Origin of the sequence: Aeromonas sp. s3 (genome assembly GCF_040907805.1) — a bacterium.
In the GTDB taxonomy this organism is placed as follows: Bacteria; Pseudomonadota; Gammaproteobacteria; order Enterobacterales; family Aeromonadaceae; genus Aeromonas; species Aeromonas dhakensis.
The window spans coordinates 75,507-119,944 of the sequence record NZ_JBFOCQ010000020.1 but is presented as its reverse complement, the minus strand read 5'-3'; the positions used below and the strand labels follow the sequence as shown (position 1 = coordinate 119,944).

The window sequence follows — 44,438 nt, the reverse complement described above, 5'->3', positions numbered from 1 at the left end:
CGATGCTGTGAGTGCCCACACAGATTGCTTGATTCAAATTGTTAAAGAGCGATGCAGCTTTTGGCTGCTGCGGGAGTGGCATTCTACTCAACCGCTTTCTCGAGTCAAGCCTTATTTTCAAAGGCTTTTCGAGGCTACCGACCCGGCTGTTTGCGTTGCCGCTGCCGTGTCGATGGAGGCGCATTATAGGGATCTGGATCACGCTTGCAAGCGACAATTCGCATTAAATTCGAAGAAATCGTTCAACCGCTCAACAATCAATCAAGAAGTCGCTTAATCCAGCAATTTCCTCGCCCGTAGTCAACGCCATCTATCTTCAATCATGCATGACAAGAGCTGGATCAACAGCAGGATGAAATGGCTGCCACCATCGCCATATCCATGGTGATCACGCTCACGCCTTCGGGTAACATAGCGCCCCTTTGCGATTCACACACTCTTGGGCTTTGGAGAGTTTAATGCCTTTTGCACTTGGCCAGCGTTGGATTAGTGATACAGAGACGGATCTGGGGTTGGGAACTGTCGTTGCTGTTGAAGGACGCATGGTTACCCTGTTGTTTCCGGCTACCGGTGAAAACCGCATGTATGCCAAAGAAGAGGCGCCGGTGACCCGGGTCAGCTTCAATGTGGGCGATCAGATAGCCAGTCACGAAGACTGGACCATGATGGTCGATGAAGTGCAGGAAAAAGATGGCCTGCTTATATATGTAGGTGTTCGCACCGACAATGATGAGCCGGTTGCCCTCAAGGAAGTGTTTCTCAACAACTTCATCAAGTTCAACAAGCCACAGGATCGCCTGTTCGCCGGCCAGATCGACCGGATGTCCCGCTTTACCCTGCGCTACGAAGCGCTGGTCAACCAGCACAAACGTCGTCGCAATCCGACCCGCGGTCTGGCCGGTGGCCGGGTCAGCCTGATCCCGCACCAACTCTATATCGCCCATGAAGTAGGCCACCGTTATGCCCCGCGCGTACTGCTGGCCGACGAGGTGGGCCTCGGCAAGACCATTGAAGCGGGCATGATCATTCATCAGCAACTGCTCTCCGGCCGCGCTCATCGCGTGTTGATCCTGCTGCCCGAAACGCTCCAGCACCAGTGGTTGGTCGAAATGCTGCGCCGCTTCAACCTTCACTTCTCTCTGTTTGACGAGGAGCGCTGCATCGAGGCCTTTGCCGATGCGGAAAACCCCTTCGAAACCGAACAGCTGGTGATCTGCAGCCTCGACTTCCTGCGCAAGAAGCGCCGCCGCTTCGAGCAGTTGCTGGAAGCCGAATGGGATTTGCTGGTCGTCGACGAAGCACATCACCTGGAGTGGAGCGAGGAGGCGCCGAGCCGTGCCTATGAAATGGTGGAAGCGCTGGCCGAACAGGTGCCAGGCGTGCTGCTACTGACCGCGACCCCGGACCAGCTGGGCCATCAGAGCCACTTTGCCCGTCTGCGCCTGCTCGACCCCGAGCGTTTCTACGACTACGAGGCCTTTCTCGCCGAGGAGCAGGCTTATGGTCAAGTCGCCAGTGCCGCCCAGGAGTTGCTGGATGGCGAGGCCCTGAGCGAAGCTGCCAAACAAACCCTGGCAAGCCAACTTGATGGTCTGGATCTCACTGATGCGGCCGCCCGTCAGCAGGCAGTCGCCAAGCTGCTGGATCAGCACGGCACCGGTCGCGTGCTGTTTCGCAACAGCCGCGCCAACATTCAGGGCTTCCCCGAGCGTCATCTCAACGTCTACCCCATGCCGTTGCCGGAGCAGTACAAGACCGCCATCAAGGTGATGGGCATGATGGGTGGCAACGGCGGCGATCTGCAGACCCGTGCCCTGCGCTACCTCTATCCCGAGAAGATCTTCCAGCAGTTTGAAGGCGACAACGCCAGCTGGACCCAGTTTGACCCACGCGTCGACTGGCTGCTTGAGTTGCTGATCTCTGCCCGTCAGCAGAAGATATTGGTGATCTGCTCCGAAGCGGCCACCGCCATCGCGCTTGAAGAGGCCGTGCGTACCCGCGAGGGGATCCGCGCCGCCGTCTTCCACGAAGGGATGTCCATCCTGGAACGGGACAAGGCCTCCGCCTATTTCGCCCAGCAAGAGGGGGGCGCCCAGGTGCTGCTCTGCTCCGAGATCGGCTCCGAAGGTCGCAACTTCCAGTTTGCCAGCCATCTGGTGCTGTTCGACCTGCCTCTCAACCCGGATCTGCTGGAACAGCGGATCGGCCGACTGGATCGCATCGGTCAGCAGAACACGGTCGAGATCCACGTTCCCTATCTGGAGGGCACCTCCCAGCGCGCCCTGCAGCTCTGGTATCACGATGGCCTCGATGCGTTCGAGCAGACCTGCCCGACCGCACGCCCGGTGTTTGAAGCGGTGCGTGACGAACTGTTCGAGCTGCTGGCCGCCAACACCGGTGAGCAGGCGACCCTAGAAGCACTGCTGACCCGCACCCGCGAGTTGCACGAGCCGCTCAAGGCCAAACTGGAACAGGGCCGCGATCGTCTGCTGGAGATCCACTCCAGCGGTGGCGAAGCCGCCCAGCAGCTGGTCGAGAAGCTGGCCGCCGAAGATGACGACACCGGCATGATCTCCTTCGCCCTCAAGATGTTCGACGAGATCGGCGTCAATCAGGATGATCGCGGTGAGAACGCACTGGTGCTGATGCCGGGCGACCACATGCTTGTGCCGAGCTTCCCGGGCCTGCCGCAAGACGGCATGACCATCACCTTCGATCGTACCACCGCCCTGTCGCGGGACGACATGTCGTTCCTCTCCTGGGATCACCCCATGATGCGCGGCGGTATCGACCTGATCCTCGGCTCCGAGATCGGTGCCACCTCAGTGGCTCTGCTCAAGAACAAGGCGTTGCCGGTCGGTTCCATTCTGCTGGAACTGATCTTCGTCGCCGAGTCTGCGGCCCATCCCCAGCTCTACCGCTTCATGCCGCCGACCCCGATCCGGCTGCTGATGGACAAGAACGGCAACAACCTGGGCGAGAAGGTGGCCTTCGATGCCTTCAACCGCCAGCTGACGCCGGTCAACCGCCACCTGGGCAGCAAGCTGGTCACCGCTTCCCAGCCGGTGATCCACGGTCTGATTGGCCAGGGTCAGGCGATTGCCGAAGGACTGAAGGCGAATATTGTCGACCAGGCCCGTGCCCAGATGGCGCAAACTCTGCAGCAGGATCTCGATCGTCTGGAGGCGCTCAAGGCGGTCAACCCGAACGTGCGCGACAGCGAACTGGATTATCTGCGCAATCTGCAGGCAGAATTGCACCACCTGATCGACCAGACCCAACTCAAACTGGATGCCATCCGCTTTATCGTGGTTACCCACAACTGATAAAACGGTGAAAGCATCGTCTGGTTGATAACGACCAGACCCAACGCGAGTTGGCTGCCATGCACTTTTTATCGTGGTTACCCATAACTGATACAACGGTGCAGGCATCGTCTGGTTGATAACGACCAGACCCAACGCGAGTTCGCTGCCATGTACTTTTATCGTGGTTACCCATAACTGATGGGGGCTTGCCCCCGCTTTGACCAAAGATGCGAGACGCTATGTTTGTATACTCACCGCCCCTGGAACCCTGGCTCGATATCCTGTTCAAGGACAAGGACATCATGGTGGTCAACAAGCCCACTGGCCTGCTGAGCGTCCCCGGGCGCGGCCCCGAGAATGAAGACAGCGTGCTCCATCGGGTGAAGCAACAGCACCCCAAGGCGGCGGCAGCCCATCGTCTCGACATGGCAACCACAGGTGTGCTGGTGATCCCCCTCAATCCCAACTCTCACCGGGAGCTGAGCCGGCAATTTCGCGAGCGGGAAACCGAGAAACACTATCTGGCCTGGGTGTGGGGCGAGCCGGAACTGGATGCGGGTGAAGTGGATCTGCCGCTCTGCGTCGACTGGCCCAACCGCCCGAAGCAGAAGGTGGACTTTGAGGAGGGGCGTCACGCCCTGACCTTGTGGCAGAAGCTGAAGGTAGAAAATGGCAACAGCCTGATCAAGCTGACCCCCATTACCGGTCGTTCCCATCAGCTACGGGTTCATATGCTGGAGCTGGGTCATCCCATCCTCGGCGATAACCTCTACGCCCATCCGGATGCGCTGGCGGCGGCACCGCACCTTTATCTGCATGCGGCCAGCCTGACCATCAGCCACCCCCGCAGCGGCGAACGGATGACCTTCGAGGCACCAGCCCCTTTTCCGGTCTGAGCCAAGAGAGACATTGCGATATCGCAGACATAAAAAAGCCCCCATCGACGAGATGGGGGCTTTTTCGTTAGGGTCAGACGCGAATATCGATTTTACTTCCCAGAGAAGCGTTGGCCGATGTCGGTGCAACCGGTGCTGATTGAGCTGCTGTTTGCAGCAGTTTCAATGCAGATTCACCTTCTTGGGTCTGCTGTTTCTTGGCCAGGCTGGCCGTCATCAATGCAGAACCAAATGACGCAGATGCAGAACTAGATATATCCATGGTGTACCTCCTGCCCTAAGACTATCGGCCATCTTAGGCCAGACATGAGCACTTTGGCTAAATTAAATACGCCTTGTCGGGCTGACGCCGCTCCAGCCACTCCTCTTCCATCTCCAGCAGGGTCTGATAGACCTTCTCCGCCTGCTCGGGACGGCTGAACAGATAACCCTGACCATAGAGATGGATGTCGGTCAAGGTGCGCAGCACGTCGAGCTGGGCCTGGGTTTCAATCCCTTCGCACACCAGACTCTTGCCCAGCATGGAGCCCATCCGGCAGATGTTGGCGACCAGCTCGGACGCTTCGATGGAGGTATCGATCCCCTGAATGAAGGAGCGATCGATCTTCACCTTGCTGACCGGCAGTTTCTGCAGATAACTGAGGGACGAGTAGCCCGTCCCGAAGTCATCCAGCGCCAGCTGTACCCCTTGCTGGTTGAGGTCCTGCATCAGCTGCAGGGAGTTTTTCACCTCGCGCATGGTGGTGTCTTCCGTCACTTCCAGCACCAGGCTGGCAGCCGGGATATGGTGGTCCATCAGCGCCTTGGCCACCAACTTCAACAGGTTGCGCTGATACATGCCGGGAGAGATGTTCACGCACATCTGCAGATCCACCAGGCCCAGCTGCTGCCATTGATAGAGCTGCTCACAGGCGGTGTTCAGCACCCAGCTACCCAGCTTTTCGGCCAGCTGAAACTCTTCGGCGACCTGGATCACCTCGTTAGGAGGGATGAAACCAAGCTCAGGGTGACGCCAGCGCAGCAGGGCCTCGACCGCCTCGCAGCGGCCACTTTCCAGGTTGACGATGGGCTGATAGTAGAGCTCGAGCGCATTGTGCTCCAGCGCCATGATCATGTCGCTGGCCAGATGCTTGCGGCGCGCCGTCTCATTGAGCAGCGAGCTGTCGTAGATGACGTATGGCACATGGGTCTTGCGACTGTGGAACAGTGCCTGCTCGGCCCGGCTGAGCAGTTCCTGGGCCTGTTTGCTGTCCATCGGGAAGAAGGCGATGCCGATGCCCACCTCCAGCCGGAACGGATAGTTGTCGATGATGATGTCCTGCTTGAGCGCGTGCAGCAGACGGGCTACCAGCTCCCTCACCTGACGCAGATCACTGCTCTCGCGCTGGATCATGGCGAACTGGTCACCACCAAGCCTGGCCACCCACTCACCGTTTTCACACAGGCTACGCATCCGTTTCGCCAGCTCCTGCAACAGGAAGTCACCGGTGTTGTAACCGAACTTGCTGTTGATGTCGCGAAAGTCATTGATGTCCACCAGCACCAGACCAAACGGCGTCTCCTTGCTGGCGTAGGATTCCATCTTCTCAAGCAGGGCCAGACGATTGGAGAGCCCGGTCAGGGGATCTATCCGTGCCACTCTGAAATGGCGGCGCGCCTCGCGGATCAGCAGACCGCTCAGCAGCATCACCGACAACACCAGCCCGGATACCATGAACAGCAGGGCATTGCGCAACTGGCCGAAGCGCTTGTCATTGCCCGAATAGACATTGATGTTCTTCTGCATCACGGAGGCGAGGGAATAAGAGAGCGGTTCCTGCAGAGGCGACAGCCGCATCATGATCTGCTGATAATCCGGCGTTCCCGACTTCAGGTTGGTGATGTTGGGCTCCATCTCGCGGATATTGCTTTCGATCAACTGCACAAGCCGCAGGGTCTTCTGCTTGTCCTTCATGCTCTGGCGCAGCTGGCCGCTGAGCAGGATGGGGGTGCGGCTCCAGAGGATGTCGTAGCGCAACATCAGGGTATCGTGATCGATACCGCCATAATGGTAAATCTCGACGGAGTTGAGGAAACGCCCCAACTCCAGTTGCAACTGCATCAGGGCCCAGGAGACGTCATAGGTATACTTCTCCATCACCCGGGTCGCATTCTGTATTTGTGCGAGGCAATACAGAGTGCTCCCGGTGAACAGCAGGATGGATAGATAAAGAACGATGAGTAAAGGCCACGCCTTGGTCTTTGCTTTCACTCGTGCTCCCAGAAGCCACTACATCAATGCTGAATATCAATGGCATTCAATTGCCAAATCATCATGTCGGTAAACTCCGAGCGTTTCAGCTCGGGATATTGATCCAGCGGTAGGATAAACCAAAGCGGTCCCTTATTCCGTACCCGCATGGTGACCCCATCATCTTGCCAGGCCAGAATCGGGTCGTATTGCTTGACCTTATCCCAGTTGAGCCTGATCTGAAAACTGTTCAATGCGGTCAGGGTGATCGCCTTGCCATCCGCACCGACGGCGGCCAGCAGATCGGCCAGCTTGGGTCCCACATATTTGTGCGGCTTGTCGACCCAGGGGTTGGCGGTCACGATCTCGTGCTGCGGCAAGGCTTTGAGCATCGCCAGATCAAAGGAGACCACCCCTTCGGTCGCTTCCGCCGGTTGTACATTGCCGGTCACCTTCAGGATGACGGGGCCTTGCGGCGTTTCCAGCGCCATTGCCGGCATGGCCAGAGAAAACAGTAATGAAATCAAACCCAGTACACGCATGTTCACCTCGGATAAAGTCACTGACAATAGACTCAGTCTAGTCGCCATAAAAAAAACGGCTCGCAAAAGCGAGCCGTTTGGTAACCCAGGCTGAATTACATCATGCCCATGCCACCCATGCCGCCCATGTCAGGCATGGCAGGGGTATCTTTCTTCGGCAGCTCGGAGACCATGCACTCGGTGGTGATCATCAGACCGGCAACGGAAGAGGCAAACTGCAGGGCAGAACGAGTCACCTTGGTCGGATCCAGGATGCCCATGGCCAGCATGTCGCCGTACTGTTCGGTGTAGGCGTTGTAGCCATAGTTGCCTTCGCCGTTCTTCACCGCGTTGGCGATGACGGAGGCCTCTTCACCGGCGTTGATGACGATTTGACGCAGCGGAGCTTCCATGGCGCGCAGAGCAACCTTGATACCCACGTTCTGGTCTTCGTTGTCGCCACGCAGACCGGTCAGTTTGGCAGCGACACGCACCAGCGCCACACCACCACCGGCAACCACGCCTTCTTCCACCGCAGCGCGAGTCGCGTGCAGGGCATCGTCAACGCGTGCTTTCTTCTCTTTCATCTCGACTTCAGTGGCAGCACCCACCTTGATCACCGCAACGCCGCCAGCCAGTTTGGCTACGCGCTCTTGCAGCTTCTCACGGTCGTAGTCGGAAGAGGTCTCTTCGATCTGCTGACGGATCTGGGCTACACGGCTCTCGATCAGGCCTGCATCACCCACGCCATCGATGATGGTGGTGTTCTCTTTGGTGATGACGATGCGCTTGGCACGGCCCAGGTCTTCCAGGGTCGCTTTTTCCAGCTCCATGCCCACCTCTTCGGAGATCACGGTACCGCCAGTCAGGATGGCGATATCCTGCAGCATGGCCTTGCGACGGTCACCGAAGCCCGGCGCCTTGACGGCAGCCACTTTCACGATGCCACGCATGGTGTTGACCACCAGAGTCGCCAGCGCTTCACCTTCAACGTCTTCGGCGACGATGATCAGCGGCTTGCCAGCCTTGGCCACGCCTTCCAGCACCGGCAGCATTTCGCGGATGTTGGAGATTTTCTTGTCGACCAGCAGGATGAAGGGGTCGTCCAGCTCGACGGCACCGGTTTCCGGCTTGTTGACGAAGTACGGGGAGAGGTAGCCACGGTCGAACTGCATACCTTCAACCACAGCCAGCTCGTCTTCCAGACCCTGACCGTCTTCTACAGTGATGACGCCGTCACGGCCCACTTTGTCCATGGCTTCGGCAATCAGCTTGCCGACTTTCTCGTCGGAGTTGGCGGAGATGGTGCCTACCTGAGCGATGGCGTTGTTGTCTGCGCAGGGCTGAGACAGCGCTTGCAGCTCGGCAACGGCGGCTACCACAGCCTTGTCGATACCGCGCTTCAGATCCATCGGGTTCATGCCGGCGGCAACGGCCTTCAGGCCTTCGTTGACGATGGCCTGGGCCAGTACGGTCGCGGTGGTGGTACCATCACCGGCGGCATCGTTGGCCTTGGAAGCGACTTCCTTGACCATCTGGGCGCCCATGTTCTGAAACTTGTCTTCCAGTTCGATTTCGCGAGCGACGGAAACGCCATCCTTGGTGATGGTCGGTGCGCCGAAAGATTTGTCCAGCACCACGTTGCGGCCTTTCGGGCCCAGGGTCACCTTGACTGCATCGGCCAGGATGTTGACGCCTTCCAGCATCTTGATGCGGGCTTCGTTGCCAAACTTGACTTCTTTAGCTGCCATTTTGTTCAGTCCTTCAATCAATTCTTGGGGGAAAGGGGTGGATTACTCTTCGACAATCGCCAGGATGTCGGTTTCAGACAGGATCAGCACGTCCTGACCATCCAGCTTCTCGGTCTTCACACCGTAGCCTTCGTTGAAGATCACCTTGTCACCAACCTTGACGGCGAGGGCTTTGACGTCGCCATTATCCAGAATTCGGCCAGTCCCCACGGCAAGAACTTCACCACGGGTGGACTTCTGGGCCGCCGTACCAGTCAAGACAATGCCGCCAGCGGATTTGGCTTCAGCTTCGATGCGCTTGATGATGACGCGGTCGTGCAGTGGACGAATTTTCATCGATAACTCTCCCAAAATGAGTCTCTGTGTTGCTTTGAGGAATGGCCATTCCTGGCCAAATTAGATATGTCTCCGATGTGGGGTACGTTTGTTAACCCTTCAAGGGCAAATACAAAAAAAATATTTTCACGTACTATGAAGGTCTTCGATGGATCGCCCGAGTCCCGGTCAGGAAACCGGTTTGTGCTGCCAGCAGCCAGAACTCCGCCAGATGTACAGAGACCAGCCCGTGACCCGACCCAATCCCCTGCTGACAGCCCCCATGACGTCCGTACTGCTGCGCATGACGGGTCCCATGATCCTCGGCATCGTCGCCATCCTCGCCTTCAACCTGGTCGATACCTTCTTCATCGGCATGCTGGGCACCCAGGCGTTGGCCGCCATCAGCTTCACCTTTCCGGTCACCTTCGTGGTCACCTCGCTGGCCATGGGGCTGGGGGCCGGCCTCTCCGCCGTGATGGGGCATGCCCTCGGCCAGGGCAAGCATGAAGAGGCCGCCCGCATCACCACCGACAACCTGTTCCTGGCGGTGCTGCTGGTCACCCTCATCGCCGTGGCGGGGGCGCTCACCATACACCCGCTGTTCAGGCTGCTCGGCGCCAGCGATGCGCTGATCGCCCTCATCTACGACTACATGCTGATCTGGTATCTGACCGTCCCCATGCTGGTGCTGCCCATGGTGGGCAATGCCGCCATCCGGGCCACCGGCGATACCAAGACCCCGAGCCTGGTGATGACGGTGGCCGGGCTGGTCAACGGCGTGCTGGATCCCCTGCTCATCTTCGGCATAGGCCCCTTTCCCGAGTGGGGGATCCGCGGCGCCGCCATCGCCACCTCCCTCTCCTGGCTGATGGCCATGCTGGTCAGCCTCTATATATTGCGCCACCGCGAGGGCCTGCTGCGCTGGCGCCTCTCCCCGCGCCCGCAGCTGCTGGCCCACTGGCGCGCCCTACTGCACGTGGCCGTGCCTGCCTCCTTCACCAACATGCTCAACCCGCTGGCCAATGCGGTGCTGATGACCATCTTCGCCGGACTGGGCACCGAAGTGGTGGCCGCCTATGGCGCCGCCTCGAGAGTCGAGGCCCTGCTGCTCATCGTGATGATGGCGCTCTCCTCGGTGCTGGCTCCCTTCATCTCGCAAAACTGCGGCGCCGGCAACCCGGCCCGCGCCAAGGCGGCGCTGCAGCTCTGCATGCGCTTCGCCCTGCTGTTCCAGCTGGCGGTCTATGCGCTGACCTGGCTGCTGGCCCCCTTCATCGCCGATCTGTTCAGCGATCACCCGCAGGTGGTGCGCCTCATCGTGCTCTATCTGCACCTGGTGCCCATCGGTTATGGCTTTCAGGGCATGGTGATGCTGCTGGCATCCGCCTTGAATGGCGTGAGGGCATCCAGCATCTCTTTTCTATTCAACGGCTTGCGATTGTTTGTCTTCTTGCTGCCAGGAGCCTGGCTGGGGGCAAAACTGGGGGGGGAACAGGGGATCTATCTGGGGATCCTGCTGGCGAACCTGGCGGCGGGCGCTCTGGCCTGGTGGTATGCCCGCCACCGCTTCGAGCAGTTGTGCCATCAGGGCAAGCCCTGATGGCCCGGGATTGAGCGCAGCACTTACTCCTTGCGCTCGAACTCCCCTTCGATGGTGGTACCACCGCGCGGGGATTGACCCGGCTGGTCACTGCCAGGCACCTCGTCGAACGGCTGCTGACGGCTTTGAAAACCGCCCATCTGCATTCTGAACTGGTTGCTGCCGACCAGCTTGTCGGCCAGCTTGTTGCGCAGCCAGGGTTGCAGCAACAGGATGCCGAAGAGGTCGGTCACGAAGCCCGGAATGATCAGCAGCAGACCGGCCAGCGCCAGCATCATGCCCCCCATCACCTCACGTCCCGGCATCTCCCCCTGCTGCATCTTCTGCTGCGCGTTGAACAGGGTCTTGATCCCTTCGCTGCGCACCAGAGAGGAGCCCAGCACCGCCGTCAGAATGAGCAGGCCGACGGTCGGCAAGGCGCCGATCACGGAGCCCACCTCGATCATCACGGTGAGCTCGAGCACCACCAGACCGACCAACAATAGAAACAACTTGCCCATAACAACCTCAGTGCGGGTGAATGTGAATGAACCGCCGGCGAGACCAGACAGCCGTCGATGCCGCTGCCAACCCGCCATGATATCGGTTCCTGTTGATTAAAATGGGGGTCAGCGCGCACTTTTCAAGTGCGGAGGGTGACGCAGCGCCGGATCCGCAGAAAAACCGGCTTGCCGGACTGTGATTGAAGTCATTGTTCTGTCAAAGTTAATCGGTCGATTGCAATATCTGTTTAATGACCACAAGTTATTTGAGGTTGTCTCAAATTTAGTGATCCAGGTCTAATATCAGATACCTCAATTGGGGTAATATCGACGCCAGTAATGAAGGAGGCAAAAAAGGCCTCCAACCGCCCCACTCGATGTGTGGTGCTTCAGGATGAACCGTGCGTAAGGAACTCGCGACCACTCGGTGAGGATCGTTTCCATTTATCTGATTTCTGAGGCATTACAATGAGCGACATCAAGAACGTCCGCATTGAAGAAGACCTGCTGGGCACCAAAGAAGTTTCCAACGACATGTACTACGGCGTACACACCCTGCGCGCCGTCGAGAACTTCAAGATCAGCTCTCAGAAGATTTCTGACGTTCCGGAATTCGTCCGCGGCATGGTGCTGACCAAAAAAGCCGCCGCGCTGGCAAACGGCGAGCTGGGCACCATCCGTCCTGAAATTGCAGACAAGATCGTGGAAGCCTGCGACCTGATGCTGAACACCGGCAAATGCTTCGACCAGTTCCCGGTCGACGTTTACCAGGGCGGTGCCGGCACCTCCGTCAACATGAACACCAACGAAGTACTGGCCAACATCGCCCTCGAGCTGATGGGTCTGGAAAAAGGCCGCTACGACGTCATCAACCCCAATGACCACGTCAACAAGTGCCAGTCCACCAACGACGCCTACCCCACCGGTTTCCGCGTCGCCGTGGTGAACAGCACCGACACCACCCTGTTTGCCCTGGAAGCGCTGATCGCCGCCTTCGATGCCAAGGCTGCCGAGTTCAAGAACATCCTGAAGATGGGTCGTACCCAGCTGCAGGACGCGGTACCCATGACCCTGGGTCAGGAGTTCCACGCCTTCGCCGTCACCCTGCGCGAAGAGATCAAGTCCATCAAGCGTTGCCAGGAGCTGCTGCTGGAAGTGAACCTGGGCGCCACCGCCATCGGTACCGGCCTCAACACCCCGCCCGAGTACTCCGCCCTGGCCATCAAGCGCCTGGCCGAGATCACCGGTCGCGCCTATGTGCCGGCTGAAGATCTGATCGAAGCGACCTCCGACTGCGGCGCCTACGTGATGCTGCACGGCGCCATCAAGCGCATGGCGATGAAGCTCTCCAAGATCTGTAACGACCTGCGTCTGCTCTCCTCCGGCCCGCGCACCGCACTCAAAGAGATCAACCTGCCGGAAATGCAGGCTGGCTCCTCCATCATGCCGGCCAAGGTCAACCCGGTCATTCCGGAAGTGGTCAACCAGTCCTGCTTCAAGGTCTTCGGCAACGACGTCACCATCACCTTCGCCGCCGAAGCCGGTCAGCTGCAGCTGAACGTCATGGAGCCGGTGATCGGTCAGGCGATGTTCGAATCCCTGAGCCTGATGGAAAAGGCCTGCATCTCCCTGCGCGAGAAGTGCGTGGAAGGCATCACCGCCAACCCGGAAATCTGCATGAACCACGTGCTGAACTCCATCGGTATCGTGACCTACCTGAACCCCTTCATCGGCCACCACGAGGGCGACATCGTCGGCAAGATCTGTGCACAGACCGGCAAGAACGTCCGTGAAGTCGTGCTGGAGCGCGGTCTGCTGACCGCCGAACAGCTGGACGAAATCCTCTCCATCGAGAACCTGATGAACCCGCAATACAAAGCCAAGCGTTACACCCGCGAAGCCACCGTATAAGCGAGCAAATGGGCCGGGATCATCCCGGCCCATAGAGTCAGTTCCCGATAGGTCTTGCCCAGCCCCATCGGGAATTGGCTTTTCTGCCAAATAAAACCTAAAAAAACTGGAAAATGGAGTGTTCACTATGATTGGAATCGAGTTGCTCGTCGTGCTCGCCGCTATCTATCTGGGGGCCCGGATAGGCAGCATCGGCATCGGCTTTGCCGGTGGTTTGGGGGTACTGGTGCTGACCTGGGGCCTCGGGGTGCAGATCCCGAGCGATCAGCTGGTCACCTACATCCCCTGGGACGTGATCATGATCATCGCGTCCGTCATCTGCGCCATCGCCTGCATGCAGCTGGCCGGCGGGATGGACTACCTGGTGCACCTGGCCGAAAAAGCCCTGCGCAAGAACCCCAAATACATCACCTTCGCCGCCCCTGTGGTCACCTACCTGATGACCATGCTGGCCGGTACCGGTCACACCGCCTTCTCCACCCTGCCGGTGATCGCCGAAGTGGCCAAGGAGCAGGGCATCCGCCCGTCCCGTCCGCTCTCCATCGCGGTCGTCGCCTCCCAGATCGCCATCACCGCCTCGCCCATCTCCGCAGCCGTGGTCGCCTTCTCCGGCATGCTGGAGCCGTTCGGTGTTGACTACTTGACCCTGCTGGCCATCTGCATCCCCTCCACCTTCATCGCCTGCATCCTCGGCGCCTTCGTCGCCAACATGCTGGGCAAACCGCTGGACCAGGATGAAGTCTACCTGGAGCGCAAGGCCAAGGGGCAGATCAAGCTGCGTGGTACCACCCAGCTCGAGATCAAACCCTACGCCAAGCTGTCGGTCTGGATCTTCATCGCCGCCATCGTGGCCGTGATGGCCTATGCCACCGCCATCTCCGGTAAAGTGGGCCTCATCACCAACCCGCCGATCCCCCGTGACGGCGCCATCATGGGCATCATGCTGGCCGCGGCCACCATCATGACCCTGGTATGCAAGCTGGACGTGACCCAGGTTACCAACATGCCGACCTTCAAGTCCGGTATGTCCGCCTGTATCTGCGTACTGGGTGTGGCCTGGCTCGGCAACGTCTTCGTGAAGGGCAACATGGATACCATCCAGCTCATCGCCGGCGACCTGCTGAACCAGTACTCCTGGCTGCTGGCCGTGGTACTGTTCTTCGCCGCCATGCTGCTCTACTCACAAGGCGCCACCACCAAGGCCCTGATGCCGGCCGCCCTGGCACTGGGTGTCAGCCCGCTGACCGCGATTGCCTCCTTCGCCGCCGTGAGCGCCCTGTTCGTGCTGCCCACCTACCCGACCCTGCTGGCCGCGGTCGAGATGGACGACACCGGTTCCACCCGCATCGGCAAGGCGGTGTTCAACCACCCCTTCTTCGTACCGGGTGTGGCCACCATCGCCATCGCCGTGGCGCTCGGCTTCTTCTTCGGTGGCATGATGCTCTAAACAGCATTTAATTCCACAAATGTTCAAACGGCCCTCTCTGGGCCGTTTTTTATGCCTGCCTTTCTGGTCAAACCATTAATTAATCCTTGTCCGCTTCAGTTTCTATCAAGGTTCGCAGGGCTACTCTGGGCTATCGGAACAGAAACCGATCAACAGGGCCGAGCACAGGTCCGACAGTGTTTACACCAGAGGAACGAACAATGAAAAAAACAGCATTGACCATGGCCATCTCCAGCCTGCTGCTGGCCGGTGGTGCGCAAGCCGCGACCGTTTACAACCAGAACGACACCAAGCTCGACATCGGTGGTCGCGCCCAGGGCATGTACTACGGCACTGATGACAACGATTCTGAAGGCGACGCCAGCTACCTGCGTCTGCACGTTGCCGGCGAAACCAAGATTGCTCCGGAAATGCAGGCCTTCGGCTTTGCCGAGTACAACCTGCCGACCTCAGGTTCCGACAATGACGAGCTGCGTTATGCCTACGCCGGCATCAAGCACGATCGCTTCGGTGCCTTCAGCTACGGTCGCCAGGACGGCCTGTTCACCAAAGCCGTGAACAACTACACCGACGTGCTGCCCGAGTGGGGCGGTGACGGCCTGGGCAAGGACACCGAAGTGTTCGGCACCGGTCGTACCAACGGCCTGGCCCAGTACATCTACACCTATCAGGGCCTGACCCTGGGTGCCCAGTTCACCGGCAACAATGATCCGCAGAACGCCGATCGCTCCAACCTGACTGGCACCAACAGCACCTGGAATCCGAAGGGTTCCGCCGAAGGCTTCGCCGTGTCCGCCAACTATGACTTCGACATGGGCCTGAGCCTGGGTGCCGCCTACAACCAGGCCGGCAAGACCGACGAACAGGCTGCCAACGCCTCCTTCGGTGGTGACAGCGACGCCAAACTGTACGGCGTGGGCGCCAAGTACGCCGTCGGCGACCTCTACCTGGCTGCCACCTACTCTCACGGTGAAGACCACATGTACGTCAGCACCTTCAACGGTTACGCCGAGAAGATGGATGGCTACGAAGCCGTGGCCCAGTATGCCTTCGGCAAGTTCAAACCGTCCGTGGCCTACCTGCGCACCGACGTGAAGGACAACGCTCGCGGCATCGATGATACCGCCACTGAATACGTCTCCATCGGTGCCTGGTACAACTTCACCGACAACTTCAACGCCTACGTTGACTACAAGATCAACCTGCTGGACAACGTCAACGGCACCCACACCAACTCGCTGGGCAAGAACACCGACGACGTGGTCGCCGTGGCCCTGCAGTACAACTTCTAAGTCTTCCTGTAGCCTACTGTATTTTTTACCGGCCGCCTGCGGCCGGTTTTTTTATGCCCGTTCAGACGTTGACCCGCGCCAGACTCGACTCGCGATGAAAGCAGTTGGCCAGCAGCAGCAAGGTGGTCACGCCCACTGTGCCCAGCACCAGCCAGGGCAACCAGGGCTGCCCCTGAGCCATGGCGTAGTCATGCAGGGCGCCGCCCCCCACGTACCCCGTCATGCCCCCCAGTGCCAGCCCCAGCCGGCTGAAGCCCATGTAGCTGCCGCGCGCTCCCGGCTGCGCCAGCTTGGTCATCAGGGTCTCCCGCGCCGGCTCGGCGATGACGATCCCCAGATAGAAGCAGGCCAGCAGCATGAACACCGCAGGCAGGGTGTTGGCAAAGGCCACCAGCCCGATGCCGGTGGTCATCAGCAGTACCCCGGCCATCAGCCGACTCTCCAGCTTGAAGCGCCGCTCGCCATAGCGCGCCAGCGGATAGAGCAGCGCCAGCGAGATGGCGGTCTCCAGGGTATACATCCAGCCAACCGCCGTGGTACTGCCCGCCATCTGCTTGACCAGGATGGGGAAGATCAGCATCACCTGCACCCAGAGCGCGTAGTAGCCGCTCAGGATCAGTACCAGCCGGCAGAATGCCTTGTCGGCCAGCACCTGGCCGAGACCGGCGCGGATCGGGGTCGGTCGCACCGAGAGCTTGTAGGGGGGCAGGATCAGCAGGTTGCACAGGGCGGCACAGATGAACAGGCCGGCCCCCAGCAGACAGACGTATTCGAAATCGAAGTTGAGCAGCCAGCTGCCGAGCAGGGCCCCCACCACGGCGCCGGCGCTCTCCAGCATCATCAACAAGGAGATGTAGCGCCCCCGCTCCCGCGGCCGGGTGAACTTGATCACCAGCGCCGCCCGGGGCGGGTCGAACAGGCAGCCGCCAAGGCCCGAGATGATGCAGGAGAGGATCAGCTCAAGGCCGCTCTGGGCATAGGCCAGGCTGGCAAAACCCGCCGCCCGCAGCAGCATGCCGCCCACGATGAGCGGGCGCGCCCCGAACTTGTCCGCCAGCGAGCCCCCCAGAATGCCCAGCCCCTGCTGGGTCAGCTGACGCAACCCCAGCGCCAGCCCGACCACCCCGGCCGCCCAGCCGAGCTGATCCACGAAGCGCAGGCTGATCATGGGCATCACCACGAAGAACCCCAGGATCACCAACAGGGAATCCAACGCCAAAAACCACCGCCCCAACCGCCTCGCCCGATCCACCATGACTACCCGTCCCCTGCTGCTCTGATGACATTCATATCGATTACTGCTCGTCGCCCGAATGACGCCGTCACCAAACGGACTCAAGGTGCTGCAAGCCCCTGAGCCGGTGTGGCAATATGCCAAAGCACAACGATTGATACTGCTATTCTGGAAGGACGCCAGATATAGTGGTAGCCGACAACTGGCTATATTTCATATTGGATTATCTTATGGCTATGACCCTCGACGATCTGCAGTTGCTGCTGGATGTGGTCAATCGCGGCAGTTTCAGCAAGGCGGCGGCCGTGCGCGGCTGGTCGCAACCCATGGTGAGCCAGCGGATCGCCGTGCTGGAGCAGGATCTGGGCCAGCCCCTGTTTCGCCGCCACCGGCGCGGCGCCACCCCCACACCGGCCTGCGAGCAGTTTCTGCCCGCGGCGAGCGCGGCCCTCAGCGCGCTGGAAGGGGGCCGGCTGGCCATGCAGGGGGCACCGGCGCTGCCGCGCATCCGGCTCGCCTGCCTGCCCTCCCTGACGACAGTGGTGTTCGGCCCCCTGTTGCTGGCACTGGTCGACGAGACCTTCGAGATCCGCTGCAACACGGATCACTCCGGCATCATCATGCAGGAGCTGTTGACCGGCGAGACCGACGTCGGCTTCATCCTCAAGTGTCCCGCCATCGCCGGCATCCAGCTCGAGCTGCTCTACCGCTCCCCCATCATAGCGGTGGCCTGTGCCACCCATCCGCTGGCCGGGCGGCAAGGGTTGACCCTGCAGGACATCGCCAACGAGCGGCTGGCGCCCCAGCAGTGGGGCACCGGCTGCGACGAGCTGATCCTGCAGCTGCGCCTGCTGCGCCAGGTGGCGAGCCCGCTGCACGCCATCCAGCCCGCCAGCGCGGCGCGGGAGCTGGCGCTGGAACACGGCTTCATCACCCTGATGCCGGCCCTCGCCATCGCCCGGGATCTGGAGTTTGGCCGGCTGGTGCAGCTGGACGTGGTGGATCTGCCGCCGGATCACTGGGACGTGATGATGGCCTGGCGCAGCGGCAAGCGCCCCAACCCCGCCAAGGAGCGGGTACTGGAGGCAGCCCGTACCCTGGCCGCCCGCTGGGCGGGCAAACCCGCATAAAAAAAGCGCCGGACAAGTCCGGCGCTTCACTGTTGTCAACGGCCACTGGTGATCAGTAGCTGGCCTTGAGGGTCACCCCGGAGAAGGCGCTGAAGGCGCTCAGCTGCACGTTCCAGGTCCCCGCCTTGGGCGAGTTCAGGGTGCAGGTCTCGGCGTTGCCGCTCTTGTACGGACGGCAGTCATAGCTGCTGCTGGTCGGCACGCTGCCAAACTTCACATAGAGGTCAGCATCGCCGGTACCGCCGCTGCTGGCGATCACCAGCTGGCTCTTGCCGGCCGGCACGTCGATGGTGAAGTTCAGCTTGCCACCCTTGGCGGCGGAGAGACCGGTCACCGGTACCCCGTTTTGCAGCACGCTGCCAGTGGGCGGAGTGGTACCGCCACAGGTGGCATTGACCCCGACCGTGGTAAAGGCGGCCGCCACGTCGGTCACGCTGTAACCGAGATCGGTCGCCGCCTTGGTCACGCCACAGGCGCCCTGATCGAAGGTGGTGTTGGCGCCCCAGTAGAGACGGTTGGCCAGCACGAACACTTCGAAGGCCTTGCGGGTATTCCAGCCGCTGGTGTTGGCCAGCAGGTAGAAGGCGCGGTTGTAGACACCCGAGCTGTGGTGCACGTCGATGCCATCGTAGTAGTCGCTGGCGTGGCCGATGGAGCGGCCATCCCGGGTTGGATCCTCGAAATAGCGCAGGGAGCCGTTGCCCTTGAAAATCTGGGCGCCCACCAGCCAGTCGTTGCTGCCCTTCATGTAGTTCTCGGCCGCTTCCCCCGCCATGTCGGAGAAGGCCTCGTTGATGCCGCCCGACTGACCGGAGTAGACCAGCCCGGAGTTCTGTTCGGTAAAGCCGTGGCTCACCTCGTGGGCTGCCACGTCCAGGCTCACCAGCGGATAGAAGGTGGTGGCGCCATCACCGAAGGTCATCTGGCTGCCGTCCCAGAAGGCGTTCTCGTAGTTGCGGCTGTAGTGCACCCGCATCTTCAGCTTGAAGGTCAGCGGCGCCGTGTTGTACCAGTTGCGATACATGTCGAACACCACGTTGCCGAAGTAGTGGGCATCGTTGAGGGGCGAGTAGGCACCGTTGATCTCCTTGACCGTGTTCTCCGGGCAGGTGAACTGGTGGATGGTGCCGCCCGTGGTGGCGTGATTCATGTTGAGGGTGTCAACGTTGGCACTGGTCATGCGGCAGTTGTCATCCACCTGCAGCGGGCCGAAGTCGGAGCCGTAGAAGTATTTGCCGGTCTTGATGTTGCCGCCCGGGCCGGTGGCATCCTTGTGGTTGATCCCCTCCCAGCGCTTGAGCTCGTTGCCGGTCTGGGCATCGATCATCACGAAGGGACGGCTCGGCTCTTCGCTCGCCGCGAGCCAAGAGACCAGATAGACCAGCTTGGCCTGACCCGCGTCATCCTGCATCACGAACAGCTTGACCCGCTCGTTGCTGCCCTTGGCCCCGGCCCGCGCCTTGCTGGCGGCATCGGCCGGCGACAGGGCCGCGGTCGGGCTGGCCAGATCGGCATCGATCTGGCGCAGGATCTGGCCGGAGACCTGGCTGATCTGGCCACCGAGGGACTGCTCGGCCACCAGCACCTGACCCCAGACCGGGATACCGTGCCAGGTCTGCTCATAGCGCACCCGCTGCTGGCCGTTGGGCAGCTTGACTGCCCGCACCTGGCGGAACTCGCCATCCCCGGCCAGCGCACTGACGCCGGCGGCACCGCTCGGTGCTCCCTGAATGCCGGCAACCTGATGTACGTCAACCTGTTCTGCAGCCAAGGCTGCGCTTCCCCAGCAGGCCAATACCACGGCCAAATAGACTTTGTTCATCCGTCTTTTCCTTAAGTCGATGAAGATTACACGCCGGGTCCGTTGCCCAGCGCTCCTACACTAGTTGGCGCGATCGGAATTGCTGCCTGTCATATGTGACAGCCCAGCATGAATCCATAGCAGAATCTGCTGTTGCCTGTTTTTGGTAGCGTAAAGAGCCGAAAAAATGGCGAATAACACCAGGAAAGGCCGAACAATGACAAGGCGCCCCAATGGCGGTCGGAGCCGCCCCTCCATATGGGGATAGCGCAGCCTTGATAACGGCTGAAAGTCCTTGGCTAACAAGGGGTTGATTGGCTACATTGGCGGTTCGACGGCCCATTGCGGGCCCCTGCGGCAACGGGAGGTGCGGATGTTTTCATGGCAACTGGATGACGAGCTGGCGCTGCTGTTCCTGCAGCCCGACATGGCCAGCGAACTCTTTGCCCTCTGTCGGGAGAATCGCGACTACCTGACCCAGTGGCTGCCCTGGCCCCCCTACATTCAGCAACCCGCTGACAGCGCCACCTTCATCCGCCACGCCATCGAGAAATTCGCCCGCGGCGAGGGGCTGACCACCGCCATCGAGTATCAGGGAGAAGTGGTCGGTGTCATCGGTTACAACCAGATCGACAAGGCGCTGGCAAAGGTCAGCATCGGCTACTGGCTGGCCGAGCGCTGGCAGGGCAACGGTATCATCACCCGCGCCTGCCAAGCCCTGATCCATCACGCCTTCGAAGAGATGGGGATGGAGAAGGTGGAGATCAGCGCCGCCATCGACAACGAGCCCAGCCGGGCCGTCTGCGAGCGCCTCGGCATGCAGCAGGAGGGGATCACCCGCCGTGCCGAGCGGCTGGCCGACAGAGTCGTGGATCACGTTCACTACAGCCTGCTGCGCGATGAGTGGCTTGGGCAGAGGGATCACTGATGGCACTGCCACACCTGTGCACGGCCCGCAGCCGGCTCACCGTACTGCCTCCCGAGCGGGCCGATCTGATGCTGGATTTCTATCTGCGCAACCGCGCTCACCTCACCCCCTGGGAGCCCAGCCGGGACGAGAGCTTCTATACCCTGAGCCACTGGCACGGCCGGCTGCGCGACAGCTACGGCCAGTTCTTCAACGGCAGCGGGGTGCACCTGGTAGCGCTCGAGCCGGATGGCGAGCAGGTGATCGCCACCTGCAACTTCACCAACATCCTGATGGGTGCCTTCAAGGCCTGCCACCTGGGTTACGCCATCGACCAGGCCCACCAGGGACAAGGGCTGATGCAGGAAATCGTCGGGGCCGGCATCGACTACCTGTTCCGGGAGCACGGTCTGCACCGCATCATGGCCAGCTACATGCCGGCCAATCAGCGCAGCGGCGCCCTGCTCGAGCGGCTCGGCTTCGAGCGGGAGGGGTACGCCAAAGACTACCTGATGATCAACGGCCGCTGGGAGGATCACATCCTCACCTCCCGTCTCAATCCGGCGCTCTAGCTGGTTCTCTTGCCGGCGAAGACCCCGTCAAAGACGGGGAGCGGACATAAAAAAACGGGTCCGAAGTCACCTTCGGGCCCGTTCTTCAGATGAGGTGCAGGCTTAGTTGGCCTTGGCATCGCTCACTGCGGCTTCTGCCTTGGTGGCTACGTCAGCGGCAGCCTTCTCAACGGTTGCAGTCGCTTCGGAAGCAGCCTTCTCTACGGTAGAGGTGGCTTCGCTAGCGGCTTTCTCAACAGTTGCAGCAACGTCGGCGGCCGGAGTAGCGGCCGGTGCGGCGGCTTCTTCTTTCTGACCACAAGCGGTCAACATCAGACCCAGGATACCGGCTACCAGTACTTTGTTCATGTGCATACCCTCAGAAAAATATGGAGAGATGGTTGGTACAACCATCACAGTGCGTCCTTTCACCCGGTGAAAAACCCATATGCCGGGAGCCAAGAGGCGCGCGAAATATATCCCCATACGCGCCCAATGAAAACGAGTATCACAATGATATTTTCTCGTTGGCTGGATGAAAAGAACTACTACAGCGACAAACATTAATACAAAACACTGTAAACGGCGTGAATTCGTACAATAAAACGCCACAGGCCCCGTGATGGTTGGCAATAAACAGCTATTGCATGGTGCCGGCCATCACGCACAGACCCCGCCTCAGTCAGACAGGATCTGACAAGCCAGCCGCTTACCCTCGCGAGCGCTGTCGCGGGCCAGGTCCAACAGCGCCATCACCGCCAACGCCTCGCCGGCCGGCACCGGGTTCTCCCCCTCCCCACGGATGGCGGCGCAGACGCCGCGATAGTAGGCGCCGTAATCCCCCGCCTCGCCGGCCACGCTCTGCTGCTGCAGCTGACCATCGCGGATCCGGCTGAGCTGGCCGGGTTCGTTGTCAACTCCCCAGTCTGCCGCCGGCGGCCGCTTGCCGAGCTTGAGCTGCTCCTCCTGCACATCCATGCCGAACTTGATAAACGACCCCTCGCTGCCGTGGATGACGAAACGCGGCATGGTGGCCGACACCAGGCAGCTGCCGTGCAGCACGACCCGCATCTCGCCATAGCCCAGCACCACGTGGAAGTAGTCATCCGCCAGGGCAGCGGGGCGCTGCTGGGCCAGATCCGCCTGCAGCCAGTCCGGCTGACCGAACAGCTGGAGCGACTGATCGAGGATGTGGGGGCCGAGATCAAACCAGAGGCCGGAGCCCGGGCCACCCGCCTCGCGCCAGCGCTGGCGCACCTCGGGACGATAGCGATCGAAGTGGGATTCGAACTGGGCAACTTGCCCCAGCGCCCCCTCCGCCAGCAGGCGGCGTACGGTGAGAAAGTCCCCGTCCCAGCGCCGGTTATGGAAGATGCTGAGCAGTCGCTGCTGCTTCTGCGCCAGCTCCACCAGCGCCTTCGCCTCCGCCAGGTCCAGGGCGAACGGCTTGTCGATCACCACGTGCTTGCCCGCCAGCAGCGCCTCGCGGGCGATGGGGGCATGGGTGTCGTTGGGAGTGGCGATCACCACCAGATCGACCAAGGGGTCCGCCAGCACCTCGGCCAGCGAACCGACCCGGCTGCCGGGCAGATCGCTCTGCACCCTGGCGGCATCGCGGCTCACCACCCAGCCGAGGGAGAGCCCGGGCGTGCTGGTCAGAAACGGGGCGTGAAAGGTTTGGCCTGCAAAGCCATAACCCACCAGGGCGGCATTGATTGTGTGGCTCATCCGGTTTTCTCCACGGGTAGCTGTGTCATGAGATGCAGGCGAACCTTTGGCCTGCCAAAAGAGAAGGGGGCCCAAGGCCCCCTGAGTGTGCCCATCAGAGCACAGGATTTATTGCAAACACAAGCGCCGGCCCTGGCGGGTCATCAGCACCAGCAGCGGGGGCAGCAACAGCCACATGTGCAGCGCCAGCTGGTTCAGCGGGTCATGCATCAGCGCGCCGATAAAGCCCACCAACGCACCGGAGCCACTCATCTGGAACAGGCCGAGCAGGGCGGCGGCGGTACCGGCGCAGTGACCGAATGGTGCCAGCGCCATGCCGGCGGCAGAGCCCAGGATCATGGCAAAGCCGATGCTGGAGAGGAACACCGGGCCCATCATGGCCAGCGGATGATCGATGTGCATCGACAGGCTCAGGGAGATGGCGGAGAGCAGCAGCACCAGCAGACCGATGCGCAGGGTGCGTCTTGGCCCCACTCTGGCGATGAAACGGGGCGCCAGGAAGCAGGCCAGGATGTTGAGCGCCGCGTTAGCCGCAAACCAGTAGCTGAAGCCGCTCATGTCCAGCCCCAGCCGCACCATCAGTTGCACCGGCGCCGCGGTGACATAGGCCAGGATCACCGCCATCGCCAGCATGCACAGCGTCGCGTTGAACAGGAAGCTCGGGGAGCGCAGCACCGGGCTGTAGCGCGACCAGCTGATGAGCGGGCCGCCGCTGCGGGTCTCTTCCGGACGGGTTTCCGGCATCCGCCACAGCAGCCAGCTGCCAACCACGACGGCGTATCCGGCCATAAACCAGAAGTTGGCCGACCAGCCCGCCTTGGCGGTGAGCCAGCCACCGAGCAGGGGGGCCAGCGCCGGAATGAAACAGATGGCACCGTTCAGGTAGGAGATCATCTGACCGCTCTTCTTGGGGCCGTAGCTGTCACGCACCACCGAGAAGGCGGCCACCGAGGTGGCACAGGCGCCGAGGCCCTGCAGCACCCGCGCCAGCATCAGCTCGCCGAGGCTGGCGGCAAAACCGGCACCCAGGGCGCTCAGACCGTAGAGCAGCACGCCGCCGAGGGCGATGGGCTTGCGGCCGTAGCGGTCGGCCAGCGGCCCCACCAACAGTTGCCCCAGTCCCATGCTGAACAGGAACCAGGTAATGGTGCCCTGCATCAGGGTCACCTCGGCGCCCAGCTGCTCGGCCATCTGCGGAATGGCGGGCAGGTAGATGTCGATGGCCAGCGGACTGAACAGCACCAGGAGTACAAGCAGAAGAATCAATGGCATCAGTCACCTCGTGGCATGGGGAAATGGATTGGGGCGCGAGTCTACTGACTCACAGTAATGAATTGAAATGGTATTTAATCACTTCTGTTATTCCATTCAGGAAACATTCATTTTATCCACATCTTGCCATGACCCCGGCGAGGGTGATCCAGGGCAATTGGCGCTTTTCCTGGGCGCCAGCCCCGCATAGAATGCGCAGATTATTTTTGCGGAGGTGCTCGATGAACAAGCTTGTCCTGGCAACAGGGAACCAGAAAAAGGTGAAAGAATTGGCCGCCATGCTGGCCGATATGAAGATCCAGGTGATCCCACAGAGCGAGTTTGCGGTCTCCGATGCCGACGAGACCGGCACCACCTTCGTCGAGAATGCCATCATCAAGGCCCGCCACGCCGCCCGCGTCACCGGCCTGCCGGCGGTTGCCGACGACTCCGGCCTGGAAGTGGATCTGCTGCACGGCCGCCCCGGCGTCTACTCCGCCCGTTTTGCCGGCGCCGGTGCCAGCGACAAGGAGAACATCGACAAGCTGCTGGGCGAGCTGAAAGGGGCCCCCGAGTATCTCAAGAGCGCCCGCTTCTGGTGCGTGCTGGTCTACATGCGCCACGCCGACGATCCTACCCCCATCATCTGCCAGGCCAGCTGGGAGGGGATGATCATCGACGAGCCGCGCGGTCAGCACGGCTTTGGTTATGACCCTGTGTTCTTCGTGCCCGATCACGACTGCACCTCGGCCCAGATGCCGGCCGAGCTCAAGAACCAGCTCAGCCATCGCGGCCAGGCGCTGGCCAAGCTGAAAGCGGCCCTGGCGGCGGTCAACTAAAGCGCTGTCTCCCGCCGCGTTGTCATCTACAATGGGGGCCGTCGGCCCCCGTTTCGTTCGCGGCGCCCCGGCCCGTTGTCATCGACGACAAGGGCAACCCGACCCCTTTTGATTGTTGAATACTGGAAACCCCATGCTGCAACTGCCGCCCCTCTCCCTCTATATCCACGTGCCCTGGTGTGTCCAGAAGTGCCCCTACTGCGACTTCAACTCCCACGCCCAGAAGGGGGAGCTGCCCCACCTCGAGTATGTGGCGGCCCTGCTGGAGGATCTGGAGCAAGACCTGCACTGGGCTCAGGGGCGCTCCCTCTCCTCCATCTTTATCGGCGGCGGCACGCCGAGTCTGCTCTCCGTGGAAGCCATGCAAGCGCTGCTGGACGGGGTGCGCGCACGTATCGAACTCACTGCGGACTGCGAGATCACCATGGAGGCCAACCCGGGCACGGTGGAGGCGGACAAGTTCGCCGGCTTCCAGCGGGCCGGCATCAACCGCATCTCCATCGGGGTGCAGAGCTTCCAGCAGGAGAAGCTGACCCGCCTCGGCCGCATCCATGGCCCGGAAGAGGCGCGCAAGGCCGCCGAACTGGCTCACGCCATCAAGCTGCCCACCTTCAACCTGGATCTGATGCACGGCCTGCCGGATCAGAGCCTGGAGGACGCACTCTATGACCTGCAGCAGGCCATCGACTGCGCGCCGCCGCATCTCTCCTGGTATCAGCTCACCATAGAGCCGAACACGGCGTTTGCCTCCAAGCCGCCCACCTTGCCGGAAGATGACACCCTGTGGGAGATCTACGAGCAGGGCCACGCCATGCTGACCGCCCAGGGCTATCAGCAGTACGAGATCTCGGCCTACGCCAAGGCGGGGTATCAGTGCCGCCACAACCTCAACTACTGGCGCTTCGGCGACTATCTGGGGATCGGCTGCGGCGCCCACGGCAAGGTGACCGATGTGGTCAACGGCCAGATCCTGCGCACCGCCAAGGTGAAGCACCCTAAGGGGTATCTGGACCCGAGCCGCCCCTATCTGGACGAACAGTGGCAGGTGAGCGCGGACGATCTGCCGCTCGAGTACTTCATGAACCGGTTCAGATTGTTTGAACCGGCCCCCAAGGCGGAGTTCGAGGCCTGCACCGGCCTTGAATTGGAGCGGGTAGAAACCATGCTGACCATCGCCCAGAGCAAGGAGCTAATCGAGGATCTCGGCGACAGCTGGCAGCTCACCCCCCTCGGCCATCGCTATCTCAACGTGCTGCTCGAGCTCTTTATGGACGAGTGAATACGGGTTCACTCTCTTGCGGCAAGAGAGTGAATCAGCACCAACGAATAGAAAAACAATCAGGGCGCCATTGGCGCCCTGATTGTTTTGGTTTCAAGAACCTGTTCACGGTCTGTCGCGAGAGGCTGTCAGCAAGGTGAAGAGCAGCGCAGGAACCGGAGTGTGTAAGTACACATGAGCCTTGATCACAGCCTCGCAGCAAGATCGTGGACAGGTTCCAAAACAGGAACCCGCTCAGCAGCAGACGCTTACCATCTGCTGTTGGCCGGGCTCCCACCGCTTGCCGTGCTTGGCCTTGCGCTGATAGCTGCCCTTGCCCTTCTTGCTCGGTTCGACCCGGGCCTGGAACAGGGGGGAGGTCACCAGTGCCTTGAGGTGGTTGTCCTGAATGATGCCGCGCAGATGTTCGCAGGCGGGCTCGATGGTGACCCGGGTCACCTTCTTCTTGGCCATATGGGCTCCTTGATGGGGTTGTCGTGTTTGCCTATCGCCCCTGTCAGCTTATTTGGGAGGGCAGGCGGCGAAAAACGCGCCGATTGTGCGCCTCTCTCGGCCCGCCTGCAAGAGTGCTGGCGGGATCCTCAGGCCGGTTGATAGACAACCCGCACCAGCCCGCTCGGCAGCACGGTACTGGACACAGGCTTCAGTGCGCCGGGCAGGGATCCTGCAAAGAGCGGCGCCCCGCGTCCCAGAGTGACCGGCACCCAGAACAGGATCAGCTCGTCCACCAGGGCCCCCTGCAGACCCTGCCTCACCAGCTCGCCGCCATCCAGGTAGAGGTGGCGGCTGCCCGCCTGCCACAGCTCGTCCAGCACCTGCGCCAGCGCCCCCTGCCGAAAGGAGACATGCTCACGGGGAGCGGCGGGCCTGTGGGTCAATACCACCACCGGCTTGTCACCATAGAACCATTCGGGAAAGGCGCTCACAATGTCATAGGTGTTGCGCCCCATCAGCAGGGTATCAACACTCGCCATCAGCGCGCCGTAGCCGGTCTCTTCCTGAGAGTCGCCGTTGTAGGGGTCAAGCCAGGCCAGATCGCCCCCCTCTCCCGCAATGAAGCCGTCGAGGGAGAGGGCGAGAAAGGCGGATACCCGGGGCCGGTGCTGCTCAGTGCTCATGGTCGTGATGCTCGTGGCGGGAGGGAGCACCGGATTCCAGCGTCTCGAGGATGGCGCAGTGCTCCGCCGAGCGCGGGCCACCGCAGCAGATGTTGGAGAGCTCCCGCAGGTTGTCGCGAAAACGGGTCAACTCGATGATCTTCTGCTCCACCTGTTCGAGCTTGGTGTCGGCCACCGCCTTCACCTCCTGGCAGGTGACCTTGGCCTTGTTGGTATCGAGATCCAGCAGCTCGCCGATGTCGGCCAGCGAGAACCCCACCGACTTGGCGCGGATGATGAACTCCAGCCGCCGCTTGTCCTGCTCGCCATAGAGGCGATAGCCGGACTCGTTGCGAATGCCCGGCGAGATGAGACCGTTTTTCTCGTAAAAGCGCAGAGTATCCGCCTTCACCCCGCACGCCTTGGCCAGCTCCCCGATCCGATACATGCCTTTCTCCCTCCCAAATGAGTCAAGAACCACAACCGGCACCCACTATCGCCCCTTTGCCGGACGATTGCCAGTCGGCAGCGGGAAAGAGGACGCGGCCACCCTTTTGCCATCAAGAGACTGAAAAGACAAACGTTTCACAAAAAAACCACCAGAAAACGTTTAACACCGCACCAGACAAGGCTTTGTCACTTTAAAAAATCCACCACGGGTCACATTTTTTGTGTAGAATACGCGCCCACAAGAGAGCGACGCGTCAAGCGGGTATTTCCTAAAACGCTTTTGCCTGGCGGCAGGTTTCAGGCGAGAGCGGTTTGCGAAATCCCCCACTTCCATTTATTTGGGGACTCTCTGTGTTGAGCCTCGCCTCCCATGGAACGGTCCCCGTTATGCTGAGGACGATAGTGTGATGGAACAAGCTCGACCCATTCGCCGTGCACTGCTGAGTGTGTCTGACAAGACTGGCATCGTGGAATTTGCCAAGGCACTCAACGAGCGCGGCGTGGCCCTGCTCTCCACCGGTGGTACCGCCAAGCTGCTGGCCGAGGCGGGTCTGCCGGTGACCGAGGTCTCCGACTACACCGGATTCCCCGAGATGATGGACGGCCGGGTCAAGACCCTGCATCCCAAGGTCCACGGCGGCATTCTCGGCCGTCGCGAGCAAGACGACGCCATCATGGCTCAGCACCACATCTCCCCCATCGACATGGTCGTGGTCAACCTCTATCCCTTCGCTGCCACCGTGGCCAAGCCCGATTGCACCCTGGCCGATGCGGTCGAGAACATCGACATCGGCGGGCCGACCATGGTTCGCTCCGCCGCCAAGAACCACAAAGATGTGGCCATCGTGGTCAAGGCTGCCGACTATGACCGCGTCATCCGCGAGATGGATGGCAACGGCAACAGCCTGAAACTGGCCACCCGCTTCGATCTGGCCATCGCCGCCTTCGAACACACCGCAGCCTACGACGGCATGATCGCCAACTACTTCGGCACTATGGTTCCCTCTTACGGTGACAACAAGGAAGGTGACGAGGAGTCCTGCTTCCCGCGCACCTTCAACAGCCAGTTCATCAAGAAGCAGGACATGCGCTACGGCGAGAACAGCCACCAGGCCGCCGCCTTCTATGCCGAAGAGCAGGCCGCACCGGGCTCGGTGGCAAGCGCCATCCAGCTGCAGGGCAAGGCCCTCTCCTACAACAACATCGCCGACACCGACGCGGCGCTGGAGTGCGTCAAGGAGTTCGACCAGCCGGCCTGCGTCATCGTCAAGCACGCCAACCCGTGCGGCGTGGCCATCGGCAGCGACCTGCTGAGCGCCTACGAGCGCGCCTGGCAAACCGACCCCACCTCCGCCTTTGGCGGCATCATCGCCTTCAACCGTGAACTGGATGGCGCCACCGCCAAGGCCATCGTCGAGCGTCAGTTCGTCGAGGTGATCATCGCCCCCACCGTGAGCCAGGAGGCTCGCGACGCGGTCGCCGCCAAGCAGAACGTGCGGCTGCTCGAGTGCGGCCAATGGACCGCGCCGGCACAAGGCTTTGACTTCAAGCGCGTCAACGGCGGCCTGCTGGTGCAGGAGCGCGACCTTGGCATGGTGACCCTGGGGGATCTGACCGTGGTCAGCAAGCGCCAGCCCACCGAGGCCGAACTGAACGACCTGCTGTTCTGCTGGAAAGTGGCCAAGTTCGTCAAATCCAACGCCATCGTCTATGCCAAAGACGGCCAGACCATCGGCGTCGGCGCCGGCCAGATGAGCCGCGTCTACTCGGCCAAGATTGCCGGCATCAAGGCCGAGGATGAAGGGCTGACCGTGGCGGGCTCCGTCATGGCCTCCGACGCCTTCTTCCCGTTCCGCGATGGCATCGACGCCGCGGCCGCCGCCGGCATCTCCTGCGTCATCCAGCCCGGTGGCTCGATGCGCGATCAGGAGGTGATCGACGCCGCCGACGAACACGGCATGTGCATGCTGTTCACCAACATGCGCCACTTCCGTCACTGATGGATCAGGGCCGCCGCCGGCGGCCCTTTTGTTGTCTCTTTTCACCTGGCTATTTTCACCGGCGCAGGCCCTAGGCCCGCCCGTGACCACGAATAGAAGCGAGCGATACGATGAAAGTACTGATCATTGGCAACGGCGGCCGTGAACACGCCCTGGCCTGGAAGGCCAAGCAATCTCCCCTGGTGACCCGGGTCTTCGTCGCCCCCGGCAATGCCGGCACCGCCCACGAAGGGAGCATCGAGAACGTGGCCATCTCGGCTACCGACATCCCGGCCCTGCTGGCGTTTGCCAAGGAGCAGCGCATCGGTCTGACCATCGTCGGGCCGGAAGCACCGCTGGTGAAAGGGGTGGTCAATGCATTCCGCGCCGAAGGGCTGGCCATCTTCGGCCCGACCGCCGCCGCCGCCCAGCTGGAGGGCTCCAAGGCCTTTGCCAAGGATTTTCTGGCCCGTCACGCCATCCCGACCGCCGAGTACCAGAACTTCACCGAGGTGGAGCCGGCCCTGGCCTACCTGCGCGAGAAGGGCGCGCCCATCGTCATCAAGGCTGACGGCCTGGCCGCCGGCAAGGGGGTCATCGTTGCCATGACCCTGAGCGAGGCCGAAGAGGCAGTACGCGACATGCTCTCCGGCAACGCCTTTGGTGACGCCGGGGCCCGGGTGGTGATCGAGGAGTTCCTCGAGGGGGAAGAGGCGAGCTTCATCGTCATGGTGGACGGCGAGCACGTGCTGCCGATGGCCACCAGTCAGGACCACAAGCGGGTCGGAGATGGCGATACCGGCCTCAACACCGGCGGCATGGGGGCTTACTCCCCGGCCCCCGTGGTCACCGACGAGGTGCATCGCAAGGTGATGGAGCGGGTGATCATGCCGACGGTGCGTGGCATGGCAGCCGAAGGCAACGTCTATACCGGTTTCCTCTACGCCGGTCTGATGATCGATGGCCAGGGCAACCCCAAGGTGATCGAGTTCAACTGCCGCTTCGGCGATCCCGAGACCCAGCCCATCATGCTGCGCATGCGCTCCGATCTGGTGGAGCTCTGCCTGGCGGCCTGTGCCGGCAAGCTGGATCAGGTCGAGGCCATCTATGACACCCGCGTCGCCATCGGCGTGGTGCTGGCCGCCGGCGGTTATCCCGGCGACTACCAGCAGGGCAAGCCCATCAGCGGCCTGCCGGTGGAAGAGGCGAGCGGCGAGAAGGTATTCCACGCCGGCTCCCGCATGGAAGGCGATACCGTGGTCACCGCCGGGGGGCGCGTACTGTGCGCCACGGCTCTCGGCCACACGGTCGCCGAGGCGCAGCAGCGGGCCTATCAGCTGGCCGGGCGCATCAAGTGGGACGGCGTCTTCTACCGCAACGACATCGGCTGGCGCGCCATCGAGCGTGAACAACAGCAGTAATGAACAGGGCCCGCAAGGGCCCTCTCTTTAGCTTGCCCTCGGCCAGCCTGGCAGCATGGATCATATGGCATGGTTCGATTGGCTCAACATCCTCCTTGCATCTCCCCCCTCCCTGTTACCCTTTGTGACAAAAAACAGCAATATTCACAAACAGTTCACGTACTGTCATGGCATCATGCCTGTGATGAATCCAGATAAGGGTTCATAAGAAGCCACATAGAATCGATAAGCATGTCGTTTAAATAAGGAAATCCCATGTTGAAAACTGTACGCCCCCTGTTGCTGCCCCTGATGTTTGGCCTGATGACCCTGCCCGCCATGGCCGGTGAGCTGGAGCAGCCGATGAAGAAGATCGGCTTCAACTACAAGCAGGCGGTCAAGGCCGAGGATGCCGCCACCATGGAGAAGTACATCAACGAGATGAAGGCACAGTTCGACATCGCCAAGCAGAAGAACATGCCGGCCGCCAAGAAAGAGAAGTTCCTGGAAGGCATGAACGAAGTGCAGACCGAACTGGACGCCAGCCTGGCGGCTCTCAAGGCGGGTGACGAAGCCAAGGCGCGCGAGCACCTGGCCAAGGTCAACGACCTGAAGAAGGAGTACCACAAATATGCCAAACAAAAAGGCTGATCCCTTCCACTGGGATAGTCTGGTCCGCCTCACCCACTGGGGTGTGGCGGCCATCTGTGTCGGCAACCTCTGGCTCAACGAGGCGGGCGAGGAGTGGCACGAGCGGCTGGGTTACCTGGCCATCGCCCTGATCAGCCTGCGCCTGGCGTGGGGGCTCTCGTTTGCCAAGGGTCATGCCCGGTTGCGAGCCCTCATCCCAAGCCGGGAAGATTTTCGCCAGCAAGCGGTGGAGCTGCGCGAGCGCACGCCACCGGCCCCCGGCCACCACGGCAGTGGCAAGCTGGCGGTATGGACGCTCTGGCTGCTGATCCTCGCCACCGCCGGCACCGGCTGGTTCCAGAATACCGAGATGGGGTTCGAACTGGGGGCTGACGACTGGCACGTCTGGTGCACCTGGGCCCTGCAGGGGATGATAGCGCTGCACCTGCTGGCCATCCTGCTCACCTCCTGGCGCCAGCGCAGCAATCTGGTGAGGCGCATGTTGCCCGCCCGGCGACGCCCAAGCGCCCCCGAGCAGGCCCCCATCCAGCAGGATCAGGGCTCCTGACCCTGTTTGAGGCGAAACGCCAGCAAGCAAAAAGGCCGCTCATGATGAGCGGCCTTTTTAGGAAATTTGGTGGCCCCTGCCCGACTTGAACGGGCGACCAATCGATTATGAGTCGACTGCTCTAACCAACTGAGCTAAGGGGCCGAAATGTGCTTTTGCGGCGTGGATTATAGGGGATGTCCGTTAGCCAGTCCATAGGCATATCAACCACTTGGCGAGATTTCATCCATATTCAAGCGGTTCCGTGGTTCATCGTCAGCGCCCCATCGCCACGGATAAAACAAAGCCCCGCATGGCGGGGCTTTTTGACAGCGGTTACGGGTTGGACCCGCCCAGGATTACTCGTCCAGGAAGCTGCGCAGTACTTCGGAGCGGCTCGGATGGCGCAGCTTGCGCAGCGCCTTGGCTTCGATCTGACGGATACGCTCACGGGTCACGTCGAACTGCTTGCCCACTTCCTCAAGGGTGTGGTCAGTGTTCATGTCGATACCGAAACGCATGCGCAGTACCTTGGCCTCACGAGCGGTCAGACCGGCCAGCACTTCGCGGGTCGCGTTGCGCAGGCTCTCGCTGGTGGCCGCATCGGCCGGCAGGGCCAGGGTGGTATCTTCGATGAAGTCGCCCAAGTGGGAGTCTTCATCATCACCGATGGGCGTCTCCATGGAGATGGGCTCTTTGGCGATTTTCAGTACCTTGCGGATCTTGTCTTCCGGCATGCCCATGCGCATGGCCAGCTCTTCCGGGTTCGGTTCACGACCCATCTCCTGCAGCATCTGACGGGAGATCCGGTTGAGCTTGTTGATGGTCTCGATCATGTGTACCGGGATACGGATGGTACGGGCCTGATCCGCGATGGAGCGGGTAATGGCCTGACGGATCCACCAGGTTGCATAGGTCGAGAACTTGTAGCCACGACGATATTCGAACTTGTCGACCGCCTTCATCAGACCGATGTTGCCTTCCTGGATCAGATCCAGGAACTGCAGACCGCGGTTGGTGTACTTCTTGGCAATGGAGATAACCAGACGCAGGTTGGCCTCGACCATCTCTTTCTTGGCGCGGCGGGCCTTGGCCTCACCGATGCTCATGCGACGGTTGATGTCCTTGATCTGGGCGATGGACAGACCGGTCTCTTCCTCTATCTGCTGCAGCTTGCCAATGGCGCGCAGCACGTCTTCGTCCATCTCCACCAGACGCGGTGACCAGGCCTTGCCGGCCTGCTTCTGGTATTCGAACCAGGCAGTTTCGCACTCGTTGTTGGTGAAGGCCGCGACGAAGGTCTTCTTCGGCATCTTGGCCTGCTCAACGCAGAGTTTCATGATGATACGTTCCTGCACGCGGACCCGCTCCATCATCTCGCGCATGTTGTTGACCAGGCGATCGAACTGCTTGGGCATCAGGCGGAATTGACGGAACACGTCTGCCAGCTGGGAGATGGCATTCTGGGTATCTTCGTGCGCGCGGCCATTCTGCTGAATGGAGAGGCGGGTTACCTCGTACTGGGCGCGCAGCTCACCGAACTTCTCGCGAGCAACTTCCGGATCCGGACCACCGTCGCCATCATCGTCGGAGTCATCCCCATCACCGTCTTCGTCTTCGTCTTCGTCTTCATCCTCGTCAGCCAGATCTTCCTCGCTGAGCTCGGAGCCGATGTGAGTGGCGGTCGGTGCGACGTCGTCGGTCTCATTGGGATCGATGAAGCCGGAGATGATGTCGGACAGGCGCAGCTGTTCGGCTTCATACTTGTCATATTGTTCAAGCAGATAGGTAATCGCTTCCGGGTACTCGGCGACGGAGCTTTGTACCTGGTTGATACCGTCTTCGATCCGCTTGGCGATATCGATTTCGCCTTCGCGGGTCAGCAGTTCGACGGTACCCATTTCCCGCATGTACATGCGGACGGGATCGGTCGTGCGACCAATCTCGGATTCAACAGATGCCAGAGCCTGGGCCGCTGCTTCGGCAGCGTCCTCATCGGCGGTACCACCTTCAGCCATGATAAGATCATCGGCATCCGGGGCGTTCTCCACCACCTGGATACCCATGTCGTTGATCATCTGGATGATGTCTTCGATCTGGTCAGAGTCGACAATGTCTTGCGGGAGGTGATCGTTCACCTCGGCATAGGTCAGGTAGCCCTGTTCTTTACCTTTGGCAACGAGGAGTTTAAGCTGAGACTGCGGGGTTTGCTCCATAGAACTCATCCGGTTGGTGTTGCTAGGTTGCGCGTACAGTGCGCTGCTGCGCAAATAGCCAATTCTAATAGAAAACCGCCAGACATGCTATGTCTGGTTGCGGCGTCGGTCATGAGAAACCCCTGCCCGCAGTATTGTCGGGGCCAGGCGGTTATAAAATGTTTGCTTTTAATCCCGTCCATTCGGGCAACGGTATTCATATTGGGGTTAATCACTCAAATATCAAGCCCCACTCTCATTTCTTTTCTCAATCTGCACCTCTCTGATCAGCATCATCAGCTCCTGAGTTTCCTCAGAGCTTAGCCCTTCCTGCGCCACCTTGGCCTGCAATTCCTCGATGCGCTGCTTCAGGAACAGGTTGATGAAACCGACGAAAGTATCCTGCAATTCTCCCAGAATATCGGGTTCCTGGTCGAGCTTTACCTCTTCAAACAGATCGTGCATCGCCAGCTGGGCCAGGATCTCTCCCTCTTTGGTACCGCGCCAGTGTTCCAGCAGGATACCCGTTGTCACCCCGGGCTGAGTCAGGATCTGCTGATGCAGTTGCAGCAGGAACTGGATCCCCTGCAGACGCAGGCCAGCCAGCTCAGGCATGGCCGGCAGCTCGGCGGTGATCGCCGGATATTGCACCATCAATGCCAATGCCCGGCGCAGTGGTGTCAGCTTGGCCGCCTTGGGCTTGCTCACCTCGGCCTTCGGCTGACTGTTGCGGGCAAACAGTTCGGCGATCCGCTGCTTGTTTTCGCCCCAGCGCATCATGCTGGAGAGCCGGGTGATCAACCCCTCGCGGGTAAAACCTTCCGGCACCCGGCGGATCAGATCCGCGGCCTTGTTGGCCACTTCGAACTTGCCGGCCTCACCGGAAAGAGCCGCATCGCGCCCGAGACGTTCGAACATGAAATCGGCAAACGGCTGAGCCTGGTCGAGCAGCGCTTCGAACCCATCCTTGCCGATCTGGCGCACCAGGGAATCGGGATCCTCCCCATCCGGCAGAAACACGAACTTGAGTTCACGGCCATCCTGCAGATGGGACAGCGCGTTATCCAATGCCCGCCAGGCCGCCTCACGGCCGGCGTTATCGCCGTCGTAGCAGCAGACCACCTCGGCCGTGGTGCGAAACAGGGTATGGATATGGTCGCTGGTGGTCGCGGTTCCCAGCGCAGCCACCGCATAATCGATGTCGTACTGGCCAAGCGCCACCACATCCATATAGCCTTCCACCACCAGGATCCGGCGCGGATCCTTGTGTGCCTGTTTGACCTCATAAAGGCCGAACAACTCCCGCCCTTTGTGGAAGATGGGTGTTTCCGGCGAGTTCAGATACTTGGGCGTCCCCTCCCCCAGCACCCGGCCACCGAAACCGATGACCCGGCCACGCTTGTCACGGATCGGGAACATGATGCGATCGCGAAAGCGATCATAGCTGCCGGGCCCGCTGTCACGAGTGATCAGCATGCCGCCCGAGATGAGCAACTGCTCGTGCTCCCGGCTGGCGCCAAAGCGCCGACGCACCTGATCCCAATCGGCAGGGGCATACCCAATGTTGAATCGCTTGACCACTTCACCGGTCAGACCGCGCCCCTTCAGGTATTCCACCGCCTGCGGCGCGTTCTTGAGATTGCTCTCGTAGAAACGGGCAATCTGGTTCATCAGCTCGAACAGATCCTTGCTGACCGCTGGTTGGCTGCTGCTAGCCCCACCTGTTGTTTGCTCACGGGGGACCTGCATGCCGTGCAGGCTGGCAAGTTCTTCAATGGCATCGGGAAATTCGAGCCCGTCATACTCCATGACAAAGCCGATGGCATTGCCGTGAGCGCCGCAACCAAAGCAGTGATAGAACTGCTTCTCCTGACTGACGGTAAACGAGGGGCTTTTTTCGTTATGAAAAGGGCAGCAAGCCTGGTAGTTCTTACCAGCTTTCTTCAGCCGCACCCGCGAGTCGATCAACTCGACGATATCGGTGCGTACGAGCAGATCATCGATGAAGGATTGTGGGATCCTGCCTGCCATAACCGTCCTGTTTCATTGCATAGAAAATAAAAAAGCCGCGCATTCCCAGGGAAGCACGGCTTCTTTGACCAAACAAGAGAGTTGCCTGTTACGCCAAGCGGGTTTTCACCTGAGCACTGACGGCGCCGACATCGGCACGCCCCTGAATTTTCGGCTTCAAGACAGCCATGACTTTGCCCATGTCAGCCATGACGGCAGCACCACTTTCAGCGATGGCTTGCTCAATCAGTGCGGCAATCTCGGCTGCGGTCAGCTGTTGCGGCAGGAATTCCTGCAACACAACGATTTCGGCGGACTCTCTATCGGCGAGATCCTGGCGACCGGCGGCCTCGAATTGACTGATGGAATCACGGCGCTGTTTGACCATCTTGGTCACCACAGCGAGGATATCCTGATCATCTAGCTCGACACGGGTGTCAACTTCACGCTGCTTGATTTCAGCCATCAACAGACGGATCGCGCCCAGCCGCTGCTTGTCTTTGGCAAGCATGGCGAGCTTTTGCTGATCCTTGAGTTGATCCTTCAGAGACACGGCATGATCCCTTGATTAGTACAGGCGGATACGACGTGCGTTTTCGCGGGACAGCTTCTTGGCGTGACGCTTAACGGCGGACGCTTTGGCACGCTTGCGAATGGTAGTCGGCTTCTCGTAGAACTCACGGCTACGAACTTCGGACAGGATACCGGCTTTTTCGCAAGAACGCTTGAAGCGACGCAGAGCAACGTCAAACGGCTCATTTTCACGGACTTTGATTACTGGCATGTGCCTTTCACCTCAGTGATAAATTGTTAGCTGACCTTCAATCGATCAGCATGTCTTAAAATGGTGCGAAATTATACTCTGGACAGGGAATGAAAGTAAACCCGCAGAGATCGCTCTGGTTTAAAAAACCCGCGAAGGTTACCATAGCCGTCTCATTTTAGCAGTGAAATTTTTTAGCAATGCGTGTATTGGGCATAGAGACATCCTGTGACGAAACCGGGATCGCGATCTTCGACGATCAAAAAGGGATCCTTTCCCACCAGTTATACAGCCAGGTCAAGCTGCATGCGGACTACGGCGGCGTCGTTCCCGAGCTGGCCAGCCGGGACCATGTGCGCAAGACGATCCCCTTGATCCAGGCGGCGTTGCAAGAGGCCGGACTGGGCAAGGATGACATCGACGGCATCGCCTATACCGCGGGCCCGGGTCTGGTTGGCGCCATCCTGGTGGGGGCCACCATAGGCCGCTCGCTGGCGATGGCATGGAACAAACCGGCCATCGCCGTGCACCACATGGAAGGCCACCTGCTGGCGCCCATGCTGGAAGAGAAGGCCCCCGAGTTCCCTTTTGTGGCGCTCTTGGTCTCCGGCGGCCACTCCATGCTAGTGCGGGTCGACGGTATCGGCAGCTATCAGCTGCTGGGTGAGTCTATCGACGATGCCGCCGGCGAGGCGTTTGACAAGACCGCCAAGCTGATGGGTCTGGACTATCCCGGTGGTCCGCTGCTCTCCCGCTTGGCGGAGAAAGGTCTCAAGGGCCGCTTCACCTTCCCGCGTCCCATGACCGACCGCCCCGGGCTCGACATGAGCTTCTCCGGCCTCAAAACCTTTGCCGCCAACACCATCGCCGCCAATGGCGACGACGAGCAGACCCGTGCCGACATCGCCCGGGCGTTTGAGGATGCGGTGGTCGATACGCTGGCCATCAAGTGTCGCCGCGCTCTGAAGGAGACCGGTCTCAATCGCCTGGTGGTGGCCGGCGGCGTCAGCGCCAACCGTCACCTGCGCGCCCAGCTGGCCGAGCTGATGGAGAGCCTCAAGGGGGAAGTGTTCTACCCACGTACCGAATATTGCACCGACAACGGCGCCATGATCGCCTATGCCGGCATGCAGCGCCTGAAAGCGGGCGTGTTCGAGCCGCTGGCCGTGAAGGCCGTGCCGCGCTGGCCGCTGGATACGCTGGATCCGGTTTGATCCTGTGGATCCAGTCGACATGAAAAAGGGGCCATGGGCCCCTTTTTGTTTTGCCTGGTAAGCATCTTCGCTCACTCGCAGCCATTAGTTGGTGCGGAACAGCGCCTCGATGGAGAGCCCCTGCCCCAGCAGGATCTCCCGCAGACGGCGCAGTCCCTCCACCTGGATCTGGCGCACCCGCTCCCGGGTAAGGCCAATCTCGGCCCCCACGTCCTCCAGGGTCGCCGGCTCATAGCCGAGCAGACCGAAGCGACGGGCCAGCACCTCACGCTGCTTGGGATTCAGCTCTTCCAGCCAGTGCACTATGCTGGCGCGCATGTCGTCATCCTGGGACTCCAGCTCCGGGCCCATGCCGCGCTCATCAGAGAGCACATCCAGCAGCGCCTTGTCGCGATCGCCACCAATTGGGGTATCGACCGAGGTGATCTTCTCGTTGAGCTTGAGCATGCGGTTCACATCATCCACCGAGCGATCGAGCGCCTGGGCAATGTCCTCGGCGGTCGGTTCATGATCGAGGCGATGAGAGAGTTCGCGCGCGGTGCGCAGGTAAACGTTTAACTCCTTGACCACATGAATGGGCAGACGAATGGTACGGGTCTGGTTCATGATGGCCCGCTCTATGGTCTGGCGGATCCACCAGGTGGCATAGGTGGAGAAGCGAAAGCCGCGCTCCGGATCGAATTTTTCGACCGCGCGGATGAGACCGAGGTTGCCCTCTTCGATGAGATCCAGCAGCACCAGACCGCGGTTGTTGTAACGACGGGCGATCTTGACTACCAGTCGCAGGTTGGACTCGATCATGCGCTTGCGGGCGGCTTTGTCACCCCGCAAGGCACGGCGAGCATAATAGACTTCCTCTTCAGCCGTGAGCAGGGGGGAGAAGCCAATCTCCCCGAGATAGAGCTGGGTGGCATCCATCACCTTGTTCAGTTCAGGTGCCATCAGCTCATCGGAAATCGTCTCTTCGGCCTCGGCCGCAACTTCCTGTATCTCTTCTTCTTCCTGACTCTCCAGCTCTTCGTCGAACTCTAACTCTGCATCCTGCATTACCAGTTGTTCTTGGCTCATGGCGTGTCTCCCTGACCTGCACCAGAGTAAGACTTAACTCTCTGGGTCTAACGCTTTGGCAAATGGCTCATCGGGTTGATCGACTTGCCTCTGTACCGGATTTCAAAGTGCAATCGCACATCCGGCGCGTCCGTGCTACCCATGTTGGCAATGACAGATCCGCCCTGCACCGAATCCCCTTCCTTGACCCGCAGCTCATCGTTGTGAGCGTAGGCTGAAAGGTAGTCATCATCGTGCTTGAGGATGATCAGCTTGCCATAACCCCTTAGTGCGCTACCCGCATAGACGACCTTACCGCCGCTCGCCGCGTAGATGGGTTGCCCCTTCTGGCCAGCGATATCTATGCCCTTGTTCCCCTGTTCTGCAACAGAGAAACCCTCGACGATCCGGCCTTTGGTCGGCCAGTGCCAAGAGAGTCTCGACTGAGGCTTATTGTCGTTTTTTTGTTCTTTTGCCTGAGCGTATTCTTTTGAAGATGGCTGAGCAACGGTTTTTTGTTTGATGAATGGAGTGGTCGTACCTGACGTCGCCGGCGCCAGGGGTTTGGGGCCACTGTTCTGGCTGACCACAGGAGCGGTCACCGGCGAAGTCGCCGCCACCATCTGGCCACTGCTCGCCCCGGAGGACTGCACGTTCAGCACCTGCCCCACCTGAAGGGCAAAGGGGGCTCTCAGATTGTTGTTCTGGGCCAGGGTCTGATTCGACATGCCGAACTGGCGACCAATGCTGCTCAGGGTATCACCGGGTCGAACCTGATAGGTGCCCGCGCTGCGTGCCACCGCCATGGTGCTGCCGGAGGCGTCGAGCCGGATCTGCTGACCCGGATAGATGTTGTAGGGGGGACTGATGCCATTGAGGCTGGCCAGCGAGGGCACGTCATTGCCCGAGTTGAAGGCGATGGAGTAGAGCGTATCCCCTTTCTTCACCGTGTAGCTGTTGCCCTGAATGGTGGGCTGGGCCGCCATCTGGCGCGCCGGAATGGTGGAAACAAGACCGTCATTGCCCAGTCCCTGGACGGGGGCGGCGGTCTTGCTGGAAGCGCAAGCAAGCAACAGCCATGACAACACGACGACACTGCTTCCTTGCCAAATACGCGAACGCATAGTGGATCCTCAACGACTAAACCAGAAATAGGCCACGACGGCCAAACCAATACAGAGCCAACCCAGCACATCCACATAGTGCATCAGCTTGCGCTCCATCTTTTCGCCACCCCAGCGCATCAGACCCGCCACCAGGAAAAAGCGCATGCCACGCCCGATCAGCGAGGTCACGATGAAGGGCAGCAGTGCCATTTGCAGCAGACCGGCCGTGACGGTAAACACCTTGTAGGGGATCGGCGTGAAGCTGGCAATAAAAATCACCCAGATACCCCACTGCTGAAACCACTGTTCGGCCACGGCAATCTTGTCCTCATAGCCGACCGACACAACCAGCGGTTGGACGACAGGCTCCCACAGGGCATAGCCGAGCAGGTAACCCACCAGGGCGCCCAGTACTGAAAACAGGGTGGCGAGCGCGGCATAGTGCCAGGCCCGCCGGGGTTTGCCGAGCGCCATGGGGGCCAGCATCACATCCACCGGGATGGGCCAGAACACCGACTCGATGAAGGCGGTGATCGCCAGATACCAGGGGGCATACTTGTGGCGCGCCCACTGCATCACCAGCACATAGAGGCGGGAAAACAACTTCACTCGACATCTCCGTCAATCAGGGGAACAAAACGGACCGGCTCCAGGATCCGGCTGGTGAGCTGGGAGCCCGACCGCTCGATCAGCTGCAGGGTCTGCTGACTATCCCCCACTGGCAACACCAGCCGGCCACCGTCGGCCAGCTGATCGGTGAGGGCCGTTGGCACCTCGCTGGCGGCGGCCGTGACCAGAATGGCGTCAAACGGTCCTTTATTGGGCCAGCCCAGCCAGCCATTGCCGTGCTTGGCGGAGACATTGTGCAGATCGAGCTGACGCAGCCGGCGCCGGGCCTGAAACTGCAGCGACTTGATCCGCTCCACCGTGTAGACGTGCTCCACCAGATGAGCCAGCACCGCAGTCTGATAACCCGAACCTGTGCCAATCTCCAACACGTGGGCCGGATTGTTCTGGATCAGCAGTTCGGTCATGCGCGCCACCATGTAGGGTTGCGAGATGGTCTGGCCGTGACCGATGGGCAGGGCCGTATTGTCCCAGGCCTTGTGGGCCATGGCTTCATCCACGAACAGCTGGCGCGGCACCTTGGCAATCGCCGCGAGTACGCGGAAATCGCGAATGTCCTGCGCGATCAGCTGGTTTAACAGGCGCTGTACTATCACACCTTCATCCCTGCAGGTCCAACCAAGCCCCCAGCCCCGCCAGACTGCTGTAGGCAGTCATATCGATGGTCAGGGGGGTGATCGAGACGTAGCCCTGCTCGATGGCGGAGAAATCCGTGCCTTCTCCCGCATCTTGCTGGCTGCCGGGGGGGCCGATCCAGTAGATGGGCTGACCGCGGGGATCCTCGGTGCAGATCACCGACTCCGCCCGGTGGCGGTTGCCAAGGCGCGTCACCCTGATCCCCTTGATCTGGTCGAGGGGCAGGTCGGGCACATTGACGTTGAGGATCTGATCGGCAGGCAACGGGTGCACCATCATGCCTTTCACCAGCAGGGCCGCGTAGTGGGCCGCCGTGGCGAAATGGGTCTTGCCTACCAGCGAGATGGCCAGCGAGGGGAATCCAAGGTGGCGCCCCTCGGTCGCGGCCGCCACCGTGCCCGAGTAGATGACGTCATCCCCCAGGTTGGCACCGTGGTTGATGCCGGCCACCACCATGTCGGGTTCCGGACGCACCAGCTCGTTGACGGCCAGGTGTACGCAATCGGTCGGCGTTCCCTTCACCGCATGATATCCGGTTTCGGCGATGCGGGTGACCCGCAGCGGTACTTCCAGCGTCAGGGAGTGACTCGCCCCGCTGCGATTGCGATCCGGCGCCACCACGATGACCTCGCCGCAGGCGGCCAGCGCCTCGCTGAGAGCACGGATCCCCTCGGCATGCACACCGTCGTCATTACTGACCAGAATTCTCATCGGATTGATTCCTGAAACCATGATCGGCCTCTTCGGCCTGCATTAACTCGCGCACCACGCTGGTGGCAAACGCCCCGGCCGGCAGGAAGAACGACAGGGTCAGCACAGCCCCTTCCAGCTGCCAGCTCATGGCCTGCGGCTTGAGCAGCAAGGGACGGCGATCCTGATCCAGCCCCGCCTTCTCCAGCCCCTCGCACCAATCGCTATAGGGTGCCAGCACCGCCTGCTCGAACTCGGCGGCGGCGCCCTGGCTGGCAGAGCGACCACGCCCCCACTGGGGCGCGGTGAGCTGCACGTCGCCGGAGGCGAGACGCGCCTCCAGCTCGGGCGTCACGCTCTCTTCGCTGAAGATGGAGTGGCTGCCTTTGAGCATCACGCAGTCGCCAGCCAGCAGCTGATGGGCCAGCCCCTGCTCGATGCGGGCGCTGACGATAGCGTTGAACAGCATGCTGCGAGCGGCGGAAAGGTAGAGGGAGCGCTTGTTGCGATCCTTGATCCGCTTGCCAGCGAACATCGCCTTGGCCGCCTCCAGATTGTTGCCACCGCGGCCGAAACGCTGCTCGCCGTAGTAGTTGGGCACGCCCTGATCGGCGATGGCCTGCAGGCGGGATTCCAGTCCCTCGGCATGTTCCAGCGCGGTGAGGCGCAGGGTGAAGTGGTTGCCCTTGAGATAGCCGACCCGCAGCTTCTTGTTGTGGCGTTTCACCTGCAGGATCCGGATGCTGTCGCTCTCGATGACCGAGAGGTCCGGTTCTGCCTTGCCCGGCAAGTGGATACCGAACCACTGTTCGGTCACCGCGTGGCGATCTTTCAGCCCGGCCCAGGTCACCGCATTGCGGGCAACCCCGGCCGCATCGGCCAGCAGGCCCGCCACCCAGGCGGTGTTCTCGCCGGTTTTGCGCACCTGGACGAAGATGTGCTCACCCTCGCCGCAGGGGTCAAACCCGAGATCTTCATTGACCACGAAGTCGGCGGCTTGCGCCTTGAGGATGCCACGGGCAGTGGGCGCCCCGTGCAGGTAGGCCAGTTGTTCGAGCATTATTGTTTCACCAGTAAGACGACGGCTTCGGTGGCGATCCCTTCCTTGCGCCCCGTGAATCCAAGCTGTTCGGTGGTCGTCGCCTTGACGTTCACCCGGTTCAAATCACATTGCAGATCGGCGGCCAGCACGGCACACATGGCGTCGATGTGGGGCGCCATCTTGGGCGCCTGGGCGATGATGGTCACATCCAGATTGCCGATGGCATAACCCGCCTTCTGCACCCGCGCAAACACGTCACGCAACAGGATGCGGCTGTCGATGCCCTTGAATTCGGCCGCGGTATCGGGGAAATGGCGGCCGATGTCGCCGGCGCCGATGGCCCCCAGCAGGGCATCGCTCACCGCATGCAGCACCACATCACCATCGGAGTGAGCCAGCAGGCCCTGTTCATACGGCACCGCCACCCCGCCCAGCATGCAGGGGCCAACCCCGCCAAACTTGTGTACATCAAAACCATGTCCAATCCGGATCATGCCAGCTCCTCTATGGGTGAATCGGGTCGCGCCGG

Annotated in this window: 42 protein-coding genes and 1 tRNA gene; 17 read left to right on the top strand and 26 right to left on the bottom strand. The window is 60.9% G+C overall.

The features are described 5' to 3' along the window. From AB5Y98_RS10700 to rluA, 3 genes are all read left to right on the top strand, one after another. Positions 1 to 277, top strand: a 277-nt coding sequence (locus AB5Y98_RS10700; RefSeq protein ID WP_368231873.1) for a hypothetical protein, incomplete at its 5' end; no start/stop codon positions are given. Between the two features lie 181 nt (positions 278 to 458). Further along, positions 459 to 3,326: an RNA polymerase-associated protein RapA gene (gene rapA / locus AB5Y98_RS10695; RefSeq protein WP_368231872.1), complete on the top strand. Its 2,868-nt coding sequence runs from the start codon at positions 459 to 461 to the stop codon at positions 3,324 to 3,326. Positions 3,327 to 3,547: 221 nt separating this feature from the next. Beyond that, complete coding sequence (gene rluA, locus AB5Y98_RS10690; protein ID WP_139432155.1) at positions 3,548 to 4,204, top strand: bifunctional tRNA pseudouridine(32) synthase/23S rRNA pseudouridine(746) synthase RluA; 657 nt, start codon at positions 3,548 to 3,550, stop codon at positions 4,202 to 4,204. 73 nt (positions 4,205 to 4,277) lie between these two features. Here the strand turns inward: rluA and AB5Y98_RS10685 are convergent, their stop codons facing one another. The 5 genes from AB5Y98_RS10685 to AB5Y98_RS10665 all read right to left on the bottom strand — a co-directional run bounded on the left by AB5Y98_RS10685 (position 4,278) and on the right by AB5Y98_RS10665 (position 9,042). Beyond that, complete coding sequence (locus AB5Y98_RS10685) at positions 4,278 to 4,466, bottom strand: hypothetical protein (RefSeq protein WP_080628999.1); 189 nt, start codon at positions 4,464 to 4,466, stop codon at positions 4,278 to 4,280. A gap of 57 nt (positions 4,467 to 4,523) precedes the next feature. Beyond that, positions 4,524 to 6,455, bottom strand: a complete 1,932-nt coding sequence (locus tag AB5Y98_RS10680) for a bifunctional diguanylate cyclase/phosphodiesterase (protein WP_005309523.1) — start codon at positions 6,453 to 6,455, stop codon at positions 4,524 to 4,526. A gap of 23 nt (positions 6,456 to 6,478) precedes the next feature. Continuing rightward, positions 6,479 to 6,976 (bottom strand): hypothetical protein, encoded by a 498-nt coding sequence (locus AB5Y98_RS10675; RefSeq protein WP_005309520.1) that lies wholly within the window; start codon positions 6,974 to 6,976, stop codon positions 6,479 to 6,481. A gap of 95 nt (positions 6,977 to 7,071) precedes the next feature. Beyond that, a complete protein-coding gene (gene groL, locus AB5Y98_RS10670) occupies positions 7,072 to 8,706 on the bottom strand; it encodes a chaperonin GroEL (RefSeq protein WP_005309517.1) in 1,635 nt (544 codons plus the stop codon). A gap of 42 nt (positions 8,707 to 8,748) precedes the next feature. Continuing rightward, on the bottom strand, positions 8,749 to 9,042 hold the full coding sequence (locus AB5Y98_RS10665; RefSeq protein WP_005309514.1) for a co-chaperone GroES: 294 nt from the start codon (positions 9,040 to 9,042) through the stop codon (positions 8,749 to 8,751). Between the two features lie 181 nt (positions 9,043 to 9,223). On the opposite strand from AB5Y98_RS10665, the gene AB5Y98_RS10660 reads away from it, so the two are divergent. Further along, a complete protein-coding gene (locus AB5Y98_RS10660; protein ID WP_123247203.1) occupies positions 9,224 to 10,624 on the top strand; it encodes an MATE family efflux transporter in 1,401 nt (466 codons plus the stop codon). Between the two features lie 23 nt (positions 10,625 to 10,647). On the opposite strand, the gene AB5Y98_RS10655 is transcribed toward AB5Y98_RS10660, so the two are convergent. Next, a complete protein-coding gene (locus AB5Y98_RS10655; RefSeq protein WP_268027227.1) occupies positions 10,648 to 11,124 on the bottom strand; it encodes an FxsA family protein in 477 nt (158 codons plus the stop codon). A gap of 450 nt (positions 11,125 to 11,574) precedes the next feature. On the opposite strand from AB5Y98_RS10655, the gene aspA reads away from it, so the two are divergent. From aspA to AB5Y98_RS10640, 3 genes are all read left to right on the top strand, one after another. After that, positions 11,575 to 13,017, top strand: a complete 1,443-nt coding sequence (aspA, locus tag AB5Y98_RS10650) for an aspartate ammonia-lyase (RefSeq protein WP_005309505.1) — start codon at positions 11,575 to 11,577, stop codon at positions 13,015 to 13,017. Between the two features lie 127 nt (positions 13,018 to 13,144). Continuing rightward, on the top strand, positions 13,145 to 14,464 hold the full coding sequence (locus AB5Y98_RS10645) for an anaerobic C4-dicarboxylate transporter (RefSeq protein WP_005309503.1): 1,320 nt from the start codon (positions 13,145 to 13,147) through the stop codon (positions 14,462 to 14,464). Between the two features lie 200 nt (positions 14,465 to 14,664). Continuing rightward, positions 14,665 to 15,756: a porin gene (locus tag AB5Y98_RS10640; RefSeq protein WP_017785681.1), complete on the top strand. Its 1,092-nt coding sequence runs from the start codon at positions 14,665 to 14,667 to the stop codon at positions 15,754 to 15,756. Between the two features lie 61 nt (positions 15,757 to 15,817). Here AB5Y98_RS10640 and mdtH read toward each other — a convergent pair whose 3' ends face one another. Next, positions 15,818 to 17,011, bottom strand: coding sequence for a multidrug efflux MFS transporter MdtH (gene mdtH / locus AB5Y98_RS10635; RefSeq protein ID WP_368231871.1), 1,194 nt, complete (start codon positions 17,009 to 17,011; stop codon positions 15,818 to 15,820). A gap of 209 nt (positions 17,012 to 17,220) precedes the next feature. Between mdtH and AB5Y98_RS10630 the strand changes: the two genes are divergently transcribed. Then, complete coding sequence (locus AB5Y98_RS10630; protein WP_017764724.1) at positions 17,221 to 18,120, top strand: LysR family transcriptional regulator; 900 nt, start codon at positions 17,221 to 17,223, stop codon at positions 18,118 to 18,120. Between the two features lie 52 nt (positions 18,121 to 18,172). On the opposite strand, the gene AB5Y98_RS10625 is transcribed toward AB5Y98_RS10630, so the two are convergent. Beyond that, entirely contained in the window at positions 18,173 to 19,942 is a 1,770-nt protein-coding gene (locus AB5Y98_RS10625) for a M4 family metallopeptidase (protein ID WP_005309492.1), read from the bottom strand. A gap of 352 nt (positions 19,943 to 20,294) precedes the next feature. Here AB5Y98_RS10625 and AB5Y98_RS10620 point away from each other — a divergent pair, with 352 nt between their 5' ends. Next, positions 20,295 to 20,849: a GNAT family N-acetyltransferase gene (locus AB5Y98_RS10620; protein WP_017764725.1), complete on the top strand. Its 555-nt coding sequence runs from the start codon at positions 20,295 to 20,297 to the stop codon at positions 20,847 to 20,849. Then, entirely contained in the window at positions 20,849 to 21,400 is a 552-nt protein-coding gene (gene rimJ, locus AB5Y98_RS10615; RefSeq protein WP_126881197.1) for a ribosomal protein S5-alanine N-acetyltransferase, read from the top strand. The genes AB5Y98_RS10620 and rimJ overlap by 1 nt, the downstream gene beginning before the upstream one ends. A gap of 102 nt (positions 21,401 to 21,502) precedes the next feature. On the opposite strand, the gene AB5Y98_RS10610 is transcribed toward rimJ, so the two are convergent. The 3 genes from AB5Y98_RS10610 to AB5Y98_RS10600 form a co-directional block, all read right to left on the bottom strand. Continuing rightward, positions 21,503 to 21,748, bottom strand: a complete 246-nt coding sequence (locus AB5Y98_RS10610; RefSeq protein WP_005309486.1) for a hypothetical protein — start codon at positions 21,746 to 21,748, stop codon at positions 21,503 to 21,505. Positions 21,749 to 22,057: 309 nt separating this feature from the next. Next, positions 22,058 to 23,107: an oxidoreductase gene (locus tag AB5Y98_RS10605; protein ID WP_117402259.1), complete on the bottom strand. Its 1,050-nt coding sequence runs from the start codon at positions 23,105 to 23,107 to the stop codon at positions 22,058 to 22,060. Between the two features lie 108 nt (positions 23,108 to 23,215). Then, positions 23,216 to 24,379: a multidrug effflux MFS transporter gene (locus tag AB5Y98_RS10600; RefSeq protein ID WP_162519019.1), complete on the bottom strand. Its 1,164-nt coding sequence runs from the start codon at positions 24,377 to 24,379 to the stop codon at positions 23,216 to 23,218. Positions 24,380 to 24,600: 221 nt separating this feature from the next. Here AB5Y98_RS10600 and rdgB point away from each other — a divergent pair, with 221 nt between their 5' ends. Then, positions 24,601 to 25,197, top strand: coding sequence for an RdgB/HAM1 family non-canonical purine NTP pyrophosphatase (gene rdgB / locus AB5Y98_RS10595; RefSeq protein WP_005309479.1), 597 nt, complete (start codon positions 24,601 to 24,603; stop codon positions 25,195 to 25,197). A gap of 133 nt (positions 25,198 to 25,330) precedes the next feature. Then, entirely contained in the window at positions 25,331 to 26,476 is a 1,146-nt protein-coding gene (hemW, locus tag AB5Y98_RS10590) for a radical SAM family heme chaperone HemW (RefSeq protein WP_368231870.1), read from the top strand. A 234-nt stretch (positions 26,477 to 26,710) separates the two neighbouring features. Here the strand turns inward: hemW and AB5Y98_RS10585 are convergent, their stop codons facing one another. The 3 genes from AB5Y98_RS10585 to zntR all read right to left on the bottom strand — a co-directional run bounded on the left by AB5Y98_RS10585 (position 26,711) and on the right by zntR (position 28,021). Continuing rightward, positions 26,711 to 26,929, bottom strand: coding sequence for an alternative ribosome-rescue factor A (locus AB5Y98_RS10585; protein WP_010635004.1), 219 nt, complete (start codon positions 26,927 to 26,929; stop codon positions 26,711 to 26,713). A gap of 128 nt (positions 26,930 to 27,057) precedes the next feature. Beyond that, complete coding sequence (locus AB5Y98_RS10580) at positions 27,058 to 27,594, bottom strand: dihydrofolate reductase family protein (RefSeq protein ID WP_368231869.1); 537 nt, start codon at positions 27,592 to 27,594, stop codon at positions 27,058 to 27,060. Beyond that, complete coding sequence (zntR, locus tag AB5Y98_RS10575) at positions 27,584 to 28,021, bottom strand: Zn(2+)-responsive transcriptional regulator (protein WP_024941406.1); 438 nt, start codon at positions 28,019 to 28,021, stop codon at positions 27,584 to 27,586. Before zntR ends, AB5Y98_RS10580 begins: the two co-directional genes overlap by 11 nt. Before the next feature lie 409 nt (positions 28,022 to 28,430). Between zntR and purH the strand changes: the two genes are divergently transcribed. From purH to AB5Y98_RS10555, 4 genes are all read left to right on the top strand, one after another. Next, a complete protein-coding gene (gene purH / locus AB5Y98_RS10570) occupies positions 28,431 to 30,023 on the top strand; it encodes a bifunctional phosphoribosylaminoimidazolecarboxamide formyltransferase/IMP cyclohydrolase (RefSeq protein ID WP_019839822.1) in 1,593 nt (530 codons plus the stop codon). Between the two features lie 110 nt (positions 30,024 to 30,133). After that, positions 30,134 to 31,423, top strand: coding sequence for a phosphoribosylamine--glycine ligase (gene purD / locus AB5Y98_RS10565; RefSeq protein ID WP_054544158.1), 1,290 nt, complete (start codon positions 30,134 to 30,136; stop codon positions 31,421 to 31,423). Between the two features lie 255 nt (positions 31,424 to 31,678). After that, on the top strand, positions 31,679 to 32,053 hold the full coding sequence (locus AB5Y98_RS10560; protein ID WP_005309462.1) for a cytochrome b562: 375 nt from the start codon (positions 31,679 to 31,681) through the stop codon (positions 32,051 to 32,053). Beyond that, entirely contained in the window at positions 32,034 to 32,600 is a 567-nt protein-coding gene (locus tag AB5Y98_RS10555) for a cytochrome b/b6 domain-containing protein (RefSeq protein ID WP_054544157.1), read from the top strand. The genes AB5Y98_RS10560 and AB5Y98_RS10555 overlap by 20 nt, the downstream gene beginning before the upstream one ends. 67 nt (positions 32,601 to 32,667) lie before the next feature. Here the strand turns inward: AB5Y98_RS10555 and AB5Y98_RS10550 are convergent. The 5 genes from AB5Y98_RS10550 to rpsU form a co-directional block, all read right to left on the bottom strand. Beyond that, positions 32,668 to 32,744: transfer RNA gene (locus AB5Y98_RS10550), tRNA-Ile, on the bottom strand. A gap of 194 nt (positions 32,745 to 32,938) precedes the next feature. Beyond that, positions 32,939 to 34,834 carry an RNA polymerase sigma factor RpoD gene (gene rpoD, locus AB5Y98_RS10545; RefSeq protein WP_322111590.1) on the bottom strand — a complete coding sequence of 632 codons (1,896 nt, stop codon included), beginning with the start codon at positions 34,832 to 34,834 and terminating at the stop codon, positions 32,939 to 32,941. A 183-nt stretch (positions 34,835 to 35,017) separates the two neighbouring features. Continuing rightward, the gene (gene dnaG, locus AB5Y98_RS10540; protein WP_206866453.1) at positions 35,018 to 36,805 is read right to left on the bottom strand and encodes a DNA primase; all 1,788 of its coding nucleotides are present in this window, start codon (positions 36,803 to 36,805) and stop codon (positions 35,018 to 35,020) included. 88 nt (positions 36,806 to 36,893) lie between these two features. Then, a complete protein-coding gene (locus AB5Y98_RS10535; RefSeq protein WP_336291432.1) occupies positions 36,894 to 37,337 on the bottom strand; it encodes a GatB/YqeY domain-containing protein in 444 nt (147 codons plus the stop codon). A 15-nt stretch (positions 37,338 to 37,352) separates the two neighbouring features. Further along, on the bottom strand, positions 37,353 to 37,568 hold the full coding sequence (rpsU, locus tag AB5Y98_RS10530) for a 30S ribosomal protein S21 (RefSeq protein ID WP_005309452.1): 216 nt from the start codon (positions 37,566 to 37,568) through the stop codon (positions 37,353 to 37,355). A gap of 179 nt (positions 37,569 to 37,747) precedes the next feature. Here rpsU and tsaD point away from each other — a divergent pair, with 179 nt between their 5' ends. Next, positions 37,748 to 38,761 (top strand): tRNA (adenosine(37)-N6)-threonylcarbamoyltransferase complex transferase subunit TsaD, encoded by a 1,014-nt coding sequence (gene tsaD / locus AB5Y98_RS10525; RefSeq protein WP_010635011.1) that lies wholly within the window; start codon positions 37,748 to 37,750, stop codon positions 38,759 to 38,761. Between the two features lie 84 nt (positions 38,762 to 38,845). On the opposite strand, the gene rpoS is transcribed toward tsaD, so the two are convergent. The 7 genes from rpoS to ispF are packed head-to-tail and all read right to left on the bottom strand — an operon-like array spanning position 38,846 to position 44,403. Beyond that, positions 38,846 to 39,829 carry an RNA polymerase sigma factor RpoS gene (rpoS, locus tag AB5Y98_RS10520; protein WP_005309444.1) on the bottom strand — a complete coding sequence of 328 codons (984 nt, stop codon included), beginning with the start codon at positions 39,827 to 39,829 and terminating at the stop codon, positions 38,846 to 38,848. Positions 39,830 to 39,876: 47 nt separating this feature from the next. Then, positions 39,877 to 40,932 carry a peptidoglycan DD-metalloendopeptidase family protein gene (locus tag AB5Y98_RS10515; protein ID WP_065017329.1) on the bottom strand — a complete coding sequence of 352 codons (1,056 nt, stop codon included), beginning with the start codon at positions 40,930 to 40,932 and terminating at the stop codon, positions 39,877 to 39,879. Between the two features lie 9 nt (positions 40,933 to 40,941). Beyond that, positions 40,942 to 41,523 (bottom strand): YqaA family protein, encoded by a 582-nt coding sequence (locus AB5Y98_RS10510; RefSeq protein ID WP_025202186.1) that lies wholly within the window; start codon positions 41,521 to 41,523, stop codon positions 40,942 to 40,944. Then, a complete protein-coding gene (locus AB5Y98_RS10505; RefSeq protein ID WP_005309437.1) occupies positions 41,520 to 42,137 on the bottom strand; it encodes a protein-L-isoaspartate(D-aspartate) O-methyltransferase in 618 nt (205 codons plus the stop codon). Before AB5Y98_RS10505 ends, AB5Y98_RS10510 begins: the two co-directional genes overlap by 4 nt. Before the next feature lie 4 nt (positions 42,138 to 42,141). After that, positions 42,142 to 42,888 carry a 5'/3'-nucleotidase SurE gene (surE, locus tag AB5Y98_RS10500; protein WP_017764739.1) on the bottom strand — a complete coding sequence of 249 codons (747 nt, stop codon included), beginning with the start codon at positions 42,886 to 42,888 and terminating at the stop codon, positions 42,142 to 42,144. Beyond that, positions 42,869 to 43,927: a tRNA pseudouridine(13) synthase TruD gene (gene truD, locus AB5Y98_RS10495; RefSeq protein ID WP_336290041.1), complete on the bottom strand. Its 1,059-nt coding sequence runs from the start codon at positions 43,925 to 43,927 to the stop codon at positions 42,869 to 42,871. Before truD ends, surE begins: the two co-directional genes overlap by 20 nt. After that, positions 43,927 to 44,403, bottom strand: coding sequence for a 2-C-methyl-D-erythritol 2,4-cyclodiphosphate synthase (gene ispF, locus AB5Y98_RS10490; protein ID WP_005309431.1), 477 nt, complete (start codon positions 44,401 to 44,403; stop codon positions 43,927 to 43,929). Before ispF ends, truD begins: the two co-directional genes overlap by 1 nt. Between the last annotated feature and the right edge of the window lie 35 nt (positions 44,404 to 44,438).

What these genes read in the sequence shown, in the direction of transcription:
- rimJ (WP_126881197.1), top strand. Translation starts at nt 20,849, where the DNA reads ATGGCACTGCCACACCTGTGCACGGCCCGCAGCCGGCTCACCGTACTG.
- AB5Y98_RS10675 (WP_005309520.1), bottom strand. Translation starts at nt 6,976, where the DNA reads ATGCGTGTACTGGGTTTGATTTCATTACTGTTTTCTCTGGCCATGCCG.
- ispF (WP_005309431.1), bottom strand. Translation starts at nt 44,403, where the DNA reads ATGATCCGGATTGGACATGGTTTTGATGTACACAAGTTTGGCGGGGTT.
- dnaG (WP_206866453.1), bottom strand. Translation starts at nt 36,805, where the DNA reads ATGGCAGGCAGGATCCCACAATCCTTCATCGATGATCTGCTCGTACGC.
- AB5Y98_RS10610 (WP_005309486.1), bottom strand. Translation starts at nt 21,748, where the DNA reads ATGAACAAAGTACTGGTAGCCGGTATCCTGGGTCTGATGTTGACCGCT.
- hemW (WP_368231870.1), top strand. Translation starts at nt 25,331, where the DNA reads ATGCTGCAACTGCCGCCCCTCTCCCTCTATATCCACGTGCCCTGGTGT.
- AB5Y98_RS10655 (WP_268027227.1), bottom strand. Translation starts at nt 11,124, where the DNA reads ATGGGCAAGTTGTTTCTATTGTTGGTCGGTCTGGTGGTGCTCGAGCTC.
- groL (WP_005309517.1), bottom strand. Translation starts at nt 8,706, where the DNA reads ATGGCAGCTAAAGAAGTCAAGTTTGGCAACGAAGCCCGCATCAAGATG.
- rpsU (WP_005309452.1), bottom strand. Translation starts at nt 37,568, where the DNA reads ATGCCAGTAATCAAAGTCCGTGAAAATGAGCCGTTTGACGTTGCTCTG.
- AB5Y98_RS10630 (WP_017764724.1), top strand. Translation starts at nt 17,221, where the DNA reads ATGGCTATGACCCTCGACGATCTGCAGTTGCTGCTGGATGTGGTCAAT.
- tsaD (WP_010635011.1), top strand. Translation starts at nt 37,748, where the DNA reads ATGCGTGTATTGGGCATAGAGACATCCTGTGACGAAACCGGGATCGCG.
- mdtH (WP_368231871.1), bottom strand. Translation starts at nt 17,011, where the DNA reads ATGGTGGATCGGGCGAGGCGGTTGGGGCGGTGGTTTTTGGCGTTGGAT.
- AB5Y98_RS10620 (WP_017764725.1), top strand. Translation starts at nt 20,295, where the DNA reads ATGTTTTCATGGCAACTGGATGACGAGCTGGCGCTGCTGTTCCTGCAG.
- AB5Y98_RS10555 (WP_054544157.1), top strand. Translation starts at nt 32,034, where the DNA reads ATGCCAAACAAAAAGGCTGATCCCTTCCACTGGGATAGTCTGGTCCGC.
- AB5Y98_RS10645 (WP_005309503.1), top strand. Translation starts at nt 13,145, where the DNA reads ATGATTGGAATCGAGTTGCTCGTCGTGCTCGCCGCTATCTATCTGGGG.
- truD (WP_336290041.1), bottom strand. Translation starts at nt 43,927, where the DNA reads ATGCTCGAACAACTGGCCTACCTGCACGGGGCGCCCACTGCCCGTGGC.
- AB5Y98_RS10515 (WP_065017329.1), bottom strand. Translation starts at nt 40,932, where the DNA reads ATGCGTTCGCGTATTTGGCAAGGAAGCAGTGTCGTCGTGTTGTCATGG.
- rpoS (WP_005309444.1), bottom strand. Translation starts at nt 39,829, where the DNA reads ATGAGCCAAGAACAACTGGTAATGCAGGATGCAGAGTTAGAGTTCGAC.
- rdgB (WP_005309479.1), top strand. Translation starts at nt 24,601, where the DNA reads ATGAACAAGCTTGTCCTGGCAACAGGGAACCAGAAAAAGGTGAAAGAA.
- AB5Y98_RS10580 (WP_368231869.1), bottom strand. Translation starts at nt 27,594, where the DNA reads ATGAGCACTGAGCAGCACCGGCCCCGGGTATCCGCCTTTCTCGCCCTC.
- surE (WP_017764739.1), bottom strand. Translation starts at nt 42,888, where the DNA reads ATGAGAATTCTGGTCAGTAATGACGACGGTGTGCATGCCGAGGGGATC.
- aspA (WP_005309505.1), top strand. Translation starts at nt 11,575, where the DNA reads ATGAGCGACATCAAGAACGTCCGCATTGAAGAAGACCTGCTGGGCACC.
- rluA (WP_139432155.1), top strand. Translation starts at nt 3,548, where the DNA reads ATGTTTGTATACTCACCGCCCCTGGAACCCTGGCTCGATATCCTGTTC.
- AB5Y98_RS10600 (WP_162519019.1), bottom strand. Translation starts at nt 24,379, where the DNA reads ATGCCATTGATTCTTCTGCTTGTACTCCTGGTGCTGTTCAGTCCGCTG.
- AB5Y98_RS10625 (WP_005309492.1), bottom strand. Translation starts at nt 19,942, where the DNA reads ATGAACAAAGTCTATTTGGCCGTGGTATTGGCCTGCTGGGGAAGCGCA.
- AB5Y98_RS10560 (WP_005309462.1), top strand. Translation starts at nt 31,679, where the DNA reads ATGTTGAAAACTGTACGCCCCCTGTTGCTGCCCCTGATGTTTGGCCTG.
- AB5Y98_RS10605 (WP_117402259.1), bottom strand. Translation starts at nt 23,107, where the DNA reads ATGAGCCACACAATCAATGCCGCCCTGGTGGGTTATGGCTTTGCAGGC.
- AB5Y98_RS10585 (WP_010635004.1), bottom strand. Translation starts at nt 26,929, where the DNA reads ATGGCCAAGAAGAAGGTGACCCGGGTCACCATCGAGCCCGCCTGCGAA.
- AB5Y98_RS10665 (WP_005309514.1), bottom strand. Translation starts at nt 9,042, where the DNA reads ATGAAAATTCGTCCACTGCACGACCGCGTCATCATCAAGCGCATCGAA.
- rapA (WP_368231872.1), top strand. Translation starts at nt 459, where the DNA reads ATGCCTTTTGCACTTGGCCAGCGTTGGATTAGTGATACAGAGACGGAT.
- AB5Y98_RS10685 (WP_080628999.1), bottom strand. Translation starts at nt 4,466, where the DNA reads ATGGATATATCTAGTTCTGCATCTGCGTCATTTGGTTCTGCATTGATG.
- AB5Y98_RS10640 (WP_017785681.1), top strand. Translation starts at nt 14,665, where the DNA reads ATGAAAAAAACAGCATTGACCATGGCCATCTCCAGCCTGCTGCTGGCC.
- zntR (WP_024941406.1), bottom strand. Translation starts at nt 28,021, where the DNA reads ATGTATCGGATCGGGGAGCTGGCCAAGGCGTGCGGGGTGAAGGCGGAT.
- purH (WP_019839822.1), top strand. Translation starts at nt 28,431, where the DNA reads ATGGAACAAGCTCGACCCATTCGCCGTGCACTGCTGAGTGTGTCTGAC.
- purD (WP_054544158.1), top strand. Translation starts at nt 30,134, where the DNA reads ATGAAAGTACTGATCATTGGCAACGGCGGCCGTGAACACGCCCTGGCC.